Origin of the sequence: Candidatus Nitrosocosmicus oleophilus, assembly GCF_000802205.1 — an archaeon.
In the GTDB taxonomy this organism is placed as follows: domain Archaea; phylum Thermoproteota; class Nitrososphaeria; order Nitrososphaerales; family Nitrososphaeraceae; genus Nitrosocosmicus; species Nitrosocosmicus oleophilus.
On sequence record NZ_CP012850.1, the window covers coordinates 2249189 to 2306859 of the forward strand.

The window sequence follows — 57671 nt, forward strand, 5'->3', positions numbered from 1 at the left end:
AAAGAACTCTGTCATATTTGATATTCCGTTTTCCTCTAAATATCTTGAGGCTTCTCTTTGGGCGATTCCTGTAAAAACATCGGCACCTGCCCAGAGCATCATAGGGGGTAATTTTATTTGCAATTCATCAAAGACTCTCTTTCCTACTATTGTATATCCTATACTTCCACCAATACCTGAAATATATCCAGAAATTGCCAATTCTCTTGATAGCAGAAGTAAAATCGGGATGGCCCGTGGTGATACCATTTCAATCTTGTCCTCGGGGATTGATATCTTCCCATTCTTACCGATAGATAACGATAAATTTTTCTTGCAAGAGATGCATTTGCCGATTAACAAAATTTCTCCATTATCTTCCCTGCTTATTTTAGAGGAAGCCTTGCTGCCGCAATCACAGTGTAACCACAAAGGAGAATGTTTATTTAGGTTTGCGCTAACTCCTGTATATATTCCATGTTCCCTGAAATAGGATTCTGATTTCTCTAAGGAATTTAGATACCTTTCATTCTCGGATAAAAGGAAGTTATATCCCCTTTGAAATACTTGGGACAGATCTGATAAATTTACAAATAATGTTTTATAATTCCAAAAATTATTAACAATTTTAGACATGATAATTGAATTGAATTCAGAGTAGTTATCAGATAATAAAAATGCCTCTTCAACTATACTCCAAAACTCTTTGAATCGTTCATAAAGAGACTTAACTTCAGACTTTGATAAATCCTTGTTATTTTTTATCCAATTATATATTTGGTTTTCCCAATAATTTACCAGGGAGCGAGTTGGGGACTCAGTCATGCTAGAGATTTTCCATCTTTTTGAATCATTGATTGGATATCTTAGATCAAGTACTCCAGTGGTATTTCTTATACTAGGTAGTTTGGCCACATGCATCCATTTATCATCCATAAAATCGTGATCAACTATTAGAAACAGGGGAACAATAGTATCGTTGTTCCTGATGGAACGATTTGCCAATGTCTCCAATAATACTATTTTCTTAAAAACCCCACTAAATGCGAATAAATTGGGTTGATGAATTCCGACGATTATTTTTGATCTTTTATTGGTCAGAGAATCAATTTGGTTTCTGGTTTTTTCATTTAGAGTTCCTGCCTTTGTATGAAAATTTGTTACAACCTTTTTAAGAAGTTCTCGGTTTGAACCAACAAATTCATCTGTTTCAGGTAAGGGATTCTTGTTCAAAATATCAACAGCATCCTCGAACTTTGACGGAATGGATTGTACAAATCTGCTAATATCTGAATCAGATGAGTTCAGATATCTGGAGAATATTGCACTTAATTTACTGTCACCGTCAATAGTGGCTACCGTATTGCTTCCCAAACCTCTTAATCACTATTATCTATTTAAGTTTCTTTTTAACTATATCTTATTTCTCTTCTATAAGATTTATCAAATCATTTATTCTATTAAAATTCCCTATATCATTAATTGCATGTGCGTCACTGCCGAGATGGAATTCTACGCCACATTCTTTAAAAATTTTCAAAAATTCCTTGGGTGGACGTATGTATTTTGAGTTAATTTCTATTTTTTTCCCGTTAGCAACGATCAAATCTCCTAAATTTTTTATTTCTCTATCATTTACTTTAAAATCAATTTCTGGAGCTAAATGCCCGATTACATCAACATTAGGATTCTTAATTGCTTTAGTTAATCCCTCATACCATACTTCCTTGTTGTATCTTGTGTGAAAACTAGCGATAATAAAGTAATCTTTGTTTAAATATTCATTCGGGCAATCAATTTCTCCATCCACTAATATCTTGGCCTCAAATCCCTTAAGGATCTTGACGTTAGTCCTAGGGATGTAGGAGTCTATCTCATCAATATATTTTTTGGTCCATTCAGAATTTTTTCGTACATGCTCTGTAATGGCTATCCTTTCTAGGCCTATGGATTCAGATTTGTTTATGATATTGGGTATTGTTAAATCTATTGAGGAATGGTCATTATAGTTACAATGGATATGCAAGTCTTCTTTCATGTTTAGCATCATAATTTTATATGAAAAAGTTATGCAAATATGTTTTATAATTTTTCTTAATTAAAACATTCAAAAATATTTATATCATTAACAAATTTAACTGTATTAAAAACGGATGCCGATTGCGTAGAAAAATATCCACAGTATTGATTCCCGGTGCCTCTGCACCTGCTGGAATAAATACAATAAAATCATTGAGATTATCAGATTTTAAAGGCAAGATATTATCTACGGATTCTAACAGTTTATCAGCAGGTTTTTATCTATCTGACTACTATGAGGTGATCCCGGAGGCTGAAGCAGACGATTATTTGGAAGTACTGCTTAACGTAATCGACAAATACAACATAGAGATTTTAATGCCTTCATCAGGTTACGATATTTTTCCCTTTAGTGAATTCAAATCCAAATTGAAAAAACATGGGGTGATTCCTGTAGTGAGTGACAGAAAAATCTTGGAAATTTGTAGAGACAAGATTTATACATTTAATCACTTAAACAAGATTTTTAGACTCCCTTTCACGACTCTAAATCCCGATGAGATTGATACCTATCCATTCATTGCAAAACCGCGCTATGGGAAGGGCAGTAGGGATGTAATTCAGGTAAACGACGAGCAAGAAAAGAGATACATTTGCTCAAAGTTCCCTAATATGATCTACCAGGAATTCTTACCTGGAGATGAATATACAATTGATGTCATGAGTGATTTGGAAGGTAATCCAATAATTTCAGTTCCACGTGTAAGACTGCAAACAAAAAGTGGTATTTCTACAAAGGGTAAGATTATTCTGGATAAAGAATTGATTGAGGAATCCATGAAGATAGTGAAAAAACTTAGAATAATTGGACCTTCATGCATTCAGATGAAAAAAGACAAGTTAGGTCAATTCAAATTGGTAGAAATTAATCCTCGTCTAGGTGGCGGCACAATTTTTACAACTTTGGCTGGTGCCAACTTCCCCAGGATGGTCGTGGATTTAGTCGAAGGAAAAAAAATAGACCCTCCAAAGATTTCTGAAATTACAGTACTACGATACTTTGAAGAAATTGTTTTGGATGAACGAAACAAAATTAACTATAGCGGAAAAGACCTACTAGCAAGTAATCCTTGTCGTATATGATTAAATTTCGTACAAGATTAAGAAAATGTTTTGGATGAATTATACAAGAATTAATTAGCCACAGCGGAAAAGACCTACTAGCGAGTTATGCATGTCGTACATGATTTTGTCTATTGAACTTGTTGAATTTTGTAGTGTATCAATTTGAAAGTATTGGCCAGTGGCTTCTAGTATCTGGCATGGCCATAGACCTGTCAAATTCATTAGTATAACACAAAAACCTATTGTCATAGCTAGAGCTACCACAACTACGTCTGTATATTTAAATTCAAATTTTGATTTCAAACTTGTTCACTTATTTATTAATTCCAAAAATTTTAATTCGCAAGGCTCATCTCCAACCCGTTTTCTTTATGGTAATCGCAGCGTAGATCAACAACCATGTATAAACATAGGTCGATAAAAGCTGAAAAAAGGGCCTATAAACCCAATTTTTATCGCCTGGATTTCTTAGCCTAAAATCAACCCCATATATCATTCCGGTAAATAATACTCCTGCAAACCAGACAATAGGAGTAATATAGTCTCCAGCTAAAGGCATAAAAATTACAGTGGTAGCCACAATATAAGGCCTGATAAATTTCATTGAGGTCTGCAAATAATATAAAAGTGCAACATAAAACGGTCTCTTCCAGAAAATACCTCCAGCAGCAAATAAACTTCTGATAAAACTCTTTCTCCATCTTACCTGTTGCTTTATTAAAGAATCAATGGTAGGTGGAACTCCAATGTTTACTCTTATCCTTTGGGAATACAAAACTTTCCAATATCCATGGATCTCTTGATTAGATTCATCTCGATCATTCTCATTTTCTAGCATACTTTCTGACATTGACCTTTTGACCGTACCTTCATTGTTGAGGATTGGAATCTCGGCATAATGCTGGCTGACAGATTTGTTAGAAATCTTTGGAGGACGAGTCGACAAAACATATGCCGTCATTCTCCTATCAGTTGCAAACTTAAATTCCATCCCTAAAAATCTGTCTCGTGCCCATAGAGGTATAAAGTCTTGAATAGCAACCCGTCTATAGAAACTAAGTGAACCTGCACAGCAACTTACGGATGAAAATACGGTTTCCATCCCTTTTTGTGCCCTACAAGCTCCATCGGCGTACACGTCTTGCATTTTTTCAAGAAAGTGATCGCGAAATCCTCCAGTGTGTCTGTTTTTAACTCGTCCATGGCCAGTAAGAGCTCCTACCTGTTTATCTGAGTGAAAAATTTGTACCGCCTTTTCAGTTGCATCAATAGCCATATCGCAATCGCTATCCATGAAAGCGTATATCTCTCCGTGTGCAATCTTGCTAGCTGCCTCAATTGCCTTTTTCTTTCCAAGGCTTTCCTTCAGATGTACTATTCTCAGGTTAACTGTTTTGTTTTTATCTTTAATACAGTCGAGAATCTCGCCCGTTTTGTCTGTACTGCCATCGTCTATTACGATTATTTCCTTATTCTTATAGGTTTGGTCTATACATGACTGTATGCATATACTAATGTCGGCTTCCTCATTTTTTACAGGGACAACAATAGATACCAGCGGTTTTTCATTTTCAGGAATTACCTTTTCATAATTTTTTACGTATGGATCTTTATATCGAAAATACGAAATTAATAAGATGTTAAATAATATAAAGGAAGTTAAAATGCTGTAGATTCCTACTCCCAGATCAATCACGTATATGGTCAAATATACCTTAGTAAATAAAATTACCAGAACGGATGATAAGAGTAATACCCTAACGAACCATCTTTTATGATCCAATTCCTTTGTATTAATGAATTTAGTGGGATTACTCAAAGCCAAACATTAAATCAACTCGTCGATAGTTTAGTTGAAATAAAGCTGTTTATTACTTTTTTCATATTAGCTTCCTAGAATCGGTTATATAGGATTCTTATAGTACAAAGATAAGAAAAAGAAAGAGGATTGTTAAATGTTATTCTAAGGTAGTTTGTATGGTTTTCTAATTCCATCTCATTCTTTCATTTTCTCTGTCCTCTTTGGACGATTTTTTCCAATCTTTGTAGTGATTCCTACATAAATATACACGCTTTTTTGAATTATCAAAATCTAAATCTTGTGACATTTTTGCCTTTGCCAAACTCATCGATCTATCTGCAGACTCTTGGCAACCTAAAACGCTACAAGTAATTCCCTTCTCTACCTTTCCCATTAGAAAGCAAAAACCGTCGTAATATAATAAAGTTAATGGAGATTGAAATCAGCCTATAAAGTAAAGTATTGGGCAACTGGGTTATGTACAACTATCGCAGCAGTGGAGAATTCAGGATCAATTTGTCCACTTTCAGTTAGAGTCATTCCGCTAATTGAGGGGTTCATTAATTTCCATACCATGAAATGTTGGGTTATATCTGGACAGCTTGGGTAACCCCAACTGTACCTCAAACCTCCTACCTTTAGCATGAGCTCTTTTTTGATTCTATAATTTACCCAATCTGCCAAAGCTTCAGTCGTTTCTACTGCCAACCCATGAAGGTAATAGGCATCAGTATAACGACCTTGCTTATTCCATTCATCAATTATCTCTGTAACTTTATTCCCCATTGTTACTGACTGAAATGCAACCACATCGTCGGACTCTGAGTCAAAATAATCTGCAAGACACAGATGTGTTAAATTGCTAGACCTTGGGAATTCAAAGGTCAGTTCTGAATCAATCTGGTTATCATCATGATATTTCACTAAGAGGCTATTGTTTCCTACCTTTCTGCATCGAAAGTAAGAGTAGACTGCATGGGGATCAAATAAATTCTCCTCTACAACTTTAATCTTCCATTCTCTAAGTAGCTCTTCATACTCCTCTCTTAGTTCGCTAGATTTTTTTCCCCTTAATCCCCATGACAATACAAAAAGGGATTTCTTGTTCAAGTATTGCCATATTTCTTTGAGCGGTAGATCCTTATTTTCCAGTCTGGTTACAAAATTAAATTTAGGGGGAACAGGTTTGTCTCTTACTGGTTTTACGTTACTTAAAATATTACTTAGATCTTGCGCATTGGAAGCCTCATTATATTTTCTTTCTTTCCAACTTGATAATTTTTCCAACCATTTATTCATGTACTCTTCCTTACTCCCACTCATGAGATTGTTCATAACTTTAAGCCCTTCAAAGGCAGTCTTGCAGTAGAATATTCCAGCTTTGTAAATATTGCCGTCCCCCTTTGCTATCCTATTAATATAATCGCTATTAATTGCAGCACCACCGCACAAGACTGGTATGTTCATCTTATTCTCTCGCAGAAATTCTGAAAAAAGCTGCATTTGTTTTGATGTTGAAACTAATAATGCAGATAATCCCACAGCGTCTGCGTTTACTTCCTTAATCTTATTAACTATACTAGGAATAGGAACTTGTTTCCCCAAATCAAAAACTTCATATCCGTTGTTAACCAATATTGTCTTTACCAAATTTTTTCCTATATCATGTACATCACCATATACCGTACATAGGACGATTTTTCCTTTGCTGATTCCCTCTTGTTTTATGAGGTATTTCTCTAGCTCCAAAACAGCAGCCTTCATGCACTCGGCGGACTTTAAAACGAAGGGCAAAATCAATTCTCCTGCACCAAATTTATCTCCTACTTCTTTCATTGCAGGAAGAAGCACTTCGTTGAGGGTCTCTACTGCTGCCTCATGTAATTTTTCTTTATTACCAGAAAGCGTGGTCCTCTTTGTGTAGTTCTCTAACAATACTTCTGAAATAGAAAAATCATCTTTGGACGCAATTCTCTCCGATATAGATAAAACTACGTCGTTTTCTATTCCGTCTTTTAATCTATTAACTATTCTAAAGTAACATTTTTTACCTGCATCCCAACTTGCATCCATTTCCATCAAATTGTTCTGTTTTTGTGTACCTGTAGATGCTGCTGTTCCTGTACTATTAACAGTATCATTGGAACTAAAATATGTTATTAATTCAGATAATGCGCTACTCTTATTATTAAAAATAAGGTCTTCGCATATTCCTTTCTCTTTCGAGTTGATTTGAGGGTACGGAATGATATCTTTTGGATTAATAATCACACTATCAAGACCACTTTTTATTGCATGATACAAGAAAACTGAGTTAAGATATTTTCTAGCTAGTGGTGGTAATCCAAAGCTTACATTGCTTAATCCCAGCGTTGTCAAAGACTTTGGATATTTCTCTTTTACGAGCTTGATCCCTTCTAATGTATGAGCAGCAGATTCAATGTATTCTTCCTCGCCTGTTGCTAACGTGAAGGTTAATACATCAAAAATTAGCTGCCATGGTTTTAAACCTAAATCAATCGCCTTGTCATGTAAAATTCCTGCAACTTCTAATTTTTCTTGGCTAGTTTTTGCCATCCCTTTTTGTCCTATGCACATAGAAACCGCAGGAGCTCCGTATTTCTTCATTAAAGGGGTAATATCATCAAATCTACTCCCATCGCCTTCTAGATTGATAGAATTAATTATTGGTACGCCAGGAATCTGCTTAAGGGCAGTAGCAATAACCTTTGAATCTGTTGAATCGATCACAAGTGGGGCTTCTATCTCTAAACTAAGCCTCTTGACCAGTTTTTGCATGAAATCCTGTTCATCAGATCGTTCTGTTGTTGCTACACATACATCTAAACAGTGTGCACCATCTTCTACCTGATATCTTGCTAATTCAATTAACCCATCAAAGTCGTTTTCAAGTACCATTTTTTTGGCTTTCTTTGATCCCTGAGAATTTAGTCGCTCCCCAATGATTAAGGGACGGGGGTTTTGATGGAGTTCTAAAGATGCTAGTGCTGAAGAAACTTTTGGCTTTTCATTGTAGATTTTTTTCATTTTAGTAACCTTACTAGATTATCCGACTTTAGGTAACAGTCTCATTTTCAAATGACAAATTTACAGGAGTTTTCGTCCTTGTGTTAAGCATGGAGCGTAAGTGCTTTATATGATCTACCGATGTACCACAACACCCTCCAATTATTTTTAATCTTTCATATTTATTAACAAATTCAGAAAGCTTTAGACTGATTTCTTGTGGTGCCATCAAATATTTAGCTATACCATTTTCGTTCACTGGCATTCCGGCATTGGGCATGACTAATATGGGTAACTCATTTTGTTCGCATAACCACTGTACACTTGGAGTCATTTCCAAGGGCCCTGTAGAACAATTTAATCCAAATACATCAATATCTAAATTACTCAAAGTTGTATATGCTGATTGAACGTTTGTTCCAAGGAGCATTTTCCCATATTGGTCGAGGGTTACATTTGTAATTATCGGTAAAGTCTTTTCTAATTTGTTCATCGCTCGGAAGCAGCTTTCAACAGCTAATTTCATCTCTAATACATCTTGTCCTGTTTCAATTAAAAGAGCATCACACCCTCCAATTATCAGTCCCTGGGCTTGGACAAAGAAGGCTTCTTCGATTTCTCCCAATGAAATATTACCTAGATCAGAATCGTTTGAGCTAGGCAAATACCCTGATGGACCCATCGAACCTATTACATATACATCGCGACCTAACTCTGCAGATGATTCTTTCACAAGTTTTGCCCCCTGAACATTGAAATCGATAGTCTTATCCCCTTGTCCGTATTCATCTAACTTGAGCTTATTGCTGCCAAAGGTATTGGTTTCAATACAATCGCTGCCTGCTTTGATGTAGTTCTTATGGATCGTCTTTATCCATTCAGGATGAGTAAAATTCAAACTATCATTAAATCCTTCTTTATTATTGAGATAATCGTTCTCCTTGGGTTCGTATTTTTGAATTTCTGTACCCATTGCACCATCAAATAAAAGAACTTTAGTCGCTAAGTCATTAAGAAAGCCATTCAATATTATTATTATTTTATAAGAGACTTTATTTGCTTATAATCCTTTCACCTTGATCTAGAGCAATTAAAAAGAGATTTATAGAAATTTACTATTTAAGAATACTGGGTTCATAGTTCAGCATGGATAGAATGACTGCCTGCGGAGCAGCTGGTCGAGGGTTCAAATCCCTCTGGACCCGATACAAAAAATCATCCAACCCACAGTTGGAGGCTTTAGCAAGAAGATGTAACGGCGTACATGTAGTCAAAGGCTGAAGAAATATACCTGATATATGTAGCTGCTATGCGAAGATTCAAATCTCATAGATGCGGAGACAATTGTCAGTGGCTATAAATAAGACAATGTGGCCGATTATTGTAAACACAATTGATTATTTATCCAATCTCTGACTAACATTGGTATCAAATATACACATACGAATCCCTTAAATTATGGGATCTTAAATGCAAATATCCCAAGCTGTAAATTCGTTTAGGTCTAGACAATGTAGAATCGAATGAAAATTCAATAGAATTTAGAAATAAAAACCTTCAAAGTTCGGAGCAAAAGTCTATCACATTTCAAATATTCACTTACATTAGAATTCCAGGACTAACTCTGATTATTGAAAGAGTCAATTTGGTCTTTGCTATTGCTTGTTCTTGTTATACATTAATCACTTATATTACTGTCAAATAATGCTAGCATGGATGCAGAACAGCCATTCCACCCCATCTGCAAAACTAGGTAAAACTAAGTTGTTTGGACTCATTTTAGGTCCAGTTTTGTTCTTAATCTTCCTTGTTAGTCCTGCCCCAGAAGGCTTACCAGAGCAAGGTAAACTGGTGGCGGGTATAACACTTTGGCTTGTAGTGTGGTGGGTCACTGAAGCTGTTAGTATTTATGCAACTGCTCTATTACCTCTGGCTCTGTTCCCTATAACTGGAGTTTTATCACTTAGGGTGGTTGGGGCAGAATACATGAGTCCGATAATTATTCTTCTATTGGGGATGTGTTTGGTCGTTCTTGCAGTTGAAAAATCTGGTTTACAACGAAAAATTGCGTTTGGGATCATCAGCATTTTCGGTTATTCACCCAAGAGGATAATCCTTGGCTTTATGATCTGTACGGCTTTAATTTCCACGGTTATTATGAGTACGACGGTTGCTATTCTGATCATTCCAATGGTTTTTTCCATTTTGTCCTTGCTTTCTGATAATGGTATTAAAGTGAGTACAAAGTTTAAAGTCATGCTTTTACTAGGTGTTGCATTTTCCTCTTCAATTGGAAGTATTACAACACTCATTGCATCTCCTCCTAATCTTATGTATGCAGAAATAGTACATGAGTTATTTGACAAGACGATTACTTTCGGCGCCTGGTCTTCAGTAGCTGCACCACTGGCATTTACGATGTTGATGATATCCATAATATACTTCACAAGTCAAGTTAGAAAGGAGCAAATGGATGAAATGCTCATCAAAAAGATAATTGTCGCTGAAAAAGAAAAGTTAGGAAAAATTACAGGAGAGCAAAAGGCATCTTTAATCATTTTAATCTTCGTTTTGGTCTTGATGTTCGCAGCTCCTTATTGGGCTGGTGATGATTCATATATTGAAACTGCAGTAATTGCAATTCTTGGCGGTGTATCGCTTTTTGTGATACCAAAAAATAGAACCGAAAAGTTTCTAAACTGGTCGGATGTACAAAAAGTCCCGCTAGGCGTTTTGTTTATCCTTGGTGCAGGAATTTCCCTGTCATTGGCGTTTACAACATCAGGCCTTGCTGATTATCTGGGGACCAAATTATCGGTATTAAGTATTCTACCCTTCCCAGTAATAGTAATAATTATTGTTTCTATTACAATGATTATTGGTAATACCATGTCAAATACTGCAACGGCAGCTATATTCATACCCGTTGTTGCTAGCATGGCTTCAATCAATCACTGGCCTCCATTACCTTTTCTTGCTGCGATTACGCTATCTAGTTCCCTTGCGTTCCTCCTGCCAATGGGGACTCCTCCAAATGCACTAGTTTATGAAAAAGGCAAAATACAGATCAACGAGATGATTAAAAATGGAATTGTACTCACCGTTTTTGCAATTATCATGATATCGGTGTTTACAATCTTCCTATACCCTTTGCTTTTGCCAGATATATCCTGATAAAATTAACTTTCTTATCGATAATGATAAAGTGATTTGGTATTTGAAAAGTCGCCATGGGAGTTTCATATATCATAGTTCAAAAAATTGATTTTTACATCACCCTCCTAAAAAATCTCAAGGATATTTTTTTATCAACTATGAATTCGCCTTTTGCGTTTACATATACATCATTATTATTTAATGGAAATCTCTTTACGCGTCATCGGATTTACATTTGAGGTCACCGTTGAATCAATAAAACTAGGGCCTTCTTGTTACCGTAATTTGGAGTCTAATGATTTTTGAATTGTAAATTGTCTTTTCGACCGGTTTGCTCCACCGATAGAAATATTCAAGTGTTTCGATACTTTAGAATTTCAATATCATATGGAATAACAATTAACTTATTTGACAGACAGTGTGTTTATCTTGTTAATATCTCTTAATCTTATACATTGTCCCAAATATAACATTGAGACATTAGAAGAAAATTGAGATTCAGTATAGAAAAAAGGAAAATAAATAAGAGTTCGAATGGGGGAAACAGCAATTACGTTAACACTTGGTTAAGTTGAATAGGCAACTCTTACCTCAAAGTTTTTTAGTACAAATTACATTTCATTAAAATATTTTGAAAAAAAAGAAATTTATTTTTACAAAAAGGTTGAAGAGGTTGGACTATGACAATTCAGATTGCTCGCGCACAATAGTTTGCTATATCTTAATCTTCTTAAATAATGAAAAATAGAGTGTTAATAGCCCCTAGTTAAGCAAGTAGGTTATCTGCACTGTGACAGAAACCTCTTGCTGTCCTGGGAGAATTGGGGTTGAGGTCACAACAGATGCAAACGATTTCTGCATAATCTGATCGTTAAAAGGCACGGGGTTGAAGCCATCCGTGTTAACTGATATTGATTTGATACCGACGATTGCAGACCCTATTGCCGAAGCGGCTACCTCTGCATTTTGTCTGGCGTTAATAATAGCTTGCTCTATGAGCGCATTTGTAACACTTTCCAATGACTTGTCAGAAATTCTAAAATCCACTCCATTGATGGTATTGGCTCCTGCATTAACTGCAGAATCAATCCAGGATGAAATATTATCAAAGTTAGGACTTTGAATCGTCAATATGTTAGACACTGTGAACCCTGTTTGTACACTAATTCCTGATTCTGTAAAATTGAAATTAGGTTGAATTGTATACTGAGATGTACTGATCTCATTTTCTTTGACGCCATTATTTCTTAAACTAGTGATTATTTCGTTTGCTATTTTCGAATTTGAAGTTACTGCATCAGTTACAGATTGATTTGTAGATTGTACCCCAATCGAGATAGTTACCAAATCAGTTTTCACTTTGTCCGTTGCAGAACCCGATACAAATAAAGTATTATTGAGAGAAGCTAATTGAGTTTTATTGTCTTGGTCGGAAAGCGTGGCTTGGGCAAATACGCCTATAGGTTCCATGCTTATAACGTTGAGAGCTATAAATCCCAATCCCAATCCCAAAAATAATAGGATGTTAAGATTATTGACATTTCGTTTCAAATTTTTTTCAAAATTGTTTGACATCGATTTATTAAAACCTCATCCGATATATAAGAAGACCCCATGTGGGAAATTAGACGATGGTATATTTTTTGCTGAATAGTTCAGTGAATGAATTGTAGATAGTATAGAATCTAATTCTTATTTTCTATTGGAGGGAACGTAAACTATAGATATACCAGGCAATGCTCACAAACTTTGTAATAGGGGTATACAATAAGTTTTTCCCAGGTTTAATATGAAAGCGATTAATTCTTGTATTACTATCACAAGGAAAGATATAATCAAAGCGTTAAGTCAAGTCCCATTCTTGATGTAATTTAATGTATTCTCAATTATGATTTTCATAATATGGGAATGTAAATAGTGTTTTAGATTTAGGAACCTGTACTGTTGGGTTTCGCAATACCCACTATAATTGATACGGCGTGTCTCTTGTGTCCTTCGAGTAGCATACTACGAACCCTTGTTATAAACTTGATTATTTTCTTGGGTATGGTTGGTGTAGGAATCCATTTGCTCATATGGCTAAATTGTAACTAATGTCATTGGTAATGCAAGCCAACTTCGAGTTGGGTCGGTCACATTGATTTCGAAATCCGTTTTCTCTTGGAGCTAAGATCCTTTTTGTACGATATTTCTGATTCCATCTCAAAATTCCGATATGACTTATCTTGATGATGTGTAAGTAATATAGTGTTTTGATTGCATACCGAAAGCATAACTCAGGTATTGCTTGTACAGACCTTTTCCACTTTATTATGAAGCGTTCAGTTTCTTCTGAATACCGTCCAAGGATGGAGGATGTTTAAGCCGTAGGTATATCGTTAAGTTATTAGACCTACTAAACACATCAAATTAATTTATTTGTTTTTGAAAAATTATATTCGTCTTAGCCATAGCATGGACAATCCTTTTAGATCATCTGTTTACCACATTCTTGTTATTAGTAAAGGAGATCTGAAATATTGCCATTATCCTTTAGCAAATCAAAACTATCATTATTCGTCAAGTCATTTGATCCTAAATTATCTGGAGTCAAGTCGTCAAATAGGTTGTTTATCTCATTAGAGGTAATCATGTAATATACTTTTGAGTCGTTTATATTCACATCTAGAGCTACTCCAAGATACATTATGAACACATAAGAAATGCATATAGACTTTATCAATTTTGTCGTGATCAACTGGAGTTTAAATTATGTATGTCATAAGATAAAAAGTTAACCTTGCGTTTTTGCGTAATCATCAATATGTTTGTCCATAAAAGCCATTAGTACTGCAATAACATACAAGACCAAAAACTAGGTTATTTATACACCCAAAGCAAATGACGATTTAATGAAAATATTGAAATCTAACATAAGTTGAATAGTTCTAATGTACTTTATGAGTATGAACACAAACCGAACAAACCTAGTCTCAATAGCAGTAATATTTGCATTACCATAACCAAACAATTAATTTTCTGAGTATGATCTACGATGTTTTATTCTAAATTTAATGGATACAAGAAACCAATTAACGGTAATTTTGGTTTGAACGTGTACTCTCCCAGAATTAGATCTCATTCATGCATTTTAGTATTATTTTTAAACTTCTGGATGGATGGAAGATAGATGTGGTAATTTCATTTTAATGTATACCTAATAGAGGGGTCAATAATATCTCAGGGATAGCACCAATCCTTAATTTTTAAAGCAGTATCTGCCTAGCCGGATTTAGAATGTCCTAATTTCTTTTTCTTCATTAGAGTGCGGCTTCTTCTAGACTTAAACCCTTAAACCTCTGTGGCCATTAACGAATGGGTAGTTATTCACACCCAGGAAAACTTGCTATGGGATATTCAGTGCCTTTGGACCGGATGCCGTTTCATTAAGCGCACACCCGCAGTATAACCACATCTTCAGTTTATACTAGTGTCAGATACTTTTGAAAGTACAATTATTATGTGTATTAGAGTTCTAAAGTATTAGCATTCTTATGGTTTTAAAACCGAGTTAGTCTAAAGACATTTTGTTTAATCTGTCCCTCAATTCTCTAAGTAATACTTTATCTAACGTCATTTCTTGAACGTTGACTATTTTTCTATCTTTCTTGATCTTTGTGCCTATAAGAAATTGTTCTTTGTATATGTCCCTCCTGTGTATCTTGTACAAATCATTAATGTACAATTCTTCAGGATATGATTTCATATTGTCTTCTTCTGCCATCTATTTCATTACCAAATAAGATACGTATAATCCCAGTTAATATGCTTGCAATTTTAAGGTCTTTACCCCAGTAATTTCTAGCTCAAAACCCTGAACATACATTTTCATGTGCAGTTACAATATGCCAATTTCAATACTATCATATCTGATATTTCTAGCTCATTTCCAAATATGGTTTACTGAGTGGCCCTTTTTTTGGATGCTGGATATAGAGATTGTTGAGGTTAGGTTCTGCAATTTGCCTTCAATCTTCTTTATCACAGCATAGCATTTTCTCTGTAATAAAAATCAAGATTCGCAAGTGCACAGCATATAGTCACGTTTTTAAATAAAAACCTAATTATTTTGTACATCTCACCTTCTCTAAGATACCTGAATAAACCAGATACTACAAACCTGGACTTGTATGAGACTTTCTCAAATCAATTTATAGAAACTGGGGTTTAAGTGCTTATACTATGAAACTAATTTTCGGATTTAGATTGATGGCATATAGCCTATAATCGGCAGTAGATTCTTTTACGGCAAGCATTACGGTATTGCCCCCTTATATTTCATAAAAGGTTTAATTATACTATTTTTATCTATATCTTAGATGACTTCTGGTAAATACTTCAATAAAGGTGTTAAAGCATTAGATGAACCAAATCTAGGGTATGTAGTCAGAGAAACTCCTGATAAAATAGTGGTTTTTGGAGAAAAAAATGAAAGGTACGATATTCCGATAAAGGAAATTGAACAAGTAGGCGCCAATGTTTTGATTGGATTAAATTCTGCAGACTTGGATAAATATGCAGTTCCGAGAGATGCCCCTCTTCCGGCAGGTAGACAGGATCCTTGGGCAGAGCCAGATAAGGTGGTGGATTTAGCAGCATATGAGGGGAAATATCCAAACACTTTATTTAATAAAGGAGTTCGAGCGAAGAATGAAGACCATGTAGGTCATGTACTAAAGGAGACCAATGATAAAATAGTGGTTTTTGGAGAAAATAATAAAAGATTTGATATTCCCAAATCTGAGATTTATCAGGTAGGTATGAATGTAATAATAAAAATTGACTTTCCTGAGATATTCAAATATGAAGTGCCAAAGGAAGCACCGTTACCCACTGGGGAACCTATAGAAACTGTTGATACGGATGCATTCCCCGAAGATTACCATGGTCCTAAATAACTTACTGTATTAAACCACCTATTTTCATTTTTCATGTTTGTGACCTAAATAATATTTGAGAATTTTGGCGATAATGGCTGTTGAATAATAAACGCTTGAATTGTCCTTAGGTTAACAGTAGCTAAATACAATACAAATGGGAACTTGAATAATCAGGACCTATCAGTACTGGATAACCAATCTAATTCGCTATTTTAACGTCATAACAAGAGATCTCATAATTCAACTAATCAATTATATCGATTACAAATATGATACGAGTAGGATTCAGAACTTAAAGATGCCAAAATCACATCGCAAAAATGGTAGAGTGAAAATAACAAGCCAATATCATTTACCAGAGAAAAATCTAGATTTTTAGAATCAATCAGAGAGCTGAAAATCAAGTCAATTACAGGATTATACTCGCAAAAGAAAAAACAGCGTCGAATATGAATAAATTTGAGCAGATTATTAAATTAACAAATGATTAAGGGTAAAGTCATATTAATTACGGGGGCAAGCAGCGGGATCGGATATACAACGGCCTTAACTTTGTCTAAAGCAGGAGCAACTATTATTGCAGGCGCACGCAGGATTGATAAACTAGAGAGTTTGAAAAAGGCAATTAGAGATCAAAATGGGGAGATCTTGATAAACCAACTAGACGTAACAAAGAGGCAAGATTGCACCAACCTTGCAAATTCGGCTGTTGACAAATATGGAAAGATTGATGTTTTAATAAATAACGCGGGTCTTATGCCGCTGAGTTTTGTAAAGAACTTAAAAATAGACGAGTGGGACAGAATGGTGGATGTAAACATAAAAGGTGTACTATATAGTACAGCAGCTGTTATTCCTCACATGCTATCAAATAAGTCTGGTCATATTGTGAATATTTCTTCAATAGCAGGTAGATTGGTGTTTCCGGCAGGTAGTGTTTACTGCGCTACAAAGCATGCCGTTACTGCATTTAGCGAGGGATTGAGACAGGAATTAAGTCAACGATCTAACATTCGTGTTACTTGCATAGAACCAGGTGTAGTTGCAACAGAGCTTAACAATACCATTACTGATAGTTCACTACAAGGTTTTCTGGAATCGGTTAAAAAAATGGAACCGCTGCAAGCTCAAGACATAGCAAATGCTATTCTATTTGCAATAGATTCGCCAAATCATATGAATGTAAATGAAATTATGATAAGACCTGTACAACAGGAAAGGTAGCCACTACACTTTATTGAATCCTCAATGAAATCTGCAAGGTTAGAACCTGAGTACCATCATTATTCATTTAATGATGATATATATGAAACAAAACCTCGATACTGTACTGCTATTTTTCATAGATTGACTAGGGAACTCTTGTTAATAATTGTAGATCCTGATCCCATAATTTGATAAACCTCTTTTGCCTCAGAAAATTAGGATGAGAACTGAGCCAGGTTTATTTTTTTGGTCATTGAATTTTCATTCTTATTAGTCTGTTTCTTTGGGCTTGGTGAATACGTGTCTTTTGGGGAAATAGAATCCTCCTGGATTAATTATACGTCACAGAGTGACCGTGGATTTACATTCAGTTTTCCATCAAGTTGGACAGTTGTTAAAAGTACACACGAAGATAACGGTGTCATTGCGTTGTCCCTTCCAAATAACTATGATCTATTTGGCGAAAAGATGACATTTGGATTGGAGAAACTACAATCCAAATGTCACATGATGATTATTCTAACCAAGCAATAATAATCTATCAAGGACATTGCAAGAATTTCACCTAATAGATTCAAACCCTTATGTAATATCAGATACATTATGGGAGAGAATTTTGTTTACTCATGAAACTGATAATAGAGTAGTTAAAGTATTGCAGGTTTGGACCTTCAAAGATGATTATATTTATGTTAATTCGTTTGGTACCACACCAGATAGTTACTTTGGTTACATTCCAACAATATATGAGATAATTTCTGGTGTCAAGATTTATACAAAAAATATAACAGATATTCCTTCGGGTAACATTAAAGAATCTATTTATCGGTCTCAATAAGGGTTTATCTTAAAATATCCTAGTAGTTGGAATAAGGTTTTGGGTCTAAATAGGTATCTTTTATATCAAATCAAGATAATCCTCTAGATCATTATTTGGAAAGAATCGATATTTATCATTATGAAAGAGGCGACAACTTATCTTTTACAAAATATGATGAAAACGATTTCATAAAGTAGATTTAGTTGATGAAATTAACTACCTGGCAAATAACTTACAGAACCTTGAATGGAGTTCAGTGAATGACATGAATTCCTCCAAGATTTTCGGAAAGGACCTCATATACACTTACTATTCAAATTTGGGCCCTACCAAATCAAAAGAAATAATGATTAGAAATAACACAGACCTGTTTAAGATTATTTTTACCACTCAAACAGACGAATTCCATAAATTCCTTCCTAATATCAATAAAATAATAGATAGTTTCCAAATCGGTACAACCAAATTGGATTAAATTGTAGAATTTCTAGGATCCAATTGTAATACATTTATATATTTACTTTTGGAATGAAATTCGAAAGAGACTTCAAGAAATGGGATGTAAAGATGAACGAAAATATAATATGTAGAAAAACTCAGGATGACCTGATAAAGAAACTTAACAATCCTCCCTTATTCTCAATTATTATCCCAACTTATAATGAATCACAAAATATAGTTAATTTAGTAAATTCCATCTATACCTGCGTAAAAGCCCAAGGGTGCTATGAGATAGTCATAATTGATGATAATTCTCCAGATTGCACTGTTGATAAGATAATTGAAGCTTTTGATGAAAAAAAAGGATTCAATTTATACAAGATACGTGATACAGTAGGTATTCAGTCGCATAAGCATTTTTTTATTTATCCCCTTCATGATGAGAGCTTTTTTATAAAGATAGTAAAGAGAAAAGAGCGGTCAGGTTTGATATCAGCCATATATGAGGGATTTAAATCTTCAATTAGTGACTATCTTATAGTAATGGATGCTGACTTTTCACATACACCAATACATATCAATAGTTTGATCGAGGAGATCAGAAATTCTAGGTGTGATCTAGTAATTGCATCACGGTACTTGAAGGGTGGTAGAATAGTAGGATGGACTTCAAAGCGGATTTTTTATAGCAAATTTGCCACAAATTTATCAAGACTCTTATTCAGATTGTCTAATGTATCAGATCCAATGTCCGGTTTTTTTGTAACAAAAAGAGATGTCGTAAGGAAAATGGAATTTAACACTTCTGGATTTAAGATTCTTCTAGAGATATTAGTAAAGTCAAAATCTATAAAGATTAAGGAAATTCCCTACACTTTTACTGATAGAGCAAATGGCTCAAGTAAACTTAATTCAAAAGTAACTATTGACTTTTTCAAAAGCTTGTATATCTTGCACAAACATCATTGAGTAGAAGGAACTCATAATGTTTAGGTAGGCATCATTAAGAGGACAAATTCCTTGACAACTTACTCTAGAATTCTCTCGTTCTTACCGAGTGCAACTGAAATTATTTTTGAATTAGGACTTGATGATATCTTAAAAGGTGTTACTCACGAATGTAATTATCCTAAAAGAGCTCTACAAATACCAAAGATAATTGAACCATCAATAGATTTTGAACAACTGGATAGTTCAGATATAGATAAGAAAGTAATGGAAATGTCATTCAAAAAAGAGCCATTATTCAAGATCGATGTAGATAAAATAAGGGAAATAAAACCAGATCTGATAATTAGTCAGAATATGTGCTCAGTGTGCGCACCTTTTGATAAGGAAATACAGAGAACTGTTGAGATCTTGGGATATGAACCTCGTAATTTAGTACTGAATCCTTCGAGCCTTTCTGAAATATTTCAAAGTATAATAGTTTTGGGTAAAGAATTAGACAGAGAACAAGAGGCTCTTAAGGTTACCTCTCAGCTTGAGGAAAGAATTAACAAAATAAAGTCGATTTTACATGATCCAGTCAAGAAACACCTTTTTGATAGTCGACCCAAGGTCTTGTGCTTAGATTGGCTGAACCCGTTTTATGTTGCCGGGCATTGGGTACCTGAAATGCTAGATATAGTTGGAGCAAAGGGTTTAAATGGACAGGGCGGTTTGGATTCCCACCAAATTAACTCAACGAAAATAGCACAGTTGGATCCAAACAAGGTGATTTTAATGCCATGCGGGTTTGATATTACTAGGACCCAGAAAGAATATCAAAAGATAAAAGATTCAAAGTGGGATTCATTAAGAGCAAATAGAGAAAAGGAAATCTATATCGTAAATTCTAGTGCATTTTTCAGTAAACCTAGTCCTAGAATCGTAATTGGAATAGAAATATTAAGCAAGATTGTTCATCCTGAAGCGTTTGAGGATATAAGAATTCCAAATTCGGGTTTCATTAAAATCTAATTTATCAATAGATTGTTAGATAAAGACAAAAGAAAACATGGTTATTTTACTAAATAACAAACGCAGCCATTTCTCCGGGTAATATCATGGAGTTTTGCAGGATAGGAATGAATAGTGCCATCTTTATTTTCATATATCGAACCTATCGGAAAATACAACTGTGAAGTCGGATCATACAAATTGTCATTATACCCATACATTAAATTTGAAATTTCAATTTCATACCTAATCGGATATGGGGAATAACTGATTCTATTCCACCACTCTACTCCAGTAAAGCTTTGATGAAACTGAAAAGCAAACTGTTCTCGATCCACTCTAAGAGAAAATTTTTCATCCTCATTTGAATTGAGATCTTTTAAATAAAATTCCAATTTTGAGTCATTATCTAGAAAATTGATTTGTCTATGGTATAAGTGTCCTATTTGTGGTAAGACTTTAGCAAATCGATATTGATTATGACCTTTAAAAATTGCCTCAAAATAATCCTGGTTGTCGAATTGGCAAATTAAGTTCAGTTCCACTGCAAAATGTTGGATATTAAAAATTTCTAACAAGTACAGCATCCAAGATTTGTCAGGGATCCTATTACCATTGTCTTTTATTATTTTTAAATTATCTGTGATAATTGTAAATTTTGCAACATCTTTTCCATATTCATTCTGTGGAGTATCGATACAACCGTACCAATAATGCATATTAATTTACAAATGATTCTGTATTTATTCTAGAGTACTTGTGGAAAGCTTGGATTAGGTAAACTGCTAATGATATGAAAAAGAAGGATTGAATTCTTTCAACCTAAGGCAACAATATAGAAACCTGTAGTTTGTTAATTCTTTAAGAGACCTGGAAAACATTTAGAACCACTATTTAGAAGTAGCAAAAATCATCTCCCTGGGTTTGATTATTAAAATAAAGTACCTTCGAGAATTACCGAGGAGAATCCATCTTGTATAATTACGAATTCGTATGATCTTGCTTTTATAGAATATAATAAAATATAGCTTACTCCTGAAACAATAGCATGGTTGATGAAAAAATTGAACTGGATCAAATTTCTACCAAGAAAAAAATTTCTCAGCCCCCATTGAATTTACTTTTTAATCCTTCTTTGATAGGAAGGAATGATGTTTGGCAGATTAATATTGTTAAACTCTTAGAGACATTGTTATCTACTTTAACTAAATCTTCGTATAAGGACCTACGAGTATGCGGTGTGGCGATTTTAACATCAACACTGATTCATAGACTTAAGGTAGAATCTATCTTTCGATTAGAAAAAATTGCGAATAAAGATCAACAAACTGTATCTGAACGGGAAAAGGAATTTATTGAAATGGCTCCGATCCCAGAGATTTCTAATCTTACCTTACCATTTAGAAAAGAATTATCATATCCAGTATCATTAGAGGATCTAATTTCTATACTGGAGACGATGATAACCGACCTTACTAATCCAGTTGTAAAGAGAACTAGTCTAAATCTGGAACCTGTCGAAGTAATAGACTTTCAACATTATTTGATTAAATTTGAAAAAATAATAGAGGAATTTGAACAAAAGATTATGATAAGACTAGAAAATGAAAGAGAAATAAATTTTAATGAAATGATGAGTGGATTAGACAGAATTGATATTGCTAGATACTTCATTGCTATGCTTTATCTTAGCATGAAGGATAAGGTAGAAATTATCACAGGATTTACTGACCTGAATAATGGAATAGAATATTTAGATTCTTCAACAGAGATGACGGAAAGTATTGAATCAACAGATAAGATATCAACTTGGATAAAAATTGCTCCCAAAAATAGATTGGAGGAAAAGTAGATGACCAAATTACCACCTGATGAAATTATAGCTCGCATTGAGGCAGCGTTATATTCTGCTGGGCGCCCCCTGACAATTGATGACATAGTGATAGCCTCGGGGATAGATTCTAGAGAGAGAATTAAGCGACTCTTGAATGAACTTATCAACAAGACTAGAGTAGCATTCAAAGCACTGGAGATAGCTAAGCTGGAGGACGGTACTTACGTATTTCAGCTGAAACCCAGTTACGCTCCAATAATTAAAAAGTTTTCCAATAAGCCTCAGATTTCTAATTCCGTAATGAAAACACTATCTTATGTGGCTTATGAACAGCCCGTTACCAGTAAGAGATTAGTAGAAATTAGGGGTTCCAAAGTATATACACACTTGAAGGAATTACAAGATTTGGAGTTTATTAATCAAAAAAGTTCAGGGAGGCTCAAGATTTATACAACCACAACGAAATTTAAGAATTATTTTGGAATTAGCGATTTAACAGTGCTTAAAAAAAGCTTGCTTATAAATCCAACAGGATTTTCAAAGAAAAACACTTAATTATAGTTTTGCCAAATTTGAACTGTGCGTAAATCTATCGAAAATTTGGGAGGCAGAAAATTAACAGGAGGAAGAATAATTCCCAACCGAACTAGAAGGAAATATGAAATAGATAGATACCCAAACGAACCAACTGTAGGTGATACTAAGAATGTAATTCGCAGGGTTCGAGGGAATAATGTTAAAGTTGCATTTAAGTTTGCCGAATATGCAAATGTAAATGATCAAGACACCAAGAAAACAACTAGGGTCAAGATAATTAGGGTCAACAAGAATCCTGCAAATAAAGATTATACAAGAAGAGGTGTAGTTACCAAAGGTTCAATTCTAGAGACCGAATTGGGTCTAGCTAAGGTTGTTTCAAGACCCGGACAAGATGGTATTGTTAATGCAATTATCATAAAACAATAATAATTGCTTAATTTATATCCAAAAGAATAGGAATTTATAAAATATAATTTTAATATCCTTATTGGTAAGGATAGGGATTACGGTTTTTCCAGGTAGTAATTGTGATCGCGATATTCATCATATTTTGAATAATATTCTGCATGTAGACGCAAGATATATCTGGTACAAATCGTCTTTTGATTATTTTGACTGTATAATAATACCCGGGGGATTCACTTATGGGGACAGGTTAAGAGCCGGTGCCATAGCTGCACACAGCACCATCATGAATAAAATAATGGAACTAGCAGACGATAATGTTCCAATATTGGGAATATGTAATGGATTTCAGATACTTGTTGAATCTGGAATACTCCCGGGTGCACTGATAGTCAACGAATCTTTGAATTTTATATGTAAATGGATGAATGTGATTGTTACCAATACTGATACTCCATTTACAAATCTGTATGATAAAAATCAGAGGATTTCTCTCCCCATAGCGCATGGTGAGGGTAGATTCGTGGTCGATGATAAATCCTATAACAAAATTAAGAAAAAAAATCAAGTCACTCTAGAATATTGGAAACATAATCCGAATGGTTCTTTAAACAGCATAGCAGCCATTTGTAACGAAAAAGGAAATGTTATGGGAATGATGCCACACCCAGAAAGAGGTAGTGACAAAGATTTGATCCCTGCTGGTTATGATCAAAGTTCCATATTGATATTTAAGTCTATGATTAACTATCTTAAGTAGAAATTAGGAATTAAAGATGAATATCCTTAACACAGAAGAATATAATTATCTAAAAAAGAAACTGCACAGGAAACCAAATGAATTGGAGCAGTATATCATAAGTGCCGAGTGGTCTGAACATTGTTCTTATAAATCTTCTAAAAATCATCTTAAATTATTACCAATGAATGGTGATTATGTGCTAGTTGGCCCTGGTTATGATGCGGGAGTAATAGAAGTAGGTAATGGTTATGTAGTCACTATTCACATCGAAAGTCACAATCATCCATCGGCGGTGGAACCATATGGGGGTGCAGCAACGGGGGTAGGAGGCGTACTTAGAGACATATTGTCAATGGGTTCCCGTCCAATTGCGCTATTTAATGCATTAAGGTTCGGTCAAGTCGACAAGGATTCAAAATTTGAATCAAAGAATAGATGGTTAATAAAAAACGTAGTTAAGGGCATTGCAGATTATGGTAATTGTATAGGGGTCCCGACAGTCGGCGGAGAGGTAGAGTTTGACCAGTCATTTGATAATTATTGTTTAGTAGATGTCGCATCAATCGGATATACAAAACTTGGCAATCTTGTTGCTAACAAGGCAAGAAAAGGAGATTCTCTGATTTTGGGTGGAAATGCTACAGGGGTGGATGGAATTCATGGGGCTTCTTTTGCTTCAAAAAATTTAGATGAAGATAACCGGTCTGCGGTTCAGATACCAGACCCATTTTTAGAAAAAGTGCTCATGGAAGCTACATTAGAGGCGATAGAAAACGATTGTATCAAGACCATGAAAGATCTTGGAGGTGGAGGATTGGCTTGTTGCTTGTCTGAAACAGCTGATAATTTGAAAAAGGGCTTTCTAGTGGATTTATCCACTATTCCATTAAAGCAAAAGGACATGACGGATGCACAGATCTTGATTTCAGAATCGCAGGAGCGCATGTTATATATCGTCAACTCGAAAAAGAAAAACAAATTCTTCAAGATTTTTGACAAACATAATGTGAATTATGCTGAAATAGGACATGTGACTGATGACTTGAATCTCTCAGTTATTAGAGAAGGTGACGAATTGGCTTGTATGCCTGCACAAATTATCGCTCACGCCCCCTTGTTGAATAGAAAATCTAAGGAGCCGGCTTACCTTGAATCAATTCAAAAATCGTATCGAGAACCGAAACCTCAAATCAACATCAAGAAAATGATATTTAAGATGTTATCTAACCCCTCCATATGCAGTCGCAAATGGATCTATGAGCAGTATGACCATGAGGTTGGAGTTAGAACGGTTTCAAAACCAGGGGCATCTGATAGTTCAGTTATCAAACTCGACGATAATAAATTCCTGAGTTTTAAACTAGACGGTAACTCAAAACATTGTTATCTAGATCCTTACAGGGGCATAATAGGATGTTTGTCTGAATCCCTTAGAAACATTACTTGTGTGGGGGCCAGCCCAATAGGGATAGTTGATCACTTACAGTTTGGAAATCCTGAAAATGAAGAAATTTTTTGGACATTCTTACAGACAATTAGAGGAATTAGAGATTACTGCAAATTCATGAACATACCTGTTGTCGGTGGAAAGGTAAGTTTGTATAATGAAACTAACTCTGGTCCAATAAAACCCTCCCCTGTAATAGGAATGTTAGGGTTAATTGATGCTAAGAATAAGATAAAGTATCCAATGTATCTATCAAACCAATCAATCTTTATTGTCGGAACAACCAAAGATGAAATGGGTGGATCAGAATATTTTGAATATTGTTTGGATATTGTTGGTGGAGATGTTCCCAGTGTTGATTTAGAGGAACAAAGAAATATCATAGAGACTATCAAAAAATTGATTGACAGAGATCTAATCTATGGAGTCCATGATTGCTCAAAGGGTGGTATAATAGTTTCAATGCTGGAAATGGCCATTCATAGTAATATCGGATTTAAAATTTCAGTCGACGAGATTCCAAACAAATGCTCTCGATTAGAATATTTACTCTTTTCAGAGTCTCATAATCGATTCATTTTTTCAACCGATCACGATTCAATGATTATTACATACTTAAAAAAGATGAAAATTCCATATGCTAGAATTGGAAATAGTTCAGATGATAGAACTTGCATAATTAAAAATAAAGATAAAACAATTTTCAAAAGTTCGTTGAAGACCATTTCTCAAGCCTATCACAGCTCCTTTCCAAATCTATTTGAAAAACATATCTAATTAATTTCTTTTTTGCCTAGCAAACCTGATACAAAACATTTTACCGTATGTGGTCTAAATATTAAATAGAAAGAATAACGGAGATATGTCTTCTAATGGTTCATGAAAATTGTGGTGTGGTTGGCATATTTTCTTTGGGAGGAGAAAACATAGTACCTTATTTGATAGATTGTCTTAGATCACTGCAACATCGAGGACAAGAATCATGGGGTATTGCCGTACCAAAGAAATTACCTTTTAAAAAAACCGGTTTGGTTTCGGGTTCGGCAAATGAATTTGATAAATTAATTACAAAATTTTCTTCTAATATCGGGATCGGCCATGTGAGATATTCTACTTTTGGCTCAAGTTCTCTAGAGAATGCACAGCCATTAAAGGTTAAAGATTTATGCATTGCTCACAATGGGACCATTACAAACGCTGAACAGCTTTCTACCATGGTTGGTGGCTGTACTTTTACACCACAGAATATGACAGATACTCTAGTTGCTGCCCAAAGGCTAGTTAGTATTCTTAAAAAGAAGGATGATATGAAGGCCGCAATGGCAATACTCAAAAATGAGATGGTAGGATCTTATTGTTTTACATTTCTAACTGACTCAAATACAATATATGCTGCAAGAGACCCTAAAGGGTTTAGACCTCTTGTATTGGGATTACATAAGGATACTGATACTTACATAATTGCATCAGAATCGTGTGCATTGTCAACTGTTGGTGCAATTCTTTTGAGAGATATTGAACCAGGCGAGTTGATAAGAATAGACAAGAACGGCTTTAAATCCGAAAGATTTTCTGAATCTGGTAATCACGCGCATTGTGCATTTGAGTTCACTTACTTTGCGCACCCAAGTTCAATAATGGAAGGGATTAATATTTATCTTGCAAGGAAAAAGATAGGGGAATATTTAGCACTCAAATTTCCCATTGATGATGCTGATGTGGTAATCCCTGTGCCTGATTCTTCAAGACCTGCAGCCTTAGGATATGCCTTAAAACTTGGACTACCATTTGAAGAAGGTTTGCTAAAGGATAGATATAGCAAGAAAGGTTCGATGAGGAGCTTCATAGAACCCTTAGTTAAAGATAGAAAGGAAATCAACCAAAATATTATGCCAATAAGAGAAATGATAGAGAATAGGCATGTAATAATTGTGGATGATAGCATTGTAAGGGGAACGAGTTCTAAAGCAATAATTGAGTCGGTCAAACAAGCAGGAGCCAAAAAAATTTCCATGGTTGTTACGTATCCACCTATTAGATATCCATGTTACGCCGGAATTGATTTTCCATCACAAGAAGAATTGATAGCATTTCAGGTCGCAAAGAGTGAAGTGGATTTAGATATTATTGGTAACAAAGTAGCCAGATTTATAGGAGCCGATGAAGTTTGTTATAACGATAATGTGAATCTCGCAAAAGGCATAGGTTTGAAAAAGAGCGAATTATGTTTCTCCTGTTCGTCTGGAGATTATACTCCACTTGGAATAAAACCTGATTTTGGTTCAAGGTATCAAATTAACGATAAGATATTTGTAGATTAGAATTTAAATCCCTTCTACCTAGTATGATCATATTGAGTTTAGAAGAGCTTCGCGAAAAGGCATTTTTTCAAAATTCAATCGATGTATGGATAATGTTGTGTGAGGAAAAGAAATGGGATTATTCTGATATTGAGAATTATTTAAATTTCATAGATTACTTATTTTCAAATGGAATAAAGATACAACGATTTCCACTTTGTATAAAAGAGTCCGGAGGAATGTTTGAAAGAGGAAAAGACAAGACTAGCTTTTTGGAGAGACTTTCAAAAGTTCAGTCTGACAATGCATCGGCGTTCACCATTAAGCTGACACAATCAGCCATTGCTACTATGAGAGGCTTTACCTTATAGTTCAGGTTCTATGGTTTGGTGGTCCAGAATGTAGATTTTTGGATCCTCCATGAATAATAATCTTTAATAATTTTAATGTTGTAAATGCTAGGTTCCATATTTTGAATTTGATCGCGGTCCACCCACACGCATTGAGCCGAACCAATTTGCAATCCCTTTTCAGGAATATTTGTAATAATACAAACGAATACTGATTCGATGACGTGTAATCCAATTTGGTCGTCGATATTTGAATAGATACCCAAAATTTCAATGGGTTCTACACAGAGTGTAGTTTGATGAAAAATGGATCTCCGCAAAGCTTCTTCAGCCATTTCTCCATACCTAACAAAATCACCAGGGAGACTCAAGATGTTCGTATTCTCAGCCTCTTGGGTTCTCAGAAAAAGTATCTTGTTAAGGTTATTGCTGCAAATAGCAGTAACCCTATTGAGAGGATGACAGTAACAGTCTTTATTCATGAGGTGAGGGATCTTGAATGGAATGAATCAATGGACCATAGTCACAAAGCAAAGTTCGCTTTTAATTCCTTTTTTGTAATGTTATCTACCCATAGGAATTTTCTCTGCAGTGTACTTGTATACATCCTGTTCCAATCCAATTCAACTATATTCATCCACGAACGAAACACTCTGGGGTCAATATAATTTCGTAAAGAAGTTCCTAAATTATATTCCCTTGTCTCTTTCTGTAACTTCACTTGGAATTCTAGCTTTTGGACCCTTTCAATCAATCTCGATTTCTGTTTTTCTGTTTTCCAATTCTTTCCCTTCAAGTCTGTCTTTAGGGCGTTTATAAGCTCAATTTTCTTTTTCATGGACTCCTCATATTTTGCAATCGATGTAATACTTGCTGGATTTTTTGGATCTATTCCCTTTTTGTGGTTACATGTTATGGCAGCTTGCAAGTTAGCATATTTGGCAACATAAATCTTTTCAAATTCAGTTGATTCAGGTTTCACTGCAATTGGAGGATTTTTAAGTGATTTTTTGACAATATTTGTGGCGATAAAAGTTCTAAAAACTTTTGCAGTAAGTCCGGGAACATTTTTAGGGTCTATATTCCTAAGAAAGGTATTTACTTTCATAGAGTTAATATTATCAAAAATCGGATCTGTTTCCTTCTTGTTTTTTGTAAACAGACTTAGGTTGTTAAATAAAAGTAATTTGTCATCAGAATCGATCAATAATGATTTTTGCCAGGGGACACTATCTTTTCCAAGGAAACTAAACTCTAATATTTTATGTTTCTTGTCAATTACTTTGAATTTAAGATGTTCCTTTCTGAGGGTAGTTGCACCCACGGTGTCTGCTTCATCAGGATCCTTTTCATCACCAACTCTCATCGCCATTTTTATTATGAGATAACATACAGTGGCAATTTTCTTCTTATCATGATCATTTGATGTCATTTTCCTCACGATCTCCCGTTCTATCTTGTCAATATATTTTTCAAGGTTTTGAGCCTTATCGTACTTGGCTTTGTCATAATTTTGGCGGATTACAGATGAATCGTGTAACCAAACATATTTTCTTTTCCCAGTCAGCGTTTCTATCCAAGATGCTAACCAGGTAGAGCTATGATCATGAATGATTTTTTGCCATGGTCCTTCCGGGGCAGCTGCGTCTTCACCCAGGTTGAGTATGACATCTTCGGGCTTGACACGAGGCTTCCATCTACCCCTCAATGGATGTTGTCCTCTGCCCATAAACAACCCTGGAGGTTCAACTAACCAATTTGCCACTTCTACCTCTATGTCATCTACTACTGCTTTCCCGAAATAATTTCTTAATTTTTCTTTCTCTTTTTTTTTCTCTAATGCTATTTTTTTTCTTTCCTCTCGGGACAGGTTACTCCAAGCTAATTTTTCTCGTTCCTTTGTCTCCTTTTCACCATCAACATAGGTTATAAAATCGTTCATATCTAATTGACCAATGTCTTGAAGACCTTCTTGGATTTCCTTGGGTAACAATTTCTTGAAATCTGTCAAAAAATTTTGCTGAAAGACAGGATCTTGCACGTAGTGAGTGTCCTTCTTCTTTGTCCATGCATAGATCAATTCTTCTTGATCCTTCGTTAGTGTGTAATTCTGCTTATCTATTTTGAATGACAAATTCTTAGATATGTATTCGGGTGGAAAGCATACCCCGTTATGATGAAGCGTAACCCATTTTTGGTTGCTGTTATTTCCCCGATTTTGATCATGTTTATCATCAGAAGCAATCGAAATGGAAGACAATTTATATAAAATTATTTTGATTTAGAATATAAAACTATTCTCCCAAAAAACAATTACTTTACAGTGGACTTTGACCACGTTTTGTCTAAATCGTAATTATTGCAATTGATAGTGGATATATTCTAATTTTGTGGGTGCAGGTTAAGGTATTCCCGAGTCTTTCAAAATCAAGCTGGATTTCATCTACTTACGTTTAAAATTTAGTAAGGATACCAGATTTATTCCTGTAACAAACCCCGAATTCGGTAAGTTTTTGAATCTCTATTTCGTTAAAAATAGTCCCGTCCACACAAACGAGCTTGTCATTTATGCAACAGCTTGAACAAATTCCAATCCCGCATTTCATATATCTTTCTATGCTAGCCTCGATGTGGATACCATTCTTTATTGCGAGATCTAAAGCTTTTTTCATCATCATTTCGGGTCCGCACGTGTAAATGATATCTATGTCTTTATTAATCATGAGAAAGTCCTTTAAAATATCAGTAGGGTAACCTTCGGTTCCAAAGGAACCGTCTTCAGTCGCGATAAGCAAGTCAATTTTGTTTTCTTTGGTCCACTTAGATATCAAGTCTGTAAAAAATAGTTCGGATCTAGTCTTAGCACCTAAAATGAATGTAAATTTACATTGATGTTGTTTTATGTAATAAAGTAACCTTATGAGTGGGACAAGTCCGGTGCCGCCACCCAAAAAAATAATTTTTGTATGAGATTTGTTAAATGAAAATGAATTTCCGTAAGGTCCGCGAATTCCAATTCTGTCTCCTTTACCTTTATTGAATAAAGAGGTGGAACCATATCCATTCTTTCTAATTGTTATAGCAGCGTGGTTTTTCTTGTCACTTACCATAATACTAAGTGGAAGTTCTTCTTTCCTTGGTATCCATACCATAAAAAATTGCCCAGGTTTTGATAGACTCCCCAGTGAGTCCTTAAATATAAAGGTCTTGACTGAGGGAGACTCGAGGACGACATCTTCAATTTCTACCACTCTAATCAAGTTCTTATCTGTGGACAATTCCTATAATCTCCTTAACCTCGCTGATATCGGCAGCCTCTAAATAGGAATGCAAACCCCTGATAATCTTTCCAATTGAATATATCCCTTTCAACCCTATCAAACTACCTATCTGAATAGCAGAAGCTCCTGCCATCATGTATTCTATGACATCTTCATATGTCATGATCCCACCACAACCAATTATGGGAATTCTTAAACTCTTGCTCAACTCATATACACATCGAACCCCTAGAGGCTTTATAGCCCTTCCAGAAAGACCACCGATCTTATTTTCCAAGACCGGACATCGAGTTTCAATGTCTATCTTCATCGCCCTGAGGGTATTGATAGCAGTAATTCCATCTGCACCGGCGCTTTCAGCTATCTTTGCAACTTCTATTATGTCTGATTTGCCCAAACCTACCTTGACAAAAAGCGGTTTTGTCGTATCCCTCTTGATTGACTTTATAATATCATAAACCAAATTGACATCATCTCCAATTTCCATTCCCATTTTTTCTACGTGGGGACAGGAAAGATTTAATTCAAAACCCAAAATATTAAGATTTTTGAACTTGTTGGCAATGACGGAGAATTCACTCTCGTCTGATCCAACCAAACTTATAATCAGCGGTCCATTATTCTTAGAAATTTCCTTTGAAAACGACTCTGTACCAGGATTTGCGAGTCCGACGGCATTTATGTAACTCATGTTATCTACACTGACTATCGTGGGATTTCTGTAACCATCGCGGGGCAACAGACTAATCGATTTGCTTACAATAGCCCCAGCACCGAGGTTATACAATCGATTAAAAATACTTTGAGACAGTCCCAAAATGCCCGAGGCCACAATCACTGGATTTCTTAAATTTAAACCTGCAATCTTTATAGGTATATCATAATCCAATTCGCTATAAAAAAATCATGTTTTACAATTCTTAAAAATCTATCGGAGGCTCTAGGCCCTTCTTGTACGGGTGTTTCGATAAACTCGCGGTCCTATCTAAATGACTATTAACGAAATATACCTGAAAGTCGCACATCTAGGATGTCAGTCACACTCCTAAAGACCTCTTCGCCATTCATAACACTTATTCAAGTACAATATTCGTGCGAATAGATTTCAGAAGGTAGAAATTAGGTCAGTTTGGCCAGATAATTTTGGTCATGTTGAACTCGATTACACCAATTATTCTACGGAGAAAAGGTTAAAAAGTGATCCATCTAAGATATTTCATGAAACAAGAACACGCCACACTGTATGATGTACAGATTTCAGAACTTTATGATCGGATAAAGGGATATCTTAAGTCTCTTAAATTTGAAATTATTTATGAAGAAAAAGACGAAGAATATTTGGACCTTAAGGCACACAAAGGTGGTAAGGCCAGTGTTATTGTGGGAAATGTAAGGGACGTGGAGATAATGATTAGCGGCGCCAAGAGTGCAACCCCTTACTACGATATTGTACTCCGAACCGGAGCGTGGGGTAAAGATATTGTAGTTCCTACTGTAATTGCAGGCGTCTTAACAGCTGGAATAGCTGCTGCTCCGGTGGCTGCGATTGAAGCTTATCGAGCCCACTCATTCGAGAAAAATTTTTGGAAATTTATTACCACAAACTTATCTGAAATTGGGGAGGGGAAGGGAACTATGTCTACCGTTGTAACTGTGACGCCATAAGTTAGTGATTATTGGATATTTGACTACCCTGGTCAAAATTATTTTTGCAGATCAGGGATATACCTTTGGGATTTACCATGATTCCTTGGAGAATGATAATCTCTAAACAGAAAATTTAGCAAGTTTGGATTAATTAATTTGTTGGATATCAATACAAGTAATTTTGCGAGGCAGTAGCGCCTATGGAACACAGATAACATGAATTAAGGATGAGCTACAACGGAAATAAGACGTGCAAAATACATAAAAATGTCAAATCATGACTAGAATACTAGCAAGAATAAATTGACTTTATGTGGTTCTATTAGTAGTGATTTTCGATTTGTTTCTCAAGAACCAAACAAAAATAGTGACAAAGGGCAAAGATGCTGCTCCGTATGCGACCTCAGTCGGCACTTTGGAATTTAATGATAACCCCAGACCTAGGTACATGGCTAGCATTACGCAAATAATTCCTATTGTAACGTACTCTTTAGTCACAAGAAGAAATTTTGCTACATCAAATCTTGGATAGTGATTTGAGTGATAAATAACCGGCATAATGAACATAACTGTTGCTGCTGCTACTGCATAAAGTGATGCTAGAAGGACTATGTTATCTAGTAACTGAAAATAAACTGGCTGGCTCACTGTGATATTCAAGAGAAAACCAAAGAAAATTGAGGATGCAGCAGCTAAGATTTGGCACCAACGCATACCCGCTCCAACTCTATCATAGTCTTCCGTGGAGGTACTCTCTACAAGATTACTGGGCAAATGCCTGTAAAATCTTATGAAAATGATCATAAAAGGCAATAAGGCCAGGCCATATGCAATCTCACTCGGCACTTTGGAATTTAATGATAACCCCAGACCTAGGTACATGGCTAGCATTACGCAGATTATACCTATCAGAGTATATCTCTTGGTTGCTAAAAGATATTTCTCCACATCAAATTTATGATAATGTAGCATATGATGGACAACAGGCATTATGAACATGGCAGTCGCTGTTGTTACTGCGTAAAGTGCCGTTAAGAGAACTAAGTTGTCAAATAATTGGAAGTAAGACGGAGGATTTACTGCTATCTTTAGCACAAAACCAAAGAAAATTGAGGATGCAGCAGCTAAGATTTGGGACCACCTGAGAGATGCGCCAACCCGGTCGTATTTCTCAGAAGAGGATCGCTTTATGGGATCATCGTCCGGAAGAGATGACATATGATAACATTTTGCTTTCAATCTAGTAACTATATAAACTCTACCATTTAGTAACCAATTTCATGTTTTATTATTCCTTATCTCACCTATAGATGTAAAATATAGCCAATAAATGCATAGCAGGCTGTTCCAAATTGCTAAGAATGAAAGTTTCTAATATTTGTATTTGCAATCAATAAAGACTACTTGATTGTTAGAGGATTCTTCAAAACAAACTGATTAGGTGACAAAATCAACCCCGAAATCATTTTCCGAAAATACAATAACTAACACAGACAGGCCTAATTCTGTAAACAGCAAACTCATTTTAATGCCTTAATCTTGATGAACAATAAGGATATAAAGATAAAAGGCAATAAGGCCAGGCCATATGCAATCTCAGTCGGCACTTTGGAATTTAATGATAACCCCAGACCTAGGTACATGGCTAGCATTACGCAGATTATACCTATCAGAGTATATCTCTTGGTTGCTAAATGATATTTCTCCACATCAAATTTATGATAATGTAGCATATGATGGACAACAGGCATTATGAACATGGCAGTCGCTGTTGTTACTGCGTAAAGTGCCGTTAAGAGAACTAAGTTGTCAAATAATTGGAAGTAAGACGGAGAATTCAATGTAATATCTAAGAAAAAACCAAAGAAAATCGAAGAAGAAGCTCCCAATACAATGGCCCAGTCTAAAAGTGATCCAACTTTAGAATAGTGTTCTGTAGAGCTACTCCTTAGGGGATCATCGTCTGGTTCAAATGACATTGGTGAAATAACTTAATCTATCTTCACTATTTAAACCGGGAGGCGAACTGATTCGCAAGTGAAGTATAATAAATGAATGAGATCATAATACTATAGAAAGCTATTTTGAATATTTCAACATTGGGACATTTGGATTTGATTTAGGTAGCAGTAGCAATTGCACTAGTGATAGAAATGAAGTATATGAGCAATGTTCATTTTTTTACAAAAGTGACCATCCTAATTTCATTTAACTATTTCCTACACTTTCAAAATCATCTTTGTATTCAAGACAAATAGAAAATCGAGTAAAATAATTTGATTTGCTAAACCCTTTTATTTTAGTTGCGGCATTGATCACATATTTTCCATTATTATTAAGTCCATTTGATTGAAATTAAGATGGTATTAGAGTATATTTTGGAAGTCCAAAGGGATAATGTTTTTTCATGAAGGAAAATTAAAATACCTATCTGATTCTTAATACAGAGCACTTGATGCATGTCATATTTTAGACCAATCTAAAATCATTTTTTGAATATTTTTTAGATATTTGGTCATGAATAACCTCATAAACCATTCAATCTTAAGTATTCTCTGCTCATTGTTAATAAGACAATCTGGATGGGTTAGAATATATTATACGTATATTTTATTTGATTTGCTTACACACATCAGAGCTGGGCTTGCCGGGGTAGCTCAGCCTGGTCAGAGCGTTCGACTCATAATCGAAAGGTCGCGGGCTCAAATCCCGCCTCCGGCACTTTTTTTTGATTTAAGTAACTAGTTATGTAAAATTTATTAAAGATCATACAATCTTTATCAATAATGCAACTCTTTAGCAATATTTAAATTAAGCATAACGTGAATATCAGTTGATTTGCAAAAATCAAAAAAACTCAGAAAGAATTCTCGAAATAGATTAATACTATCTATGGTTTATAGACGATGACCATCTGTATCAATAATTAATCTATTTGATTTTTTTGTTGATGATCCAAAATTTTCGCTGATAAACAAACGTAAAACACATCAGGAATAAGCATTTTTGCGAATCAGGTGCTGGTTGAAACCCCTCCAATCAGTATATCTATTACAACTATCCCATTGTTCATAATTTATGACTTTTTTTAGATCGAGTCTATTTAACCAGTTTTGAGATTGTAAATCAGGTTCGACTTCAAACTTTTTTACATATCCAAGACAAAGATATGCTATAGGTTTAACGGCAGATGGAAGTTTAAGAATCCTTTTCAAGTCTTTATTGTTGATTATGCTGACCCAGCCAACACCCATATTTTCAGCCCGGGCGGCAAGCCACAAATTTTGAATAGCGCAGCATACACTATAAATCCCCGCCTCCTTGATTGTCATTCTCCCTATTACGTAGGGTCCAAAACGCTTGTGATCATAAGTTACGCATATATTTAGATCAGATTCTATTATTCCTTCTAATTTCAGATCTAAATATTTCCTTTTCCTTTCTTTATCTTTTTCTAGCAATTCAATTGATTTCAGTCTCTCTTTCGAGAATGATTCTTTGATACTCAGACGACTCTTTCTGTCCCTTATTAAGATAAAATTCCATGGTTGTGAATAGCCTACTGATGGTGCGTGATGAGCGGCTTTCAGTATCCTCAATAAAACCTTATTACTAATCTTCTTCTTAATGAAGTTCCTCCTTACATCCCGACGTGAGAAAATTATTTTATAAAAGATCTCCTTTTCAATTTCGGTAAAATGCCCCATCTTATTATCTGTCAATTATCTAATAACAGAAGTGATTAACTTTCAATATAGATTTATACTTCAGTATGATTAGATTATATCAAATCTAATCAATATCAACGAAATTCTTCTAGAGGGATGTACAGTCTTTTAGATTGACTTTAGGGATTTGGGAAGGGGTCAACACGACAAGTTACCACTGAAAGATTAATAGATTGGTAAGTTTATAAATAAAGTTGGGTCCAATTTTTTTGGCTATTGAACTTAAAGATTTTTACTTAGTTAATGAATCTGATCAATGTTAGACTAGTGGTTTTATCTCAAATTTTCAGAACATACTACCTATAAGATAATATCAAGGAGATTCTAAATCGAAGTACAGCATTCCTTAGCAAACTATATAATCCGACTTGATATGATGATCGAGTAACTTGGCCGATGGTTTCTTTGTAACTGGGACTGATACAGGCATTGGAAAAACTTTGATAACCGCCTCGCTAGCTTGGAAATTCTCTAAGGAAATTAGCAAAATTTGTGCAATGAAACCATTTGCTACAGGAATTTCAGAGTATTCAAACAAGTTTAGGTCCAAAGATCTAGCAATTTTGGCTAGGGCCATTGAATTAGAGGAAAAACAAGAGAATTTGAACCCATATTTTTATCCTCTACCTTGTTCACCGTACATGGCCAGCTCATTGCTAAACTTGCCTCCTCCATCAGTAGGATATGCTATCAAGAAATTCAAATTGTTGCAGAAAAAATATGATTATCTCCTAGTTGAGGGAATAGGTGGGATAATGGTGCCATTAAACACAAAGCATACATTACTAAACTTTATTAAATTAACAAAGCTAAAGGTTGTAATTATCGCGACCCCGAAATTAGGAACATTTAATCATATTTTGCTTACTGTAAAAATTTGTAAGTCAAGTGGTATTCCCATAAAAGGAATAGTTATAAATAAAATGCCCAATCAGCCAAGCAAGATTGAGGCAGAAATTCCCTCATTTATCCAAGAATTTACAAAATTACCCATACTGGGTGTAATCCCAACGTTGAACAAATTCAAAATTAATGAGTCGACATTCTCCAAAATTTCTAAACTGATCAATATTAATCCCAAGAATTAGCCACACTCTGATTTGTCAAAATAATCCACTGTACTATTCTGTGTTTAAAAACCAGCAGCGAAATGGGTTTGAAAAATATTCATCTTTTTTATCATGCTTATAATTATGAATTATTGAAAGTGTGACCATATAAACACATACCAAGACTGATCTGAACCAGTATATTAGCTAAAATCCTTGGTTCAGACGATGGTTTTAGTTATTCATATTTTTCCCAATTTCTTAACATACAATTTATACGCTTCTAAATACGATTTTTTATCTCCAATATCCATGAAACTCCCCTCTTCTACTATGAACGACTTTACCTTCTTTTTTGACTTTATTGATTCCCTTACTGCTTCGTCCATTCCAAAGGAGGTAGAAACTGGAATCAAATCTAAAAACTCTGGTTCAAAAACATAGCATCCTATATTTATCAAGCCAGAAATTTCTGGCTTTTCCTTCCATTCAGATACAAGCAGGTTTTCATGGCCACTAAGCTCAATGAATCCGTATTTGAGATTGGTTTTGTACCTAGAAAGTGCCATAGAAATAAAGGCCTTATCTTTGAAATGGTTTTCAATCATTTTATCAAGTGGGAATTCATAAACTGAATCACCGTATAGACAAACGAACGGTTCTTTTAAATGAGTAGCAGCAGTTTTCAATTGTCCAGCGGTTGCTAGTGGTCTATCTGATCTGGAATACTTTATATTTATCCCGAACCGAGTACCGTCTTCAAAGTAATCTTCTATAGATCTGTGCAAGTAACTCACACAAATAATTACCTCATTTATCTTTTTAGATTTGATAAGCCATTCAACCAAATATTCAAGCAGTGGCTTATTGCCCAACGGCAACATTGGTTTTGGAATAAAGAATGTATAAGGTTGTAGCCTTGTTCCGAGACCGCCAGCTAATATTACTGCTTTCACAGAAAATAAGAATAATTGATCATTATTTAAAATATTAGTTGTTGACATAGTATTGTAGAATAATTCTTATTTTTTCTAAAACCTCTTTTGGATCTTGTCCAAAAATAATAACCATAGGCTCCTTTCCAAAATCGCCATCGTGATAAACTATTTCTGCATCCGGATTTTGTTTAAAGGCTTCACTAATCCCCCATTTTATAGAGGATCCTTCTGTCTTCTTAACCTCTTTTATTTCGTACTTTCTAGAATAAGAAGAGCACCTAAAATTATTTTCGCAGATATCGATGATATTTGGATTGTTTCGAATATTGATGGCGGACCTAAGTAGTGAATTAAATTTGGTGGCTGATAAAATTGCGTTAGAAACATGCAGGGAAGCTCCGAATTGGACGACATTTGGAGTTCTAATATTAGTTCCCAAATCAATCAATCTACCCAAAACCCCTGCAATGTCATCAAAATTTTTGGGTCTCTCTATTGAATACACAAAGTTTGTTTTTGTCTCTGGAATAAGTTTAAAAAAATTAGGCATTTTTTCCAAATTTGATACTGCAGCTTGCAATTGTGCCAATACTTTAAATTTTTCAGAGTTGTCATACATGTTATATAGCGGATTGGAGAGTAGTACCCCATTGCCGATTTGCTTCGAGTTTTTTAACGCCTCGTATACGTACGAATTAGATAATTGGAATGACTCGCTAATATTGTACCCTTTAGCTAAAAAGGAGGCGATAGCAGCAGAAAAGTTACATCCAGTACCATGAGTATCACCAATCTCCAATCTTTCATGTACAATTAGCTGTGGTTCTTGCGTTTTATCTCTAAAAAGCAAATCCATTACTTTTGCACGTTTGGTCGGATCATGACCACCTTTAATAACTACATTGGAGGCCCCCAAATTGAGAATCTGTGATGCAGCTTTGGACATATCATGCCTATTGGTTATCCTGATTTTTGACAGCAATTCGGCCTCCCTTAGGTTAGGCGTAATTACATGCGCTAATGGAATGATTTCCCATTTGAAATGCTCAAATGAATCTTCATCTAGTAATTTGATACCAGTACCAGAATATAAGACTGGATCAACTACAATCGGGTTCTTAAAATCTCCTAAAATACTCTTGACAATTTTTATTATTGATTTACTATAAAGAACACCTAATTTTATGACATCTGGTTTAATATCTTCTAAAGTAGTAATTAATTGATTTCTAAAAAATTTTGGCGGTACTACCAGAATATCAGAAATTGTCTTGGTATTCTGAGCAGTTAACGTAGTTATTATTGTTGTACCATATACACCCAAAGCAGAAAATGTCTTTAAGTCTGCCTGTATGCCAGCGCCAGCTGATGAATCACTTCCTGCAATCGTCATTACCTTTTTCAATCTTTTGATACCCTCTTATTGAGTTGGAGTTAGATCTAAATTAATGTCACTTGTTACCTCAGATGTTAATTCCTATATTTATTAAAAATTGTAAAATATAGTATGAAGTCTTGGTTTATTTTCACAAACATCAATGAATGGTGTATTGATATGATTCGATTAGAAAAATTGCGAGATATTCTAACTTAATCTTGTCTCCACCCTAAATATTACTATTACGTAATTATAAAAACAAGTCATTATTACAAAAATCCTAAGCATAGCAGACAAGTGATCATAACTGTTAAATATGCATTTCATGTCAATTTTTCTGATTATTATTGAGTAAGCCCATGGACCTTGGTAGTTTGAAGGTTGGTTCTTATATTATCATAGACGGAGAACCATGTAGAATTGTTTCTTATGATCATAGTAAGCCAGGTAAACATGGTTCTGCCAAAGCCAGAGTGGCAGCTATGGGTGTTTTCGACGGCTCAAGGCACAGTTTAGTTGCTCCTGTATCAGCAAATGTTGAAGTTCCCCTCATAGACAAAAGGAGTGGACAACTCATCTCAGTTGCTGGCCAAGTTTTACAAATCATGGATCTTGAAACATTTGAAGTTTTTGAAACATCAGCAATAGAAGATGAAATAAGAGATAAACTCAACCAGGGTGGCGAAGTTGAGTATTGGAAAGTATTGGAACGGGTAAAAATTGTCAGAGTAAAAGGATAATACAGATAAGTAGCAGATCTGAATAGAGGACGCATCCACCACTATCTTTTCGACAAAGGTAAGAATACAATCTCGTATACGTATGAATAATACGTTTTATCAACCTAATATGACGAAAATATCTCAAGGAATTGCTAAATTGGTTTTTCTTCTACCCCAGAGGTTATGAAAAACTTCAAAAAGTATGTTATGATGCATTTAAATAATAATAATGTTCACATTAATTAATTGGAACAGCAATCAAAAATAAAGTTTGATCTTCACTTACCACTTATTCTAATTCATACACCCTACGGTTTAAAATTCTTTGATAAAGTTTCCAAGACGAGGGTTGCAAGGTTTTATGCAAAATTCAATACATATTTAATGCCACTTATTACAATTATGGCTTTATTCTTAATAATTGGATCAGTTGCTGCACTGTTTTCAAGCGAAACAATTAGGGAGGGCGCTCGTGGAGTTGGCCCCCAGGCCAATTTGTTGATACCTGGCCTTAATCCTTATTTGCCAATTTGGGAAGGTTGGGTAGCTTTGGTAGTTACAATCATAGTTCATGAAGCAGGCCATGGGATAATTGCCAGGGTTTACGGCGTTAAGGTTGAATCTACTGGCCTAGTGTTGTTTTTGGGAATACCAATTGGGGCATTTGTGAATATTGAAAGAGATGAGCTTAATAGGATTTCAACTAAGCAGAAAAGTTCTATCCTGACTGCAGGTCCTATGACAAACATAGTATTAGCTGCTATTTCCTTATTTGTAATACTTTTGATAACTTCCACTTTGGTAATAACTAAGCCAATGGACCCAGCCTTATATGGAGTAGTTGTAACAAATGTCAATCAAGGTTCTCTTGCTGAATCTATAGGCCTTGACAAAGGGACCACGATACAACAAATTCAGAACAACCAGATTCGAAATCCGGTGGAGCTAAATGATAACTTAAATGCCAATTTGGGGAAATTGGTCACGATCGGTATCATAAATGAAGATGGAGTGAAATCAATTAAGCAGGCAACTCTTCCTCCTCAAAGAGAGCCAGGGAAGGGAATCTTAGGGGTTTCCATTACACCAGTTGCAGACCCAAAAGAGGTACTGGATCGTTATAACTCTATGATTTATACTTCACCATTAGGTTTGCTTGCTCCACCAACATTTGTGCAAGGTATGGTACCTTACTCTGACTTCATGGCCGACAAATATACGTCTCCTATTTTTGGTTCATATTACACAATACCTGCTAGCCTATTCTTTTGGCTTTGGTTCATTAATTTCAATGTCGCGATATTTAATGCATTGCCGATTGGCCCTCTGGATGGAGGTCAACTATATAACACATTGATAGATAAGAAAACTCAAAACAAAAAAGGAATTATTAAGCATGCATCAAAAATACTGACTTATGGAATGGTAATAGTTGTTGTGCTATCAATCGCATTACCTTACATATTGAAATAATAAGTTTTGGCATGAAGAACGGATGATATTAAATCAAATTGGGATGGACCATCGATAAAATGGTTATCGGGTCAAAAATATTTGTTTCATGATTTATCTTTGCTCACTAGTTGAAACCTAAGCATAACATGTAGATTTCATATACTCCGTGTTGTTTGTTTGTCATAATGTATCATTGACCCCTTAATTCTCATCTAAACGTTCTCAATAGAATATTTCACTTGGACTTTTTATGCGACATAGACAAACATCTATAATAGAATGTAAAAAAATAGGATCATTGAAAACTTCCCTTTTAAATTTTAAATTCTTTTATTGTGTTAATCATGTTGAAAAAAAATATCCATTATATTTAGAAAGTCATATAACAGATCCTTTGGATGGCAACGAATGCCTTGAGGGGTTCCTCATATGTCCGGAGTGCAAGAAGAAATTTCCCATAATTGAGGGGATTGCAATAATAGTAGGTGATATCGTAAAGTATGCCTCAAAACGAGTGCCAACATTTGGTAAATGGTTTTCAAATTCTAAAAGCGTAGAGATGAAGTCTTTCTTAAAAGATTTATCATTGGATATCGACAAGAGTCATCAAAAAGAGGATCGATATGAGGAAGATGGTTTATATTTTCAAAGTTATAAATGGCTTCACAATGAAAATTTTGAAAGTGATAAATTTCTCCACCTTATGAGGTGGAAAATAAAACCATCTGATGTTTATCGAAAACTTACATCAAATATTCCTTTCAATCCCGAAGGAATTGCATTAGATTTAGGATGTGCTTTAGGATTATCCACAATGGAATTGGCAAAAAAATTTTCATTTGTTTTCGGGATAGACTCCTCATTCTCTTTTATTCGAGAAGCCAAGAAAAAAATAAGTGAACAAGGGGTAACAAATATGGAGTTCATAGTATCTGATATTTTGGATCTGCCTTTCAGGAATCAAACATTTGACCTTATATTTGGGTTGAATATTGTTGAATTCTTGCCTGTTGATGACCTTTTGCCCAAGATACATCATCTCCTAAAGCCACATTCCCTGTTTATAACAACTACTCCTTACGATTACAATCGAGAGATAGTTTACAATAGAAATATGAATGACCAAATATTGCGTTCAACCTTGGAAAAAAAAGGTTTTGAAGTTACTCTCAGGACAAAAAAAGAGGCATTTATTCCTTGGATTCTGAAAGTTAACGAGAGAACATACCTGTTTTACTTCCTTGATCTTATCGAAGCGAGAAAAATCTCAAAACACAAGTATTAAACTTATGTGACATTTTACCCTATCACTTGACTGATATTATATCTACAGTAAAAACTTATGAAACTTGTTCCAAAATCTAATTATACGAATTTACAAAAGAGATAGCAGGTATAATGAAAATAGTATTTTTACAATCTTCATCTACTTCTTATTCATTCCTAGATTATAACGAAAGTGAGGTCGATAGTTCTATACCTTCAAATTGTTCTCTATACCTATTTGGACGAGCCCTTATAACAAGAAATGTAGAATTGATAAATTCCTTATATGATTTGGAAACTATATTCGTTCCTAAGAAGTTAAATTTTATTTCCAGCATTATAAAATCTACTACAGACATACCAGTAGAGGAAATTGATGAAAATACATACAGTAAATTAATTAAAAGCGAATTAAGGGTTCCTAATAAATTTGAAAACGTCGAGAAAAACAATTTTGGGAACTCTAGCAATAATGTTCAACAAAATGCCCTCATTACAAACAACAATTTATTGTTCCTTCCTTGTAATACTGTAATAGGAAAGAGGTCCACTAGAAAAAGTATCGAATACTACAAATTTCAGTATCCATGGGAATTTTTAGATATTATACAGGAACTCCTGAAGAATGAGGTAACATTTTCAATAATTTCCAATAAAGCATCAATTGCAAAAACTGCAATTATCGAAGGTCCGTGTATAATTGAAGATAATGTTGTAATAGATGATTTCGCAAAGATTAAAGGACCATCTTACATTGGCAATGGAAGCTTCGTAGGCATGGGTTCGTTAATTCGTAACAGTATGATTGACTATAACACTAATATTGGCTTTAACTGTGAAATCGGGAAGACTTATTTCGCAGGCAATGCAAAAATTTCCCACCATAATGTAATTTTGGATAGCATAATCGGAAAGAATGTCTGGTTTGGTGGCTACTCCGGAACTGCAAACGTATTACTCACCAGAAAGAATGTCCAATACAGAATCAACAATGAACTAATAGATACAGGAAGAAATCATTTTGGCGCAGTTGTGTCTAATAACAGTGCTATAGGTGCCTCAGTAATCATCCTTCCTGGTCGCAAGATTCCTCCAGATTCTATTATTCCAGCTGGGACTATTTTTTCAAAATAATAGATATATTTAGAAGATACCAAACTTTTTTTTCCTTACGATGTTTTGTTTGTTACTTCATTGAATGACTTAAAAGCCATAGCCTCATCTTTAAGAGATTCCGATAAGAAATTGGTAGAAATTTCATTTAAAGTTTCATTACCTGTCAATAAATAATCCTTAAAGTATTGATAACTTTTGATCTCGTTATTGAAAGAGTTTACTAGGCTGTCCTTTGCAGAATCAAAGGCAGCTGGTGATTCCGTTTGGTTAAAATCATTCATCTGTTTTGTAAAATTTACCAAGTAGGTATTGGTCAAATCCGCCATCGTTTCATTGGATATTGTCCCCAATTCCCAGTGCCCTATTTCATCTTGAAAAGCCCTGGTTAGATTCGCTGAACCTTGGGTGTAAGTGGCAAAATAGTTTGCGTAGTCATTCTGTGTAGTTTGAACTGATGCCACATTAACATAGAATAATAAGATAAGGGCCACTGAGCATAAAGAAATCAAGAATATGGTCTTTGTTCTATTAGATTTGTTCATACAATTAAAAGGAATTACTTAGTTAAAAATTCTTGCGAGGTTCCTCGATTTCCAAACATTCTATTCAAATTTCAAAAGTTTCTATTCTTATTTTTGGGCATCAATTGATCGCGTCTTCCACAACGTAAATCCCTTATGATCTATCAGTTCGACATTGAATTTTTTTGTAAGTTCCGATCTTATTTTATCTGATTCCTCATAGTTTTTCTGAGAGCGAAACAAGTTTCTTTGATATATTTGTTCCTCTATTTCATCAATCTCTTGCTGAGATATCTGCGGCATACGTAACCCACTTATGAACATGAATTTTTTTAACAAGCCAAAAGTCGTGGTCAAGAATTCAACATCTACTGGAGTATCAACGGAAAAAAAATTATTAATCCTACTGGTGAATTTTAGAAAAACAGTCAATGCATTTGCAAAATTCAAATCATTACTGAGATATTCTGCAAACAAGTCTAGATAACTTATCAGTTCTTGAAGCAGGGGTCGTTGGATTGAGTCACATTTCTCATAAATAAATGAGTTTCTAGTTCGAAACTCTAATTCATAGTAGGCATTAGAAATCTGACTCCATTTCCTCTTTGTTTCATTAATTATATCCTGAGTATAATCTAGTGGTTTCGTATAATGAGATGAGAGGCAAAAGAGCCTAATCACGTTAGGGCCGACTTCTTTTAATAGTTCTGAAATCTTAATTGTATTTCCCATAGATTTTGACATTTTTTCAGAGTTAATTGTTACCATTCCCACGTGCATCCATAATTTTGAGAATTGGGTTTCAAATAACCCTTCAGATTGAGCTATCTCATTTTCATGATGAGGAAAAATTAGATCCTGGCCTCCTCCGTGAATATCGATATTAGGCCCTAGGTATTTTGAAGCCATAACTGAACACTCAATATGCCATCCTGGCCTCCCTTTTCCCCAGGGACTATTCCAGGTTGGTTTAGTGGAACTAAATTTCCACAATGCAAAGTCTCTTGGGTCGTCTTTAGTTTCATCAATCTCGATTCTTGCACCAGAAATTATTGAATCTCTGTCCTTTTTGGAAAGCTTACCATATCCTGGGTATGATCTAACCCTAAAATATATTCCATTTAATCCCACATACGCTTTATTTTTTTCAACTAACCTGCCAATGAATTCAATGATATCTGGAATATGGTTTGTTACCTTTGGATAAGAAGTGGCCTTTAACACATTTAGGGCATCAAAATCTCTGAAGTAACTTTCTGTATACATTTGAGAAATCTTTTCTGCATCAGTATGTTCGCTAATAGCTCTAGCTATTATTTTGTCATCTATGTCGGTAAAATTTTGTATGAATATCACCTTTGACCCCTGAACTTCTAGGAGCCGCCTTAATACGTCAAAAACTATTATGGTCCTGGCATGTCCAATATGACAGTCGTCGTAGACGGTAACACCACAAAGATATATTCTTACTACACCATGGGTAGTATTAATTTCTTCTAAGTTGTTTGTTAATGTATTAGTTAGTTTCATTTTGAAAGGAATCTTGATAGAAATACTAGATGTCTAGATAAATTTCATTTTTTCTAATCTGAACAGGGAAGGTGGTCAACTTTATACCTTCCATATAGTCTAGGAGCTCGCCCGTTCTAATATTGTAATGCCAAAAGTGTAGAGGGCATTCGACGATTTCGCCATTAACTTTTCCTGGTGCTAAAGAACCATCCTGATGCCTACAAAGGGCCTCAATAGCATAATACTTGTTTTTTGATAAAAACAAGGCAATTCTTTGCCCATTAATATTAAGTTCCTTACCATTACCTTCTTGAATGTCGTCTTTACTGGCTACTTTTATCCATGTCATCTAACATTGCTTAATACTTTATTAAAAATTATAAATGTTTTTTTTAAATTATTTGATTCATATACAGTTAAATTAAATTCAATAATTAGAGGAGTACAAGTTAGGCGCAAATGAACGATCTGTCTGGAAACACCAAACATAACCCGAATAATACTCATTCAGATTCTGATATTGTGGATATTAATATGAATGATATCCATGATAAATCAACAGAGTATGAAACATACAAAGGGCCTAAAATTGTCATAGAAAAAGATCTAGTAGTTACTTCTGCTTTACCTTATGCGAATGGTCAAATCCATTTGGGACATATCGCATCAACTTATCTACCAGCCGATATATTCACGAGATTCGTCCGATTGACAGGTACAAAGATTTATCACATATGTGCTACTGATGATTTTGGGACTCCTATCCTAATAAGAGCCGAAAACGAGGGCAAAACACCCGAAGATTATGTCAGAGAATGGAATGAAAAGGACAAGAAGGATTTTGCATCTGTAGACATTAATTTTGATTATTTCTCAAAGACCAGTTCTCAACAAAATATAAAGTTTGTACAGGATGTATTTATGGAACTTTACAAGAATAATCACATAAAGGAAGAAATTGTAGTTCAATTTTTTTGCGCATTTGATGATAAATACTTGCCTGACAGGTACGTAATCGGCAGGTGCCCATTCTGCAACTCAGATAACCAATATTCTGACTTATGCGAGTCATGTGGCAGGGTCCCCGAACAAATTCTTGACCCAAAATGTGTTTTGTGTGGAAGGCCACCTGTAATGAGAGAAAGTCTACATTATTTTTTTAAATTATCTGATTTTGAGAATTCACTTAAAATCTGGCTTTCTAATAATGAGAATTTACAAGAAGACGTAACAAAATATGTTTTAAATTGGATAAGTACCGGTTTGCAGGATTGGGATATCACTAGAGATTTAACCTGGGGAGTGCCTATTCCAAAAATTGATGGCACCCAGAATTACAAAGATAAAGTATTTTATGGCTGGTTTGACAATCACCTGTGTTATATTTCATCTTTTAATACCTTTGCAGAGACCGTTCTTAAGAAAGATGGTAAGAAACTTTGGAATGAATCCGAAATTATTCATTTTATAGGAAAAGATATTATCTACCATCATTACCTCTTTCTCCCAGCGATTAGATTAGGTATCAAAAACCAATATAAATTACCTGACAGAATAGTCACAAGGGGACATTTGCTATTTCAAAATAGAAAGTTATCAAAGAGTAAAAATTGGTCAATAACTTTAGGAGGATTTACAAAGTCGTTTAACCCGGATTACCTTAGATTCTACTTTTCTACGATTATCCCATACTCACAATCTGATATTAATTTTGATTGGGATAGTTTTTATGAAAAAATTAATAATGAGCTGATATCAAATATAGGAAATTTTATCAATCGTACTCTTTCCTTTACCAAGAAACATTTTGATGGAAAAATTCCTCCAAAGACTACTTTGGATGGTCTAGATGAACAAGCCTTAACTGAGATTAGGCAAGTCGCTTATGCTGTAGGGGAATTGATTTTTGGAAATGAAATAGACAAGGCCATGAAGAGGATTTTGCAGTTTAGCTCCTTTTTTAACCAGTATTTTCAGTCCAAAGAACCCTGGAAACAACATGCTGATTCTAATAATTCTATATGGATTTCAGCCAATGCGGTAAGATCAATTGCAATATTGTTATTCCCTTTCATTCCCTCCTCCGCCCAGAAAATCTGGAAACAATTAGGAATCCCAGATTATTTACAAGCCCAAGATTGGTATTCAGCATCTGAATTCAGAATTCTTCAAGGTCATAAAATTGACAACGATATCACTCCTATTTTTAAGAGGATTGAAAGAACCGAAATTGAAAACCAAAAGACCGGATTCAAAGTTACTGAATCAACAAACCCTAGGACTTGAGATAAAATTTTATTATTTTCTTCTTAGATCAGGATGACAACTAGCTTGGAGGCAGCCGCTATGATTGGACGATTTCAACCCTTCCATCTAGGACACTTGGAATTAGTTCGTCAGATATTGAATGAAAAGGAAGAAATAATTATTCTCGTAGGTAGTTCTCAGGCTAATTACACGCCAAAAAACCCATTCACGGCCGGAGAAAGGCTTTGGATGATTAGAGATACTCTTATAGAATCAAAAATTGACATGTCAAGAGTATTCTTGGTTAACGTGACTGATGATGAAAATAATTCAAGATGGTTTAGCAATATTAAGTCAATGAGTCCGCCATTTAAGGTTCTTTATACCGGAAATAATTTTGTCATAAACTTACTTAAAAGCGAAACCGTACTAATCAGAGAACCAAAGCTATTTCAAGAAAATATATTAAAAGGCTCTGTAATTAGGAAGTTGATCCTTGAGAACAGCCCCAAATGGCAAGAATTAGTTTCTAAATCGGTAAGAAAAATCTTTGTAGAGATTAACGCAGTAGAGCGGATTAGAAATATTTATCAAACTTGGACCGATTCTCCTTTTTCAGGAGCAAATAAATAAACCAAAGTACTATCGCCAAGTCTTACTTTATAATAAGTTTTGCTCACCTATGCCAAATAATAAAATCTTTGAGACTAAATAAATGGAATGTAAAATCCTTTTAGATCAGAGAAATCTATTTGAAAAGGTTTCAGACGATTTGATACTTGCTGGCTAGAGATGAGTAGACAATACTATCATATTCGATCTAAACGTTTCTCATCACATACTTTCCCTCTTCATAATTATGTCTCTAATGACGCAATATTTCAATGATCCATATAGTTGTGACAAAAAATTATTACTATTTGCATCAATAGAATAATAATCTTGTCACGGTATTGGACAATTCTTAGTCAATCGGTCTTGAGCAATGATTAACATCTAATTAATCTAATAGTTCCTTGAATCTATATAAGACCAGGAGAATGTTAAAACCTCAAGACGGTTTTAGCAAGACAAGATTGAACCAATTATTGTTATCAGAGAAAATCTTCTCCAGGGAAAAGCCCGATCTAGTTGCTAATTTTTGGATCTTGTCCCTACTATATTTGTACGAGCTTTCTGTATGAATGGTTTCATCCTTAGATAGTTGAAATATTTTGTTACAACCTGATATTCTAACTTCTTGATCCGATTTAGATTTAATATGCATTTCGATGCGATCTTTTTCTTTGTTGAAAAAGGCATAGTGCAAATATTGATGAAGATCAAAATTACTCCCTAACTCTCTGTTCATTCGGGTTAACAGGTTCAAATTAAATTGAGCCGTGAAACCGGCTTTATCGTTATAAGCCGGTTCAATCAGAAATTCATCCTTTATCATATCAAACCCAACGAGCAAAAAGTCCTTATCATTCATATTGAGTCGCACATCTTTCAAAAAGTCTCTAGCTTCATTAATTTCAAAATTTCCAATACTAGAACCAAAGAAAACTATTAGTCTAGAAAATGAATCAAACTTAAAATTATTCTCAAACAGTATACTATTACAGTCTTTGATACCATTTATATAATCATTTGGGATCCCTTTGATCCTTATTTTCTCATTCTGTGTTTCCAGTTCGGTTACTACAGAATCCAAAAAATTGAATGAAATATCAATTGGAAAGTAGTATAGTTTATCTTGTCTTTTCAAAATTGTGTCAAAGAGATGTTTGGTCTTTTTTGAACTACCACTTCCCATTTCTATTAAGATGATTTCTTTCGGAATATTTTCTAATATCATGTGAGAATATTCTTCTAGTATACCATTTTCAATTCTAGTTGGATAATATTCAGGTTGAACCGTAATTTGTTCGAACAAGTAAGAACCTTTATGGTCGTATAAATATTTTGAGGGTATTGATTTCTGGATGGGATTAGACAGTCCTCTCAAGATATCGGTTCTAAATTCTTCGCTATTATCGTCAAAATGCAAATTTTACTTTATGTTTAGAAGTAAGACATAAATATTTTTGTTATCTTCGCATATCCATTACGGTAGAGACAGGCATCTATATCAACCAAAATTTCATAACCTGTTTTTAGCCTTTCTTGAACCTAAAGCTATTTAGTTTTATCAATTCATTGTATGAACCGAATCTATCAGGATCGATTTTGTCAAGGGAATTCTCTGATTCAATTTCCTCACTAGTCCTAAAATCTTTTATTATCTCATATTTTGATGTTCTCTGTGCGGGTATCTTACCTGCTGCCTTTATGATTTTACGCATATCCACTGGCCTCATAAATTGTCCATATTGCGATCCTGCAGAAGTTGAAATACTCTCGTTAATCAGACAACCACCCAAGTCATTTGCACCCGAATTAAGCAAAATTTGCGACAATTTAGGTCCTTCTTTAACCCATGAAACCTGAAGGTTATTAATAAAATTATTAAAGAAAATTCGCGAAATTGCGTGTATTTTCAAAATTTCCAGACCATCTGCACCGGGCCTTATATCTTTGACTAAATGATGGTTAGACATCGGGGCATCATAGTGCACATAACTCAAAGGAACAAATTCGGTGAATTTCCCGGTTTGTCTCTGGATGTTTCTTATTATCTCCAGATGAGATACAATATCGCTACTGCTTTCAATGTGTCCGTACATTATTGTTGAAGTGGTCGGGATGTCAAGCTTGTGTGCCGTGGAAATAATATCTATCCATTGCTCTATACTAATACGGCCGGGGGAAATTTTGTCCCTAATCTCTTTGACAAGAATTTCGGCGGAAGTGCCAGGCAAACTACCTAGGCCCGCTTCCTTTAGCATTCCCAGATAATCATGAACTTTGTTATTAGACAATTTCGATCCATACAATATCTCCTCTGGGGAAAAAGCGTGAATATGAATCTCGGGCAATTCCTTCTTTATGGCTCTGCATAAATCTATATAAAAAAATCCATCCATTTTAGGAGGTAACCCTGCCTGGATGCATATTTCAGTGGCCCCAAATTGCCATGCTTCCTTAGCCCTTCTTACTATCTCTTCAATTGGTAAAAGATAACCCTCTTCGACCCTAAAATCTCTGCTAAACGCACAAAAACCACATTGTTTTATACAGACATTTGTAAAGTTAATATTTCTATTAATGACATAAGAGACAATTTCACCATTTGCCCGTCTTCTCAACTCATCAGCAACTAGAGTGATTACAGACAAACTTTGTCCAGTAGCATTTAAAAGCTTTAGCGTATCTGGTGAGGAAATTTCCTTTCCGTCTAAGGCTCTTCCAAGGATCGAAGAGATTTCCGGATCGATGTTTCTAAAAATACTGTCAATATTCATTGTTAATAAACTCCTCTTTGACCAAGCCGTATTTATCTATCAACGGTTCTATATAGTCTTTAAGGTCTTTGTGGACGAATTTCCCTGATAATTCCGAGTTAATTATGTATTTTGGATACACCGGCAGACGTGCCCTTAATACAAAGCCTTTTTCTCTAGTTACAACACCAACATTTTCAATAGTCGGCCAAGGTGATTCTGGATTGACGTGATCAGGTGTAATCGGTGAAATCCCACCCCAATCATTGATTCCCGCATCAAGGTAATTAGAATATACGTTAGGGCTTAGGTTCGGTGGGACTTGTAGACTAATATCTTGTAAAATTATTCGAGCTGCTGCGATACATCTTAAAAAGTAAGGATATGATGGTGATTTTGCATACTCCATCATGGTCCCTTTCTTTGGTATGAAATTTTGCATAATTACTTCTTGAATGTGGCCGTATTTCTTATTAACATCATTTATTAGTAACAATGATTCAATGATTTCACTAAAACTTTCATCTATGCCTACCAATAATCCTGTAGTTATTGGAAAATTAAGCTCACCTGCAGAGATTAAAGATCTTAATCTTACTTTAGGATTCTTGCTTGGAGCTTTTTCATGAGCTTGCCCTTTTTCAGTCAATCGGTAACTCGAATTTTCTAACATCATACCCAAACTCGCATTTGTAGATCTTAGCATAGACATCTCTTTCTTTGTTAAACTGCCAGCATTAGTATGTGGTAACATTCCAGTCTGTGATACTATTTTTTCACTCAAATCTGCTAATAATTCAGACAAATTCCGATGTCCAAGTAATGTAAGCCACCTTTTAGCCTCGCTATATCTTGTCTCTGGTCTCTCACCGGTTACAATCAGTGCTTCTGTACATCTTGCCTTCCTTCCAAGCTTAGCAATTGCTATTGCTTGAGAAGGGTTCAGCATCACAGCTTCATGGTTCGTTGGCTCCTTCTTATAGGTACAATAAGAGCATGAATCTTTGCACAAATTTATCAAATTGATAAAAACCTTTCTTGAATAAGTTACAACCTTGTTTTCTTGCCTATTGCGAAGAAATGCGGCCAAAAGGTTAAGATCCTTAATCTCAGCGTTAATCAACAAATCCTTTAATTCGTGACTGTCAACAACTCTTTTTTCGATTATCTTATAAATGATTTCGTTGGAATAGAAATTTCTTGAAAAATGTTGATAGTTTTGAATCCCATTTACAGTCATTTATTTTTAGTGAATCTACATAGTAGATCTTTACATTAAAGCCTTACTATGATAAAGTTCAAATTGATATTATTACCGTCTAATAATATTGATGATAACAAATCATCTAATTAGGATAAAAAATATTTTAAGCTCTGGATATGTGTTATCATAATATATAGGCACTTCATTGATAAAGGGGACTGCAGAGAAGGATAATTTAAGGACCTATCTCAAAAGAAAATTAGGATTTTGGTTACAAAGCTGGGTTTGGATGGTCACGATCGAGGAGCTTTGGTAATCTGTAGAGCGCTCAGGGGTTCGGGCATGGAGGTAATTTATTCGGGATTATTTTGTACACCCCAACAAGTTGCAAAGACAGCAATTGAGGAGGATGTAGATGTAATTGCCATGAGTTTACCTAACGGTGCGCACTTAACTTTGTTTCCTAAAGTATCTCGATTATTAGAGGAACAGAACGTTCAGGACATTTTGTTGGTGGGCGGAGTGGTAATACCCGAATCAGATAAGAATGAATTAGAAAAGGCAGGGATTACCGGAAATTTTGGACCTGGCACATCCCTAGATAAAATTATCGAACATATTGTAAAAAATGTAAAATAGAAATAGTTTATTTGTAACGCTAAATGATGAGTCTTGACTATTACTCTACCTTTTCTTGCGGCCACATCATTTTCCTTAGATCCTTGCCGACTTTTTCAATCTCATGATTTTCCAACTCCTGCAACATCCCTCTAAAAGCCAATTTCTTTTCCTTCTTGTAATTGTTGACCCACTCGTTTGCAAACTGTCCTGATTGGATCTCTGCTAATACTTCCTTCATTTTTGCCTTAGAGTCTGTGTCAATTACGCGTTTACCCCGGGTAAGCCCACCATATCTTGCTGTTTCACTGACCCTGGTATACATACCTGTAATACCATACTTTTGAACCAAGTCTACAATTAATTTTAGCTCGTGCAAGCATTCAAAATAGGCAATTTCTGGTTGATAACCTGCTTCTACCAGTGTCTCAAATGATTTAAGGATCATTTGGTGTACCCCTCCACACAAATCTACTTGCTCCCCAAACCAATCTGTTTCTACTTCTTCTTTGAATGTGGTCTCCAAAACCCCAGGTTTTGTACTTCCTATTGATTTGGCGAGTGCCAATGTTTTTTCCCAAGCTTTTTTTGTATAGTCTTGATGTACAGCAACAAGAGAAGGTGTCCCGAATCCGTCTAAGTACAATTCACGGACTCTTTGACCTGGTCCTTTCGGTGCAATCATTATGACATCAATATTTTTAGGAGGATCGATCCACTTCCAATGTATAGCAGCACCATGTGAAAAACTGATCGTCTTATTTTCAGTCAAATATGGTGCGATTTCAGTCTTAAAAGTTTCTTCTTGTTCCATATCTGGAATTAAAATATGTATAATATCAGAGTCTTTAACTGCATCACTAACAACTTTTACTTCGTGATTATCATTTTCTGCTTTTGCCCACGTCTTCCCTCCTGGACGCAAACCAACACAAACATTTAGACCGGAATCTTTCATATTAGATGCCTGTGCCGCACCTTGAATACCATAACCAATGACAGCAATCTTTAGATTCCTTAATGGATCCAAAGAGACTTCATTGTCAAGCCATCTCCTTATTGTCATGCTTTAAAATGAAAATGAAATCATATATGTTCTTATTGATCCATATATATCCATTGACTAGTTTAATTATTTAAAAACCGGTAAAGCAAATCATACGAATAATCTATATCTATTTGCTTCTTAATTTTTTTTCTCGTATTGATTACAAGGTTTTGCAAGTACTTTTCGTCTTTTTGTTCTACTTTCTTTGATACCCTCTCATAAATCTTGCCATACTTGTTAATTATCTCGATTGATTTGTCGCTACCTAGAAATAGATTCAAATAAAGTGGTACTTCATCAGTTAATATACTCTCACTTAGTAACGATTGAATCCTATATGAGCTTCCCGATAACTGTTTTAACAGTTTTAACAAATCTTTTTCGTTTTTGAATGTCTTACTAGTTGAAATTTCAATCAAAAGTCTCGAGAAAACAAGATTAATAAAGTAAACTAAACTTATAAGAATAGCAATAAGAGTATCGTGTTTTTCTGACGTACTTATTAAGAATCTTTTGAATCTTGGAAACAACTTACCAAGTATTCTTGATTCCCTGTTTACATCAGATAAACCTAGTGGCACATACATTATTATATTCTTTGAAGATTTTATTTGAGCTCCTGGTCCAAACATAGGATGGATACAAAGAAATTTCATAGAATTATATTTCTGGGATAAGTTTGAAATATAATTATGAATAGGATTTTTGACAGAAGATATTTCTATAACAATTGTTCCTGGTCTTAGCATCATTGTAATTTTATCAAGGATTTTAAGCGTTTCCTTGATAGGAGTACATAAAATGATTATGTTTGAATCTTTAACAAACTTGCTAATACTCTTTGAAACAAAAACATTCACGGTCTCTGAGATATTTAAGTAATCTGCCCTACTAATGTCAACTAAGAAAATCTTTTCTACTTTAATAGTTTTTTTGCTTAAATGTTGATCTTCAGATTGTTCTTTACGTAAATTAATAAGATAATCAAAAAACCATTTTCCCATTCTTCCGGCGGCTCCAACTATTAGGATATTTGCCATTTCAGTTATTTCAGGTCAAAGTAAAGATTATCGTAGAAAAAATAATACTTAAAGTTTACCAACCAAATCACTAATGATTTCCAATCCTTTGATCATTTTCGTTTCCTCTAGACACGTAGATAATCTTATGTAATTAGAATAATTTGATCCGAATCCACTTCCCGGTGCTACGGCAACTCCATGGTTTAACAATAATTCCACTAACTTCAAGTCTGTCAAATCTAGATCACGCCTGATCCTTGCAAAGACATACATTGCCCCATCTGGGAATACATATTCAAATGGTAATTTTTTCAAATGCTCACACATTATTTCTAAACGCTTCTTCATTATTTTGTTATTTCTCTCAGGATCGGAATTTAGTGCTAGCAAGGCACAAGATTGCATTGGCTCTGCCACTGATGTTAAAGCCAATGCTTGTATTTTGATGAGCTTGTTGATTAATGAGGCATTTCTAGAATACACATAGCCGACCCTAAATCCCGTCATCGCAAATGTTTTTGAAAAAGAGCCCAATAGTATTGATTTGTCATAGTCAAAATTAATAACACTTCGATAAGGTTCATAAGCATAGTTAGAATAAACTTCATCACTGAGTAAATAAATTCCATTCTTGCGAGCTAATTCTACTATTTTGTCGTAAGATTTTTTGTTCAGTATTTTACCAGTTGGATTATTAGGATAATTTAGACAGATTATTTTTGTATTAATATTAATTTGATTTTCTATTTCAGAAATGTCAGGCTCCCAGTTCTGTTCCAAACTAGTCTTTACTACCCTATTTTTTACACCAAGGTAATTTGCACAATCAAAGCAAGCCGGCCAAGCTGGTTCAATGGTAATAATTTCATCACCCGGTCTCAAAAGTGCGGAAAACGAACAAAATATCCCGAACCGGCCTCCGGGGGTAACAATAATCTTGTCAGGACTTATTGGTTCAAAAATATCAAATCCATTTTTAGCTGAGATATTAGCAAGATGATTGGACAAACCTTTCCGCAAATCTCTGATACCCGCAGTCTGAGTATAATGAAACCTGCGCATTTCATAAATCCTGGTTAATTCATTCTTAACTTCAACCGGTGGTAGAAAATCAGGTTCTCCAACCTCCATGTGTATTATCTTAAATCCTTGTAGTTCTAGATTTTTTGCTGCATTAAAGACATCCAAATGAGATTTGATTTCAAATTTATGGATCTTATGTTCGTCCTTCGTAGGAGGGGATTTAGTAGGCTGAACCGAAGAATTTGTTTTATGTTCAATTATTTCTTGCTTACCATTGAGTTTATTTTTTTCCAAATTCTGAATTCTAATTGATTCGTTAATTAGCATATTGACAATCCTTCCAGAAAATTCTGGATCCAAATTCAAATATTCAGGGTTACTAAACAAATAGCTCTTGATACCTAATTCTACCTTATCGTCAATAATCTCAAGGTCCAAATTGGTCTTTATCGCTCCGATTTTCCTCGCAATCTCCATCC

The 57671-nt window shown here is 34.8% G+C and carries 54 protein-coding genes and 2 tRNA genes (2 of these 56 running past the window's edge); 27 read left to right on the forward strand and 29 right to left on the reverse strand.

The window, feature by feature from the left end; translation table 11 throughout:
* Together bshC and NMY3_RS10965 are read right to left on the reverse strand one after the other, a co-directional pair.
* Window positions 1-1353 carry the 5' portion of a bacillithiol biosynthesis protein BshC gene (bshC, locus tag NMY3_RS10960; protein WP_196815895.1) on the reverse strand. Its footprint begins 306 nt before the window's first position, so only the first 1353 of its 1659 coding nucleotides appear in the window; the start codon lies at window positions 1351-1353; its stop codon lies beyond the left edge, outside the window.
* Between the two features lie 46 nt (window positions 1354-1399).
* Window positions 1400-2017, reverse strand: coding sequence for a PHP domain-containing protein (locus NMY3_RS10965; protein ID WP_196815896.1), 618 nt, complete (start codon window positions 2015-2017; stop codon window positions 1400-1402).
* A 122-nt stretch (window positions 2018-2139) separates the two neighbouring features.
* Between NMY3_RS10965 and NMY3_RS10970 the strand changes: the two genes are divergently transcribed.
* The gene (locus NMY3_RS10970) at window positions 2140-3141 is read left to right on the forward strand and encodes an ATP-grasp domain-containing protein (protein WP_196815897.1); all 1002 of its coding nucleotides are present in this window, start codon (window positions 2140-2142) and stop codon (window positions 3139-3141) included.
* Between the two features lie 54 nt (window positions 3142-3195).
* On the opposite strand, the gene NMY3_RS10975 is transcribed toward NMY3_RS10970, so the two are convergent.
* From NMY3_RS10975 to NMY3_RS10995, 5 genes are all read right to left on the reverse strand, one after another.
* On the reverse strand, window positions 3196-3426 hold the full coding sequence (locus NMY3_RS10975) for a hypothetical protein (protein WP_196815898.1): 231 nt from the start codon (window positions 3424-3426) through the stop codon (window positions 3196-3198).
* Window positions 3427-3472: 46 nt separating this feature from the next.
* Window positions 3473-4948 (reverse strand): glycosyltransferase family 2 protein, encoded by a 1476-nt coding sequence (locus NMY3_RS10980; protein ID WP_196815899.1) that lies wholly within the window; start codon window positions 4946-4948, stop codon window positions 3473-3475.
* Between the two features lie 160 nt (window positions 4949-5108).
* Window positions 5109-5318 (reverse strand): hypothetical protein, encoded by a 210-nt coding sequence (locus NMY3_RS10985; protein ID WP_196815900.1) that lies wholly within the window; start codon window positions 5316-5318, stop codon window positions 5109-5111.
* 53 nt (window positions 5319-5371) lie between these two features.
* The gene (locus NMY3_RS10990) at window positions 5372-7972 is read right to left on the reverse strand and encodes a dihydropteroate synthase (protein ID WP_196815901.1); all 2601 of its coding nucleotides are present in this window, start codon (window positions 7970-7972) and stop codon (window positions 5372-5374) included.
* A 28-nt stretch (window positions 7973-8000) separates the two neighbouring features.
* Window positions 8001-8987 (reverse strand): homocysteine S-methyltransferase family protein, encoded by a 987-nt coding sequence (locus NMY3_RS10995; RefSeq protein WP_425319405.1) that lies wholly within the window; start codon window positions 8985-8987, stop codon window positions 8001-8003.
* A 94-nt stretch (window positions 8988-9081) separates the two neighbouring features.
* Here NMY3_RS10995 and NMY3_RS11000 point away from each other — a divergent pair.
* Together NMY3_RS11000 and NMY3_RS11005 are read left to right on the forward strand one after the other, a co-directional pair.
* A tRNA-Arg gene (locus NMY3_RS11000) sits at window positions 9082-9156 on the forward strand.
* Window positions 9157-9667: 511 nt separating this feature from the next.
* Window positions 9668-11125, forward strand: coding sequence for an SLC13 family permease (locus tag NMY3_RS11005; protein ID WP_196815903.1), 1458 nt, complete (start codon window positions 9668-9670; stop codon window positions 11123-11125).
* A 744-nt stretch (window positions 11126-11869) separates the two neighbouring features.
* Here NMY3_RS11005 and NMY3_RS11010 read toward each other — a convergent pair.
* The 3 genes from NMY3_RS11010 to NMY3_RS11020 all read right to left on the reverse strand — a co-directional run bounded on the left by NMY3_RS11010 (window position 11870) and on the right by NMY3_RS11020 (window position 14870).
* A complete protein-coding gene (locus NMY3_RS11010; RefSeq protein WP_196815904.1) occupies window positions 11870-12682 on the reverse strand; it encodes an SIMPL domain-containing protein in 813 nt (270 codons plus the stop codon).
* 922 nt (window positions 12683-13604) lie between these two features.
* Window positions 13605-13793 carry a hypothetical protein gene (locus NMY3_RS11015; RefSeq protein WP_231100022.1) on the reverse strand — a complete coding sequence of 63 codons (189 nt, stop codon included), beginning with the start codon at window positions 13791-13793 and terminating at the stop codon, window positions 13605-13607.
* Window positions 13794-14657: 864 nt separating this feature from the next.
* Window positions 14658-14870, reverse strand: coding sequence for a hypothetical protein (locus NMY3_RS11020; protein ID WP_196815906.1), 213 nt, complete (start codon window positions 14868-14870; stop codon window positions 14658-14660).
* A gap of 595 nt (window positions 14871-15465) precedes the next feature.
* Between NMY3_RS11020 and NMY3_RS11025 the strand changes: the two genes are divergently transcribed.
* The 7 genes from NMY3_RS11025 (at window position 15466) to NMY3_RS11055 (ending at window position 20455) form a co-directional block, all read left to right on the forward strand.
* Entirely contained in the window at window positions 15466-16044 is a 579-nt protein-coding gene (locus NMY3_RS11025) for a hypothetical protein (protein ID WP_196815907.1), read from the forward strand.
* Between the two features lie 465 nt (window positions 16045-16509).
* A complete protein-coding gene (locus NMY3_RS11030) occupies window positions 16510-17250 on the forward strand; it encodes an SDR family oxidoreductase (RefSeq protein WP_196815908.1) in 741 nt (246 codons plus the stop codon).
* 228 nt (window positions 17251-17478) lie between these two features.
* Window positions 17479-17766 (forward strand): hypothetical protein, encoded by a 288-nt coding sequence (locus tag NMY3_RS11035; RefSeq protein WP_196815909.1) that lies wholly within the window; start codon window positions 17479-17481, stop codon window positions 17764-17766.
* 82 nt (window positions 17767-17848) lie between these two features.
* Window positions 17849-18070: a hypothetical protein gene (locus NMY3_RS11040; RefSeq protein WP_196815910.1), complete on the forward strand. Its 222-nt coding sequence runs from the start codon at window positions 17849-17851 to the stop codon at window positions 18068-18070.
* A 238-nt stretch (window positions 18071-18308) separates the two neighbouring features.
* Window positions 18309-18527 carry a hypothetical protein gene (locus NMY3_RS11045; RefSeq protein ID WP_196815911.1) on the forward strand — a complete coding sequence of 73 codons (219 nt, stop codon included), beginning with the start codon at window positions 18309-18311 and terminating at the stop codon, window positions 18525-18527.
* A 92-nt stretch (window positions 18528-18619) separates the two neighbouring features.
* The gene (locus NMY3_RS11050) at window positions 18620-19462 is read left to right on the forward strand and encodes a polyprenol monophosphomannose synthase (RefSeq protein WP_196815912.1); all 843 of its coding nucleotides are present in this window, start codon (window positions 18620-18622) and stop codon (window positions 19460-19462) included.
* A gap of 51 nt (window positions 19463-19513) precedes the next feature.
* Complete coding sequence (locus tag NMY3_RS11055) at window positions 19514-20455, forward strand: ABC transporter substrate-binding protein (RefSeq protein WP_196815913.1); 942 nt, start codon at window positions 19514-19516, stop codon at window positions 20453-20455.
* 41 nt (window positions 20456-20496) lie between these two features.
* On the opposite strand, the gene NMY3_RS11060 is transcribed toward NMY3_RS11055, so the two are convergent.
* Window positions 20497-21153, reverse strand: a complete 657-nt coding sequence (locus tag NMY3_RS11060) for a hypothetical protein (protein WP_196815914.1) — start codon at window positions 21151-21153, stop codon at window positions 20497-20499.
* A 329-nt stretch (window positions 21154-21482) separates the two neighbouring features.
* Here NMY3_RS11060 and NMY3_RS11065 point away from each other — a divergent pair, with 329 nt between their 5' ends.
* The 7 genes from NMY3_RS11065 (at window position 21483) to NMY3_RS11095 (ending at window position 28073) form a co-directional block, all read left to right on the forward strand.
* Complete coding sequence (locus NMY3_RS11065) at window positions 21483-22286, forward strand: hypothetical protein (RefSeq protein WP_196815915.1); 804 nt, start codon at window positions 21483-21485, stop codon at window positions 22284-22286.
* On the forward strand, window positions 22287-22823 hold the full coding sequence (gene scpB, locus NMY3_RS11070) for an SMC-Scp complex subunit ScpB (RefSeq protein ID WP_196815916.1): 537 nt from the start codon (window positions 22287-22289) through the stop codon (window positions 22821-22823).
* Between the two features lie 24 nt (window positions 22824-22847).
* The gene (locus NMY3_RS11075; protein WP_196815917.1) at window positions 22848-23234 is read left to right on the forward strand and encodes a 30S ribosomal protein S8e; all 387 of its coding nucleotides are present in this window, start codon (window positions 22848-22850) and stop codon (window positions 23232-23234) included.
* Between the two features lie 61 nt (window positions 23235-23295).
* The gene (gene purQ, locus NMY3_RS11080; RefSeq protein ID WP_196815918.1) at window positions 23296-23973 is read left to right on the forward strand and encodes a phosphoribosylformylglycinamidine synthase subunit PurQ; all 678 of its coding nucleotides are present in this window, start codon (window positions 23296-23298) and stop codon (window positions 23971-23973) included.
* A gap of 16 nt (window positions 23974-23989) precedes the next feature.
* Window positions 23990-26179: a phosphoribosylformylglycinamidine synthase subunit PurL gene (gene purL, locus NMY3_RS11085; RefSeq protein WP_196815919.1), complete on the forward strand. Its 2190-nt coding sequence runs from the start codon at window positions 23990-23992 to the stop codon at window positions 26177-26179.
* Between the two features lie 95 nt (window positions 26180-26274).
* The gene (gene purF, locus NMY3_RS11090; protein ID WP_196815920.1) at window positions 26275-27723 is read left to right on the forward strand and encodes an amidophosphoribosyltransferase; all 1449 of its coding nucleotides are present in this window, start codon (window positions 26275-26277) and stop codon (window positions 27721-27723) included.
* 32 nt (window positions 27724-27755) lie between these two features.
* Window positions 27756-28073, forward strand: coding sequence for a hypothetical protein (locus tag NMY3_RS11095; RefSeq protein ID WP_196815921.1), 318 nt, complete (start codon window positions 27756-27758; stop codon window positions 28071-28073).
* Between the two features lie 8 nt (window positions 28074-28081).
* Here the strand turns inward: NMY3_RS11095 and NMY3_RS11100 are convergent, their stop codons facing one another.
* The 4 genes from NMY3_RS11100 to NMY3_RS11115 form a co-directional block, all read right to left on the reverse strand.
* Window positions 28082-28534, reverse strand: coding sequence for an NUDIX domain-containing protein (locus NMY3_RS11100; protein WP_196815922.1), 453 nt, complete (start codon window positions 28532-28534; stop codon window positions 28082-28084).
* 41 nt (window positions 28535-28575) lie between these two features.
* Window positions 28576-30312, reverse strand: a complete 1737-nt coding sequence (locus NMY3_RS11105) for a DNA topoisomerase I (protein WP_231100023.1) — start codon at window positions 30310-30312, stop codon at window positions 28576-28578.
* A gap of 193 nt (window positions 30313-30505) precedes the next feature.
* Window positions 30506-31330 (reverse strand): dihydroorotate dehydrogenase electron transfer subunit, encoded by an 825-nt coding sequence (locus NMY3_RS11110; protein WP_196815923.1) that lies wholly within the window; start codon window positions 31328-31330, stop codon window positions 30506-30508.
* Window positions 31317-32222: a dihydroorotate dehydrogenase gene (locus tag NMY3_RS11115; RefSeq protein ID WP_196815924.1), complete on the reverse strand. Its 906-nt coding sequence runs from the start codon at window positions 32220-32222 to the stop codon at window positions 31317-31319. Before NMY3_RS11115 ends, NMY3_RS11110 begins: the two co-directional genes overlap by 14 nt.
* A 329-nt stretch (window positions 32223-32551) precedes the next feature.
* On the opposite strand from NMY3_RS11115, the gene NMY3_RS11120 reads away from it, so the two are divergent.
* Complete coding sequence (locus NMY3_RS11120; protein ID WP_196815925.1) at window positions 32552-32998, forward strand: hypothetical protein; 447 nt, start codon at window positions 32552-32554, stop codon at window positions 32996-32998.
* A gap of 291 nt (window positions 32999-33289) precedes the next feature.
* Here NMY3_RS11120 and NMY3_RS11125 read toward each other — a convergent pair whose 3' ends face one another.
* Window positions 33290-34198, reverse strand: coding sequence for a DUF6328 family protein (locus NMY3_RS11125; RefSeq protein ID WP_196815926.1), 909 nt, complete (start codon window positions 34196-34198; stop codon window positions 33290-33292).
* A gap of 302 nt (window positions 34199-34500) precedes the next feature.
* Window positions 34501-34959 (reverse strand): hypothetical protein, encoded by a 459-nt coding sequence (locus NMY3_RS11130; RefSeq protein ID WP_196815927.1) that lies wholly within the window; start codon window positions 34957-34959, stop codon window positions 34501-34503.
* Between the two features lie 667 nt (window positions 34960-35626).
* Here NMY3_RS11130 and NMY3_RS11135 point away from each other — a divergent pair.
* Window positions 35627-35701: transfer RNA gene (locus tag NMY3_RS11135), tRNA-Met, on the forward strand.
* A 269-nt stretch (window positions 35702-35970) separates the two neighbouring features.
* Here the strand turns inward: NMY3_RS11135 and bluB are convergent.
* Window positions 35971-36687: a 5,6-dimethylbenzimidazole synthase gene (gene bluB / locus NMY3_RS11140; RefSeq protein ID WP_196818549.1), complete on the reverse strand. Its 717-nt coding sequence runs from the start codon at window positions 36685-36687 to the stop codon at window positions 35971-35973.
* 410 nt (window positions 36688-37097) lie between these two features.
* On the opposite strand from bluB, the gene bioD reads away from it, so the two are divergent.
* Complete coding sequence (bioD, locus tag NMY3_RS11145) at window positions 37098-37796, forward strand: dethiobiotin synthase (protein ID WP_196815928.1); 699 nt, start codon at window positions 37098-37100, stop codon at window positions 37794-37796.
* Between the two features lie 203 nt (window positions 37797-37999).
* Here the strand turns inward: bioD and NMY3_RS11150 are convergent, their stop codons facing one another.
* Both NMY3_RS11150 and thiD read right to left on the reverse strand, forming a co-directional pair.
* On the reverse strand, window positions 38000-38713 hold the full coding sequence (locus NMY3_RS11150) for a nucleotidyltransferase family protein (RefSeq protein WP_196818550.1): 714 nt from the start codon (window positions 38711-38713) through the stop codon (window positions 38000-38002).
* A 34-nt stretch (window positions 38714-38747) separates the two neighbouring features.
* Window positions 38748-40100: a bifunctional hydroxymethylpyrimidine kinase/phosphomethylpyrimidine kinase gene (gene thiD, locus NMY3_RS11155; RefSeq protein ID WP_196815929.1), complete on the reverse strand. Its 1353-nt coding sequence runs from the start codon at window positions 40098-40100 to the stop codon at window positions 38748-38750.
* A gap of 332 nt (window positions 40101-40432) precedes the next feature.
* Between thiD and NMY3_RS11160 the strand changes: the two genes are divergently transcribed.
* The 4 genes from NMY3_RS11160 to NMY3_RS11175 all read left to right on the forward strand — a co-directional run bounded on the left by NMY3_RS11160 (window position 40433) and on the right by NMY3_RS11175 (window position 44650).
* On the forward strand, window positions 40433-40813 hold the full coding sequence (locus NMY3_RS11160; RefSeq protein WP_257719980.1) for a translation initiation factor IF-5A: 381 nt from the start codon (window positions 40433-40435) through the stop codon (window positions 40811-40813).
* A gap of 366 nt (window positions 40814-41179) precedes the next feature.
* Window positions 41180-42268, forward strand: coding sequence for a site-2 protease family protein (locus NMY3_RS11165; RefSeq protein ID WP_196815931.1), 1089 nt, complete (start codon window positions 41180-41182; stop codon window positions 42266-42268).
* 232 nt (window positions 42269-42500) lie between these two features.
* Window positions 42501-43535: a class I SAM-dependent methyltransferase gene (locus NMY3_RS11170; RefSeq protein WP_196815932.1), complete on the forward strand. Its 1035-nt coding sequence runs from the start codon at window positions 42501-42503 to the stop codon at window positions 43533-43535.
* Window positions 43536-43648: 113 nt separating this feature from the next.
* Window positions 43649-44650: a hypothetical protein gene (locus NMY3_RS11175; RefSeq protein ID WP_196815933.1), complete on the forward strand. Its 1002-nt coding sequence runs from the start codon at window positions 43649-43651 to the stop codon at window positions 44648-44650.
* 35 nt (window positions 44651-44685) lie between these two features.
* Here the strand turns inward: NMY3_RS11175 and NMY3_RS11180 are convergent, their stop codons facing one another.
* The 3 genes from NMY3_RS11180 to NMY3_RS11190 form a co-directional block, all read right to left on the reverse strand.
* Window positions 44686-45174, reverse strand: a complete 489-nt coding sequence (locus tag NMY3_RS11180; RefSeq protein ID WP_196815934.1) for a hypothetical protein — start codon at window positions 45172-45174, stop codon at window positions 44686-44688.
* An 87-nt stretch (window positions 45175-45261) separates the two neighbouring features.
* On the reverse strand, window positions 45262-46683 hold the full coding sequence (cysS, locus tag NMY3_RS11185; protein ID WP_196815935.1) for a cysteine--tRNA ligase: 1422 nt from the start codon (window positions 46681-46683) through the stop codon (window positions 45262-45264).
* A 25-nt stretch (window positions 46684-46708) separates the two neighbouring features.
* Window positions 46709-47014: a Rieske (2Fe-2S) protein gene (locus NMY3_RS11190; protein WP_196815936.1), complete on the reverse strand. Its 306-nt coding sequence runs from the start codon at window positions 47012-47014 to the stop codon at window positions 46709-46711.
* 245 nt (window positions 47015-47259) lie between these two features.
* Between NMY3_RS11190 and metG the strand changes: the two genes are divergently transcribed.
* Both metG and NMY3_RS11200 read left to right on the forward strand, forming a co-directional pair.
* Window positions 47260-48951, forward strand: a complete 1692-nt coding sequence (metG, locus tag NMY3_RS11195) for a methionine--tRNA ligase (protein ID WP_425319406.1) — start codon at window positions 47260-47262, stop codon at window positions 48949-48951.
* Between the two features lie 33 nt (window positions 48952-48984).
* Window positions 48985-49545: a nicotinamide-nucleotide adenylyltransferase gene (locus NMY3_RS11200; protein WP_196815937.1), complete on the forward strand. Its 561-nt coding sequence runs from the start codon at window positions 48985-48987 to the stop codon at window positions 49543-49545.
* A gap of 418 nt (window positions 49546-49963) precedes the next feature.
* On the opposite strand, the gene egtD is transcribed toward NMY3_RS11200, so the two are convergent.
* The 3 genes from egtD to cofG all read right to left on the reverse strand — a co-directional run bounded on the left by egtD (window position 49964) and on the right by cofG (window position 53517).
* Window positions 49964-50944, reverse strand: coding sequence for an L-histidine N(alpha)-methyltransferase (gene egtD / locus NMY3_RS11205; protein WP_196815938.1), 981 nt, complete (start codon window positions 50942-50944; stop codon window positions 49964-49966).
* A 106-nt stretch (window positions 50945-51050) separates the two neighbouring features.
* Window positions 51051-52298 carry a 5-amino-6-(D-ribitylamino)uracil--L-tyrosine 4-hydroxyphenyl transferase CofH gene (cofH, locus tag NMY3_RS11210; protein WP_196815939.1) on the reverse strand — a complete coding sequence of 416 codons (1248 nt, stop codon included), beginning with the start codon at window positions 52296-52298 and terminating at the stop codon, window positions 51051-51053.
* Window positions 52288-53517, reverse strand: coding sequence for a 7,8-didemethyl-8-hydroxy-5-deazariboflavin synthase CofG (gene cofG, locus NMY3_RS11215; protein ID WP_196815940.1), 1230 nt, complete (start codon window positions 53515-53517; stop codon window positions 52288-52290). The genes cofH and cofG overlap by 11 nt, the downstream gene beginning before the upstream one ends.
* A 228-nt stretch (window positions 53518-53745) precedes the next feature.
* Between cofG and NMY3_RS11220 the strand changes: the two genes are divergently transcribed.
* Entirely contained in the window at window positions 53746-54120 is a 375-nt protein-coding gene (locus NMY3_RS11220; protein ID WP_257720027.1) for a cobalamin B12-binding domain-containing protein, read from the forward strand.
* Between the two features lie 40 nt (window positions 54121-54160).
* Here NMY3_RS11220 and ilvC read toward each other — a convergent pair whose 3' ends face one another.
* From ilvC to NMY3_RS11235, 3 genes are all read right to left on the reverse strand, one after another.
* On the reverse strand, window positions 54161-55165 hold the full coding sequence (gene ilvC / locus NMY3_RS11225; protein WP_196815941.1) for a ketol-acid reductoisomerase: 1005 nt from the start codon (window positions 55163-55165) through the stop codon (window positions 54161-54163).
* Between the two features lie 62 nt (window positions 55166-55227).
* Window positions 55228-56187: a prephenate dehydrogenase/arogenate dehydrogenase family protein gene (locus NMY3_RS11230; RefSeq protein ID WP_196815942.1), complete on the reverse strand. Its 960-nt coding sequence runs from the start codon at window positions 56185-56187 to the stop codon at window positions 55228-55230.
* Between the two features lie 48 nt (window positions 56188-56235).
* Window positions 56236-57671: the 3' portion of an aminotransferase class I/II-fold pyridoxal phosphate-dependent enzyme gene (locus NMY3_RS11235; RefSeq protein ID WP_196815943.1), read on the reverse strand. Its footprint extends 79 nt past the window's final position; only the last 1436 of its 1515 coding nucleotides appear in the window; the start codon falls outside the window, past its right edge; it ends in the stop codon at window positions 56236-56238.

Coding starts and splice junctions, on each gene's coding strand:
- NMY3_RS10965 (WP_196815896.1), bottom strand. CDS start 2,017: ATGAAAGAAGACTTGCATATCCATTGTAACTATAATGACCATTCCTCA.
- NMY3_RS10985 (WP_196815900.1), bottom strand. CDS start 5,318: ATGGGAAAGGTAGAGAAGGGAATTACTTGTAGCGTTTTAGGTTGCCAA.
- NMY3_RS10990 (WP_196815901.1), bottom strand. CDS start 7,972: ATGAAAAAAATCTACAATGAAAAGCCAAAAGTTTCTTCAGCACTAGCA.
- NMY3_RS11005 (WP_196815903.1), top strand. CDS start 9,668: ATGCAGAACAGCCATTCCACCCCATCTGCAAAACTAGGTAAAACTAAG.
- NMY3_RS11010 (WP_196815904.1), bottom strand. CDS start 12,682: ATGTCAAACAATTTTGAAAAAAATTTGAAACGAAATGTCAATAATCTT.
- NMY3_RS11015 (WP_231100022.1), bottom strand. CDS start 13,793: ATGTATCTTGGAGTAGCTCTAGATGTGAATATAAACGACTCAAAAGTA.
- NMY3_RS11020 (WP_196815906.1), bottom strand. CDS start 14,870: ATGGCAGAAGAAGACAATATGAAATCATATCCTGAAGAATTGTACATT.
- NMY3_RS11025 (WP_196815907.1), top strand. CDS start 15,466: ATGACTTCTGGTAAATACTTCAATAAAGGTGTTAAAGCATTAGATGAA.
- NMY3_RS11030 (WP_196815908.1), top strand. CDS start 16,510: ATGATTAAGGGTAAAGTCATATTAATTACGGGGGCAAGCAGCGGGATC.
- NMY3_RS11050 (WP_196815912.1), top strand. CDS start 18,620: ATGAACGAAAATATAATATGTAGAAAAACTCAGGATGACCTGATAAAG.
- NMY3_RS11060 (WP_196815914.1), bottom strand. CDS start 21,153: ATGCATTATTGGTACGGTTGTATCGATACTCCACAGAATGAATATGGA.
- NMY3_RS11065 (WP_196815915.1), top strand. CDS start 21,483: ATGGTTGATGAAAAAATTGAACTGGATCAAATTTCTACCAAGAAAAAA.
- scpB (WP_196815916.1), top strand. CDS start 22,287: ATGACCAAATTACCACCTGATGAAATTATAGCTCGCATTGAGGCAGCG.
- purL (WP_196815919.1), top strand. CDS start 23,990: ATGAATATCCTTAACACAGAAGAATATAATTATCTAAAAAAGAAACTG.
- purF (WP_196815920.1), top strand. CDS start 26,275: ATGGTTCATGAAAATTGTGGTGTGGTTGGCATATTTTCTTTGGGAGGA.
- NMY3_RS11100 (WP_196815922.1), bottom strand. CDS start 28,534: ATGAATAAAGACTGTTACTGTCATCCTCTCAATAGGGTTACTGCTATT.
- NMY3_RS11120 (WP_196815925.1), top strand. CDS start 32,552: ATGAAACAAGAACACGCCACACTGTATGATGTACAGATTTCAGAACTT.
- NMY3_RS11125 (WP_196815926.1), bottom strand. CDS start 34,198: ATGTCATCTCTTCCGGACGATGATCCCATAAAGCGATCCTCTTCTGAG.
- NMY3_RS11130 (WP_196815927.1), bottom strand. CDS start 34,959: ATGTCATTTGAACCAGACGATGATCCCCTAAGGAGTAGCTCTACAGAA.
- bluB (WP_196818549.1), bottom strand. CDS start 36,687: ATGGGGCATTTTACCGAAATTGAAAAGGAGATCTTTTATAAAATAATT.
- NMY3_RS11160 (WP_257719980.1), top strand. CDS start 40,433: ATGGACCTTGGTAGTTTGAAGGTTGGTTCTTATATTATCATAGACGGA.
- NMY3_RS11165 (WP_196815931.1), top strand. CDS start 41,180: ATGCCACTTATTACAATTATGGCTTTATTCTTAATAATTGGATCAGTT.
- NMY3_RS11170 (WP_196815932.1), top strand. CDS start 42,501: ATGCGACATAGACAAACATCTATAATAGAATGTAAAAAAATAGGATCA.
- NMY3_RS11175 (WP_196815933.1), top strand. CDS start 43,649: ATGAAAATAGTATTTTTACAATCTTCATCTACTTCTTATTCATTCCTA.
- NMY3_RS11180 (WP_196815934.1), bottom strand. CDS start 45,174: ATGAACAAATCTAATAGAACAAAGACCATATTCTTGATTTCTTTATGC.
- cysS (WP_196815935.1), bottom strand. CDS start 46,683: ATGAAACTAACTAATACATTAACAAACAACTTAGAAGAAATTAATACT.
- NMY3_RS11190 (WP_196815936.1), bottom strand. CDS start 47,014: ATGACATGGATAAAAGTAGCCAGTAAAGACGACATTCAAGAAGGTAAT.
- NMY3_RS11200 (WP_196815937.1), top strand. CDS start 48,985: ATGACAACTAGCTTGGAGGCAGCCGCTATGATTGGACGATTTCAACCC.
- cofH (WP_196815939.1), bottom strand. CDS start 52,298: ATGAATATTGACAGTATTTTTAGAAACATCGATCCGGAAATCTCTTCG.
- cofG (WP_196815940.1), bottom strand. CDS start 53,517: ATGACTGTAAATGGGATTCAAAACTATCAACATTTTTCAAGAAATTTC.
- ilvC (WP_196815941.1), bottom strand. CDS start 55,165: ATGACAATAAGGAGATGGCTTGACAATGAAGTCTCTTTGGATCCATTA.
- NMY3_RS11230 (WP_196815942.1), bottom strand. CDS start 56,187: ATGGCAAATATCCTAATAGTTGGAGCCGCCGGAAGAATGGGAAAATGG.